Raw genomic sequence first — 55,908 nt, 5'->3', positions numbered from 1 at the left:
ACGAGCCCGTATCGGCGCGCCTGTCGCGTCCAAGCCTGGGCGGCCTCAAGCGCCTGCTGTGGCCGGTGCTGCTGGTAGCCGCAGGCTTCGGCGCCTACGAGGGTGCCATACGGCTCATGCCGTATGCCGACCGGCCGATCACCAAGATCGACGTGCAGGGCGACCTGACCTATATCAGCCAGCAGTCGGTGCAGCAGCGCATCGCACCCTATGTGGCCGCAAGCTTCTTCACCGTCGACCTGCCGGCGATGCGCAAGGAGCTCGAGCAGATGCCCTGGATCGCCCATGCAGAAGTGCGCCGGGTATGGCCGGATGAAGTGGTGATTCGCCTCGAGGAGCAACTGCCGGTGGCGCGCTGGGGTGATGCCGCCTTGCTCAACAACCAGGGCCAGGCCTTCACGCCGCGCGAACTGGCCAACTACGAGCACCTGCCACAATTGGCTGGCCCCCAGCGAGCTCAGCAGCAGGTCATGCAGCAGTATCAGATATTGAGCCAGATGCTGCGCCCATTAGGCTTCTCCATCGCGCGCCTGGAGCTGCGCGAACGAGGCAGCTGGTTCCTCACCACCGGCGCGAGCAGCGCAGCGCCCGGTATCGAGCTGCTGCTGGGGCGCGACCATCTGGTCGAGAAGATGCGCCGTTTCATTGCCATTTACGACAAGACGCTTAAAGAGCAGATCGCCAATATCGCCCGCATCGATCTGCGATATGCCAACGGGCTTGCCGTTGGCTGGCGGGAACCGATTGCACCGACGACGGCCCAACCCGCCGTTGCGAAGAATTAGAGAGAGGCAGGACCATGGCAAACGCGCATAGCGGCAAAATGATCGTCGGGCTGGACATCGGTACCTCCAAGGTAGTGGCCTTGGTAGGTGAGGTGGGCGAAGACGGCATGCTGGAAATCGTCGGGATCGGCACTCACCCGTCCCGCGGCCTGAAAAAAGGCGTGGTGGTGAACATCGAGTCCACCGTGCAATCGATCCAGCGCGCCGTCGAAGAAGCACAGCTGATGGCGGGTTGCCGCATCCACTCGGCCTTCGTGGGTGTCGCTGGTAATCACATTCGCAGCCTGAACTCCCATGGCATCGTCGCCATTCGCGATCGCGAAGTCAGCCTGGCCGACCTTGAGCGTGTGCTCGATGCGGCCCAGGCGGTGGCCATTCCGGCGGACCAGCGGGTGCTGCACACGCTGCCCCAGGACTATGTGATCGATAACCAGGAAGGGGTGCGCGAACCGCTCGGCATGTCGGGCGTGCGCCTTGAAGCCAAGGTTCACGTGGTGACCTGCGCCGTCAATGCCGCGCAGAACATCGAGAAGTGCGTACGCCGCTGCGGCCTTGAAATCGACGACATCATTCTCGAGCAACTGGCATCGGCCTATTCGGTACTGACCGACGACGAAAAAGAGCTGGGCGTGTGCCTGGTCGACATCGGCGGCGGCACCACCGACATCGCGATCTTCACCGAAGGCGCGATTCGCCACACCGCGGTCATCCCGATTGCCGGGGACCAGGTGACCAATGACATTGCCATGGCCCTGCGTACGCCCACACAGTATGCCGAGGAAATCAAGATTCGGTACGCCTGCGCCCTGGCCAAGCTGGCAGGTGCGGGTGAAACCATCAAGGTGCCAAGCGTTGGCGACCGTCCTCCGCGCGAACTGTCGCGTCAGGCGTTGGCCGAAGTGGTCGAGCCGCGTTACGACGAACTCTTCACCCTGATCCAGGCTGAACTTCGTCGCAGCGGTTACGAGGACCTGGTGCCTGCTGGCATCGTCCTGACCGGCGGCACCGCCAAGATGGAAGGCGCGGTCGAGCTGGCCGAGGAAATTTTCCACATGCCGGTACGCCTGGGCGTGCCGCACAGCGTGCGCGGCCTGAGCGACGTGGTACGCAACCCGATTTATTCCACCGGTGTGGGCTTGCTTACCTACGGGCTGCACAAGCAGACCGAAGACCTGCCCTTGACCGGCAACAGCAGCAGCAACAACAGCTATGGCGATGAACCGAAGGCCCCGGTGCTTGAGCGCTTCAAGCGGTGGGTACAAGGCAACTTCTAAGTTTCAAAGCAGTAGTGGTAGGCGCGACAACTAGAGAACTGTAAGGAGAGGGAAAATGTTCGAGCTCGTAGACAACGTCCCGCAAAGCCCGGTCATCAAGGTGATCGGCGTCGGTGGTGGTGGTGGTAACGCCGTCAATCACATGGTCAAGAGCAGCATCGAGGGCGTGGAGTTCATCTGCGCCAACACCGATGCCCAGGCGCTCAAGAACATTGGTGCGCGCACCATCCTGCAACTGGGCACTGGCGTGACCAAGGGCCTGGGTGCTGGCGCCAATCCGGAAGTCGGTCGTCAGGCCGCGCTGGAAGACCGTGAGCGCATCGCCGAAGTGCTGCAAGGCACCAACATGGTGTTCATCACCACAGGCATGGGCGGCGGTACCGGTACAGGTGCAGCGCCGATCATCGCCGAAGTGGCCAAGGAAATGGGCATCCTCACCGTTGCAGTGGTGACCCGTCCGTTCCCGTTCGAAGGTCGCAAGCGCATGCAGATCGCCGATGAAGGCATCCGCATGCTGGCCGAAAGCGTCGACTCGCTGATCACCATCCCCAACGAGAAGCTGCTGACCATCCTGGGCAAGGACGCAAGTCTGCTGTCCGCGTTCGCCAAGGCCGATGACGTATTGGCCGGAGCCGTTCGCGGTATCTCCGACATCATCAAGCGCCCGGGCATGATCAACGTCGACTTTGCCGACGTGCGTACCGTGATGGGTGAAATGGGCATGGCCATGATGGGTACTGGCTGCGCCAGCGGCCCGAACCGCGCTCGCGAGGCGACCGAGGCGGCGATCCGCAACCCGCTGCTCGAAGACGTCAACCTGCAGGGCGCCCGTGGCATCCTGGTCAACATCACCGCAGGTCCGGACCTGTCCCTGGGTGAGTACTCCGACGTGGGTAGCATCATCGAGGCGTTCGCCTCCGACCATGCCATGGTCAAGGTCGGTACCGTGATCGACCCGGACATGCGCGACGAGCTGCATGTCACCGTCGTGGCCACCGGTCTGGGTGCGCGCATCGAGAAGCCGGTCAAGGTGGTGGATAACACCCTGCAGACTGCCCAGCAGGTCTACGAGGCATCCAACCCTGCCCCTGCGCGTCAGGAGCAGCCAGCGGTCAACTACCGTGATCTGGAGCGCCCAACCGTCATGCGCAATCAAGCGCACGCGGGTGCGGCAGCTGCGGCCAAGCTGAACCCTCAGGATGACCTGGATTATCTCGATATTCCGGCCTTCCTGCGTCGTCAGGCTGATTAATGAAATTTATCAGGGCTATGAAGGTGATTGGTATTCATCAAAGGTTGGGTCTGGTATTATCGCCAGCCTTTGTTGATAACTGTTCGCAATTTGCGCTGAAGCGGCCAATGCCATGATTAAACAACGCACCCTGAAGAATACCATCCGTGCCACAGGTGTCGGCCTGCACTCTGGGGAGAAGGTCTACCTGACCCTCAAGCCTGCGCCTGTTGACACCGGCATCGTCTTCCGCCGCGCCGACCTTGACCCTGTGGTCGAGATCCCGGCGCGTGCGGCCAATGTCGGCGAGACAACCATGTCCACGACGCTGGTCAACGGTGACGTCAAGGTCGATACGGTCGAGCATCTGCTCTCCGCCATGGCGGGCCTGGGCATCGATAACGCCTACGTCGAGCTCTCCGCCTCGGAAGTACCGATCATGGATGGCAGCGCCGGACCTTTCGTATTCCTGATTCAGTCTGCCGGCCTGGAAGAACAGGACGCAGCCAAGAAGTTCATCCGCATCCTGCGTGAGGTGACAGTGCAAGAGGGTGACAAGCGCGCCACCTTCCTGCCTTTCGAAGGGTTCAAGGTGAGCTTCGAGATCGACTTCGATCACCCGGTGCTTCGCAACCGGACCCAGAGCGCAAGCGTCGACTTCTCCAGCACCTCGTTCGTGAAGGAAGTCAGCCGCGCCCGCACCTTTGGCTTCATGCGTGACATCGAATACCTGCGCAAGCACAACCTTGCGCTGGGCGGCAGTGTGGAAAACGCCATCGTGGTCGACGAGGAAGGCGTGTTGAACGAAGACGGTCTTCGCTACGAAGACGAGTTCGTCAAACACAAGATTCTCGATGCCATTGGCGACCTGTACCTGCTGGGCAACAGCCTGATTGGCGAGTTCAAGGGCTTCAAGTCCGGCCACGCGCTGAACAACCAGCTGTTGCGCAAGCTGATTGCCGAAACCGATGCCTGGGAAGTGGTCACTTTCGAAGATGCCAGCACGGCGCCGATCTCGTATATGCGTCCTGTCGCGGCTGTGTAAGCTCGAACACTCTCTAGTTCATTGAGGCCACCTTCGGGTGGCCTTTTTTATGGGCGGCTTCGTGCAGCAATTGCCAGGACGTTAGTGGGCAGTGCGCCTGACCAAGCTTCGCAGTCCTTCTGCCTGCTGTCTTGGGCATCGTCTGGCCTGCTCCGCACGCCAGAACTGGCGCTCAGTCCTTGGCCTGCGCATGCGCCGCCAGGCGCTCCAGTGCAGCCCGCAGTTTCGCGTCAGTGATGCCTTCGGCCGTCTGCAGCAGGCTCTGGGCTGCGCTGTTGGACAACTCGGCCGCATGCCCGCCGCGCTTGGCGGGCACCAGGGGTGGCTGCACCTTGAAAAGAATACGCCTGAGGTTGCCGAACGCATCGGTTGCCTGCAATGCCGCCATCAGACGCTTTTGCTGGTAACGCAGGCGCGTGGCCCAGTGTCCGTCGGTGACCACAAGCAGCAGGGTACCGTCGCGCCATGACGCCACGTGGCAGTGCTCGCGTGCAGCCGGTTGCAGCTGGCCTTCGACCAGGCGTTGCAGGTGCTCCAGGCGCTCGGCCTGGTTGAGCAGCAGGCGCAGCGGGCGAACCTGGCGCAGTAGCGCCGATGGCGGCTGGGCGGGGGAGGGTTTGTAGGCCATGGGTGTACGCATGAGGTTACAAGTTGGGCAGTCTAACACTTCAGCGTCAGTCCCGATCACCTGGCGGTTGAGCCCACTGGCCAAGCGCAGGGCTCGACGTACAGGCGCCAGGCCCTGCAAGGTACCCGGCACAGGCGAGTGTTGAACGCTTTCATCTTTCCAGGTCTTGAACTCAGGGGAAATGCCCCTATCTAAGACACGCCCCTGTAAAAGCGCTGTGCCAGCATCGTGGAATCCACCACTTTCATCACCATCGTTTCCGGGTAGAATGCTCGTTCGCATGCGGCCTTAGGGCTGCACGGGCGACTCATGGGGCCGCCCTCCATCCCTACGTGTGGAAGATCCTGCCAATATGTTTGCGCCTTTGTTAAAGAAACTTTTTGGAAGCAAGAACGAGCGTGAAGTCAAACGCATGCTCAAGACGGTGAGTATCGTCAATGCCTTCGAAGAGAAGATGGTGGCCCTCTCCGACGAGCAGCTGCGTGGTAAGACTGCCGAGTTCAAGGAGCGTTTGGCCAAAGGCGAAACACTGGACCAACTCCTGCCCGAAGCCTTCGCCGTCGCCCGTGAGGCCGGCAAGCGTGTGATGGGCATGCGTCACTTCGACGTTCAGCTCATTGGCGGCATGACCCTGCACGAGGGCATGATCGCGGAGATGCGCACCGGTGAGGGCAAGACCCTGGTCGGTACCTTGGCCGTCTACCTCAATGCGTTGTCCGGCAAGGGCGTGCACGTGGTCACCGTCAACGACTACCTTGCTCGTCGTGACGCCAACTGGATGCGCCCGCTGTACGAATTCCTCGGCCTGTCGGTCGGTATCGTCTCTGCGTTCCAGCCGCCCGAAGAAAAACGCGCAGCCTACGCTGCCGATATCACGTACGGCACCAACAACGAATTCGGCTTCGACTACTTGCGCGACAACATGGCGTTCAGCCAGGACGAGAAGTTCCAGCGTGAACTGAACTTCGCCGTGATCGACGAAGTGGACTCGATCCTCATCGACGAAGCCCGTACGCCGTTGATCATTTCCGGCCAGGCCGAGGACAGCTCCAAGCTGTACATCGAGATCAACCGCCTGATCCCACGCCTGACCCAGCACATCGAGGAAGTCGAAGGCCAGGTCACCCAGGAAGGCCACTTCACCATCGACGAGAAGACCCGCCAGGTCGAGCTCAACGAAGCCGGTCACCAGTTCATCGAGGAAATGCTCACCCAGGTCGGTCTGCTGGCCGAGGGCGAGAGCCTGTACTCGGCGCACAACCTGGGCCTGCTGACGCACGTCTATGCCGGTCTGCGCGCGCACAAGCTGTTCCATCGCAACGTCGAATACATCGTGCAGGACGGCCAGGTGCTGCTGATCGACGAGCACACCGGGCGTACCATGCCGGGTCGCCGTCTGTCCGAAGGCCTGCACCAGGCCATCGAGGCAAAGGAAAACCTCAACATCCAGGCCGAGAGCCAGACCCTGGCTTCCACCACGTTCCAGAACTACTTCCGTCTGTACTCGAAACTGTCGGGCATGACCGGCACCGCCGATACCGAGGCTTTCGAGTTCGCCCAGATCTACGCCCTGAACGTGATGGTCATTCCGCCGAACAAGCCCCTGGCGCGCAAGGACCACAACGACCTGGTGTACCTGACCGCCGAAGAGAAGTACGCCGCGATCATCGCCGACATCAAGGAAACCCTGAAGCAGGGTCGGCCGGTGCTGGTGGGTACGGCGACCATCGAAACCTCCGAGCACATGTCCAACCTGCTGCACAAGGAAGGCATCGAACACAAGGTACTGAACGCCAAGTACCACGAGAAGGAAGCCGAGATCATCGCCCAGGCCGGCGCGCCAGGCGCGCTGACCATTGCCACCAACATGGCCGGTCGTGGTACCGACATCCTGTTGGGCGGTAACTGGGAAGCTGAAGTGGCCGCACTGGAAAACCCTACGGACGAGCAGATCGCGCACATCAAGGCCGACTGGCAGAAGCGTCACCAGCAGGTTATCGAGTCCGGTGGCCTGCACGTCATCGCCTCCGAGCGTCACGAATCGCGTCGTATCGACAACCAGCTGCGCGGTCGTTCCGGTCGCCAGGGTGACCCGGGTTCCAGCCGCTTCTACCTCTCGCTCGAAGACAGCCTAATGCGCATCTTCGCCTCTGATCGGGTGAAGAACTTTATGAAGGCGCTGGGCATGCAGTCGGGCGAAGCCATCGAACACCGCATGGTCACCAACGCCATCGAGAAGGCCCAGCGCAAGGTCGAAGGCCGCAACTTCGATATCCGCAAGCAGTTGCTCGAATACGACGACGTGGCCAACGAGCAGCGCAAGGTCATCTACCACATGCGCAACAGCCTGCTGGCCGCAGAGAACGTCGGCGACACCATTGCCGAATTCCGCAAGGAAGTGCTCGATGCCACCATCAGCCAGCACATCCCGCCGCAGTCGCTGCCTGAGCAGTGGGACGTGGCCGGCCTGGAAGCCTCGCTGTCCAGTGACTTTGCCATGAAGTTGCCGATCCAGCAGTGGCTCGACGAAGACGACCACCTCTACGAAGAAACCCTGCGCGAGAAACTGCTGCACGAAATCACCACGGCCTACACCGAGAAAGAGGACCAGGCCGGGATAGAAGCACTGCGCACCTTCGAGAAGCAGATCCTGCTGCGCGTGCTGGACGACCTGTGGAAGGACCACCTGTCGACCATGGACCACCTGCGTCATGGTATCCACCTGCGCGGCTACGCCCAGAAGAACCCGAAGCAGGAGTACAAGCGCGAGTCGTTCACCCTGTTCCAGGAGCTGCTCGAGTCGATCAAGCGCGACGCCATCCGTGTGCTCTCGCACGTTCAGGTTCGCCGTGAGGATCCTGCCGAGGAAGAAGCACGTCTGCGCCGCGACGCCGAAGAGCTGGCCAGCCGCATGCAGTTCGAGCACGCGCCAGCACCTGGTCTTGAAAGCGAGCAGTTGGCCGAGGAGGGTGCTGAGGTAGCCGTAGCCGCCGAGCCTGTGCGCAATGAGCAGAAACTGGGTCGCAACGAGCCGTGCTGGTGTGGTTCGGGCAAGAAGTTCAAGCACTGCCACGGCCAGATCGAGTGATCTGACCGCCGGGCCGTCACAAGGCGCACGGCGTCTTGTGGGCCGCTCAATGCCAAGGGGCTACTGCGCAGCTCATCGCCGGCACGCCACTGCCGGACTGGGTTGCGCCGATTCAAGCCATACGGTGTGCCTGGTTCGGCCGGGCTTGCCAGAGATGGGCCGCACAGCGGCCCTTTTTTTCACCAAACGTATTTTCTAGGAGCGCTCCAATGGCTGTTGGTCTTGGTCCTTTGCCTACGCTGCACCCTGTCCCGGGTTTCGAACTCGGCATTGCCTCTGCCGGCATCAAGCGCCCGGGGCGCAAGGATGTGGTGGTCATGCGCTGCGCCGAGGGTTCGAGTGTGGCCGGTGTGTTCACCCTCAACGCCTTCTGCGCCGCCCCCGTGATCCTGGCCAAGCAGCGGGTACAGGGCACCGTGCGCTACCTGCTGACCAACACTGGCAATGCCAATGCCGGTACGGGCGCCCCCGGCCTGGAAGCTGCGCAGCGGACCTGCGCTAAACTCGCCGAGCTTGCCGGTGTGCCCGCCGAATCGGTTTTGCCGTTCTCCACCGGCGTGATTGGTGAGCCCCTGCCGGTCGAGAAGATCGAAGGCGCCTTGCAAGCTGCCCTGGATAACTTGTCGGAAAACAACTGGGCTGAAGCGGCCACAGGCATCATGACCACCGACACCTTGCCCAAGGGCGCGAGCCGTCAGTTCCAGCACGACGGCGTGACCGTGACCGTAACCGGTATCAGCAAGGGTGCGGGCATGATCCGCCCGAACATGGCAACCATGCTGGGCTACATCGCCACCGACGCCAAGGTCGCGCCAGGGGTACTCAAGGACTTGATGCTGGACGGGGCCAACAAATCGTTCAACCGCATCACCATCGACGGCGATACTTCGACCAACGACTGCTGCATGCTCATCGCCACCGGTCAGGCCGACCTGCCGGAAGTCACCCAGGCCAGCGGAGCCCTGTTCGAAGCCTTGAAAAAGGCAGTTTTCGAGGTTTGCATGGAGGTGGCCCAGGCCATTGTCCGTGACGGTGAAGGGGCGACCAAGTTCGTGACCGTGCAGGTCAACGGCGGTGGCAATCATCAGGAATGCCTGGACGTCGGCTACGCGGTGGCGCACTCGCCGCTGATCAAGACCGCACTGTTCGCCTCCGATCCGAACTGGGGCCGCATCCTTGCAGCGGTTGGGCGTGCCGGCGTGCCCGCGCTGGATGTGAGCCTGATCGATGTGTACCTGGATGAGGTGTGCATTGCCAGCCAGGGCGGCCGTAGCCCAAGCTACACCGAAGACCAGGGCGCCCGGGTGATGGCCCAGGAAGAAATCACCATCCGTATCGACCTTGGCCGTGGTCAGTGCAGTGAAACCATCTGGACCACCGACCTTTCTCACGAATACGTGAAGATCAACGCCGAGTACCGCACCTGATGCCGCCGGGGCCGTTCGCGGTCCCGATGTGTCAATGCCAAGGGAGCAGAACCATGAGCTTTATGCCAACCCCATCGTCCATGGTCGGCGTGACGGAGCGTGACCGATGAAACGGGTTCACGTCGTTGCAGCCGTGATTCGGGGTATGGACGGGCGGATACTCATCGCCCGTCGCGCCGACACCCAACACCAGGGCGGCCTCTGGGAGTTTCCGGGAGGCAAGGTGGAGCCAGGGGAAAGCGTCGAGGCCGCGCTGGCGCGTGAGCTCGACGAGGAGCTGGGCATCCAGGTAACCCGCTCGCGGCCCTTGATCAAGGTCAGTCACGATTACCCCGACAAACACGTACTGCTTGAGGTACGCGAGGTCGAGGCCTTCACCGGTGAGCCCCATGGCGCCGAGGGGCAACCGCTGGCCTGGGTCGCGCCGCGCGAGCTGCCGGACCATGCGTTTCCCGAGGCCAACAAGCCCATCGTCACCGCTGCCCGGCTGCCGGATCAGTACCTGATCACACCGGACGGCCTGGACGTGCCTGACATGCTCAAGGGGATCCAGAAGGCCGTGGCCAATGGCATCCGGCTGATCCAGTTGCGTGCACCGGACATGTACGACCCCAAGTATCGGGATGTGGCGGTGGATGCGGTGGGGTTATGCGCGGGCAAGGCTCAGCTGATGCTCAAGGGGCCACTGGAATGGCTGGGCGACTTCCCGTCGGCAGGCTGGCACCTGACCGCGGCGCAGTTGCGCAAGTATGCCGACAAGGGCAGGCCGTTCCCGGTCCAGCGCTGGCTTGCCGCCTCCTGCCACAACGCCGAGGAGCTAGCCCTGGCCAAACAAATGGGGGTGGACTTCGTCACCCTGTCGCCGGTCCAGCCTACCGAAAGCCATCCACAGGCCGCGCCGCTAGGCTGGGAACAGGCCCAGCGCCTGATTGCCGGGTTCGACCGGCCGGTGTACCTGCTCGGTGGCGTGGGGCCAGAGGCGCGCGAGCAAGCCTGGCTAGCCGGGGCGCAGGGCGTTGCGGGTATCAGGGCGTTCTGGCCGGCTCTTTGACGGCGGGCCAGTACGGCAAGCGCCAAGGCGTCAGCCCTGAGGTTTTTCGGCGGGCTGCCACAGCACTTCAGCGATCCCTTGCCGCCTGCCAATGATGCGGGCGGCAACGAACAGCAGGTCCGATAGGCGGTTGATGTACGCCAGGCCGACACCTTCCAGTGGCTCTACGGTATTGAGGTGCTGGCAGCGTCGCTCGGCGCTGCGTGCCAGGCTGCGGCACACGTGCGCCTGGGCGACCAGCGCCGACCCGCTGGGCAGGATGAAATTCTTCAATGGGCCCAGTTCGTCGTTCCACACATCGATGGCCGCCTCCAGCCGCTCCACCTCAGCGGTGGTCAGGGCCTGGTAAATGGGCATGGCCAGCTCCCCACCCAGGTCGAACAGGCGGTGCTGACAGGGCGCCAGCACGCGGCTGACTTCGTCCAGACCTTGTTCATCCAGGCCAGCCAGCAACAAGCCAAGCTGGCTGTTGAGGCTGTCCACCTCACCGATGGCTTCGATGCGTGGATGATCCTTGGGCACTCGCCGGCCATCGCCCAGGCCGGTTTCCCCAGTGTCGCCAGTGCGGGTATAGATCTTGGACAAGCGGTAGCCCATGTCATTGCTCCGTGTTGACCGGCAGCGGCGGATGCGGCTGGCCGAGGGGCAGGCGCAGGGTGAAACAGGTTCCCTGCCCAGGTGTGGAATGCACCTCCATCTGCCCCTTGTGGTTATTGGTGATGATGAAGTACGACACCGAAAGCCCAAGGCCGGTGCCCTGGCCGATTTCCTTGGTCGTGAAGAAAGGCTCGAAGGTGCGCTTGCGCACGGCTTCGGGCATGCCCACGCCATTGTCCTCCACCTGGATTTCTGCCCAGGGTGGCGCAAGCCGTGTGCGCAGGATGATACGGCCTGGCTCGCAAGGTGCCGGGCGCTGGTGAATAGCCTGGGCGGCGTTCTTGAGCAGGTTGAGCAATACCTGCTCCAGTTCGTTGGCGGTGCAGGGCACAGGCCCCAGCGCCGGGTCGAACTGGCGCACGATAGCCTGGCCCTTGAAGTCGAAACCGATGGCCAGGTCGAAGTCGTTGCCTGCTATGTCCACCGCCTGGTCGATCAGGGCAGGCAGGTCACAGGGCGCCAGTTCGCGCGTGCTGCGGCGGCTGAAACTGAGCATGTGGGTGACGATCTTGGCGGCCCTGGCCCCCGCTTGCTGGATGCCATCGAGCAACTGCGGCACTTCGCGGCTTTGCAGGTAGCCGTTGACCGTGGCCAGGTCGATCCCCAGCGCCTGGGCCTGCTCAAGATTGCGCGGTAGGTCGGGTGACAGGCGGCGGCGGATGTTCTGCACGTTGTGCAGGATGGCCCCGAGCGGGTTGTTGATTTCGTGGGCCATGCCGGCTGCCAGGCCTCCGACCGAGAGCATCTTTTCCGACTGCACCATCATCTCTTCGAGCGACAGGCGCTGGGTGATGTCATCGATCCGGATCACCACGCCCCGGCCTCCACCGCCGGTGAGCGGGTAGAAGGTCAATGCGTAATGCCGCGGCTCGTCATCCTTGTGCCAGGTGACACGGTCGATTTTTGCCACCCGGTGCCGCTCCACCGTGTCCTTCAACTGTGGCAAGAAGGGTTTGAGTGGCGCGAAGGCCATGAACACCGGCTGGTTGAGCGCCTCGTTGAGGGTCGTGCCGGATAACGCCGTCGCCTCTTGATTCCACTGGGTCACATACAGCTGCTCATCCAAGGCGATCAGGGCCGAGGGCATGGAGTCGATGATGCTGTTCAGGTAGTTCTGAAAGCCTGTGAGCTTCTTCTCGATTTTGCTGCGCACCTGCACTTCGAGCTCGAGTTTGCGATTGGTATGGCGCGTTTCCTCGGCCAACCCCTGGGCCTGGTCGTAGGCGCTCTGGAACTCGTCCCGGGCACGCTTGAGCTGGTGCTCGCGGGCTTCGATGCGCGAGAGCATGGTATTGAAGGCATTGGCCAGGCTACCGATCTCGTCGTCGTTGCCGCGTTGGGCCCGCAGCGCATAGCTCTCCTCACGGGTGACCTGGCGGCTGAGTTCTTCGAGCTGGTTGATCGGTTGGGTGATCAGGCGTTTGATCTGCCGGGCAATGAAGAGCCACAACAGCACACTGAACACCAGAATGGCCAGGCTTGCACTGAGCGTCCCGGTATAGAAGGCCGTGGGCAGTTCGCTGCTGGCCACCAGCAGCAAGTGCGCCGGCGGGCTACCGGCCCGCGGCAGGCGAATCAACTGCGTGCTGCGAAACTCCATGAATCGCCAGCCTTCTATGTTGCGAAAGCGCTTGGGCAGTGTCAGGGGGTCGCCATGCTGCAACTGGGCGAGCATGCGCCCGTCGCTGCCATACAAGGCGGCGGCGCGCAGCGGCGCATAGCTGTCCAGTTCATCGAGCAACGCCTGGGCCGAGGCGGAATCGTCTGCCGCGCGGGTCGACAGCTCGGGGTTGGAGACCAGCCGCCCGATGGTCTGAAGCGCTTGCGGTGCCATGCTTTCCTGGGTGATCCAGTAGGCGGCGCTGATGAAGGTCAGGTTCGCCACCAGCAAAATGGTCACCAGCAACACGAGCAAAGCTGCCAGCAGCTTCTGCCCGACGGGGAGGTTCTCCAGGCGTTGACGCAGCGTCATGGGCAAGGCGATGTCCGTGTGGGTTCAAGGGCCGCGTCAGTCGCAGGGCAAGCCCCGCGCGCGCAAGTTATCGACCAGGCGTTGGTGCAGGTGTTCCAGATACGGCAGGTGCAGCCCATGTCGGCGGGCTGCCTGACAGGCATACCCCAGCAGGTAGTGCACTTCGGTGCGCCGCCCAGCCTGTACATCCTGGTACATCGAAGCGTAGTTGCTGGCGGTGGCCAGGAGCACCCGTTGTACGTCCTGCTCAAGGTTCTGGGCGGCCTGCGGCTGGCCGCACTGAAGCAACAGGCTCTCGAGTTCAAGGCACAGTGCCTGCACCTGATCGAGGTGGCCGAGCAGGCCCCCGTTGCGACACTGGTGCAGCACGGTTAGCGGGTTGATCGCGCAGTTGATGGCCAGCTTGCGCCAGAGCCGGGTGAGGATGTCGGGCGTCCATTGGGCAGGGATACCCGCCGCTTGCAAGTCCTCGAGCCACGGCGGTGGTGCAGGATTGCCAGGGTCCCCCAGCCAGTTGTACCCCTGCCCGGCGAAGCGCACCTGCCAGTCATGTTCCAGGTAGGCGCCTTCGGTGCTGGAGACGAAGATACAGCGGGCCTGCGGCACCTGCCTGGCCACCTCGTCCTGGCTACCCAGGCCGTTCTGCAACAACAGCACCTCGGCCCCCGGCACCAGACGGCCGGCAACGCTGGCCACGGCCGGCGCCGCGTCGTAGGCCTTGCAGGCCACCAGCAGACGGTGGATCGGCCCAATACCCTGGGCGGTCTCGGCCGGGATGGCGTAGTGGGCGGTCAGGTCTTGTTCCAGCAAGCCAAGGCTGCCCACTTGCTGGTAGGCCTGCAACCGCGTGCTGTCACGCAAGATCAGGCGCACGGCCTTGCTGGCCCGCGCCAGACGACAAGCCCACAGGCTGCCCAGGCTACCTGCGCCGAGAATGTGCCAGGTGCTGCTCATATGCGTTTCGCAACCGTTATAATGAGCCCGCATTTTAACCGTCAAACCCAGCGCGCTCCATCTTCAGTCCGAGCGCGCTTTTATTTTGGGAGAGTAACCATGCCTTCGTTCGACGTGGTATCGGAACTGGACAAGCACGAAGTGCAGAACGCGGTCGACAATGCCATCAAGGAGCTCGACCGCCGCTACGACCTCAAGGGCAAGGGCAGCTTCGAGTTCAAGGACAAAGAGCAGACCGTCATGCTCACCGCCGAGGAAGAGTTCCAGCTCGAGGCGATGCTCGAAATCCTGCGCCTGGCCCTGGTCAAGCGCAAGATCGACGTCAAGTGCCTGGAGACCAAGGACCCCTATGCGTCCGGCAAGGAGAAAAAGCAGGAGGCCAAGTTCCGCGAGGGCATCGACAAAGACCTGGCGAAAAAGATCGTCGCCACCATCAAGGATGGCAAGCTCAAGGTCCAGGCCGCCATTCAGGGCGAGCAGGTACGGGTTACCGGCAAGAAGCGCGATGATCTGCAGGAAGCCATCGCCTTGCTGCGTACCAAGGAATTCGACATGCCGCTGCAGTTCAACAACTTCCGCGACTGACCCGGGCCGCCGGAACCCCCATGCAGTTGCGGCTGTCCATGGGGGCCTGGCCGCTGAAATGCAGGCGGCCCGACGTATTGTGCAATCGCCGCTCGGCATCAGGAGATGAATATGGATTTGAGTGCTGAAGTCGATCAGCTGGTCCGCCAATCCGAAACCTGGATTCCCATGATCATGGCGTACGGCAGCCGCCTGCTGCTGGCGCTGGTGACCCTTGCCATTGGCTGGTGGGTGACCAACATCGTCAGCGACCGGCTGGCAAGGCTCGTGGGCCTTAAAGTTCACGACCCAGCGCTGCAGAACTTCATTCGCACGCTGGCCAACATCGTGCTGAAGATCCTGCTGGCCATCAGCGTGGCCTCGATGATCGGTATCGAGACGACCTCCTTCGTGGCGGCCATCGGTGGTGCCACCCTGGCCATCGGCCTGGCGCTGCAAGGCAGCCTGGCGAACTTCGCAGGCGGCGTCCTGATCCTGCTGTTCCGCCCGTTCCGCCTCGGTGACTGGATCGAGGCCCAGGGCGTAAGTGGTACCGTGGACAGCATCCAGATCTTCCACACGGTGCTGCGGACCGGCGACAACAAGACCGTGATCCTGCCCAACGGCTCCCTGTCCAACGGGATCATCACCAACACCAACCGCCAACCTACCCGCAAGGTGGTGTTCGACGTGGGGGTGGACTACGAGGCTGACCTGCAGAAGGCGCGCAACGTCCTACTGGAACTGGCCCAAGACCCACGTGTGCTGGCCGACCCCGCCCCTGTGGCGGTGGTGTCCACCCTGGGTGACAGCTCGATCACCGTCTCGCTGCGTCTATGGACAAAGACCTCGGACTACTGGGACGTGATCTTCATGCTCAACGAGCAGGCGCGTGACCGTTTGAAGGCAGAGGGGATCGACATTCCATTCCCGCAGCGGGTCATTCGCGTGGTGCAGGAAACGGCCGCGCAGTAAGACCTCAGCGCAGGCTGGCATCGATCGAGCCCGCCCTGCGGGTTCAGCAGCGTCCTTCAGAGGGCCTGCTGGGCGCGCAGGGCGGGCTTCGTTGCTCAAGGCGCTCAATGGACGCGCGCTTACACTTGCTCACAGTCAGTCATTGCGATTTCTGGCATATAGCCTCGTTCCCCGTCATCTTCGTAAACCATCATGAAACCACTGCTGTACATCACCCCGTTGCGGGCCTTGTTGTTCGGCCTGACTCTCGCACTGTTCGAACTGCTGACCTACCTGGCCAGCGACGCCGTCATGCCGGCGATGCCCGTTGTGGTGGGCGAGCTCAAGGCCGGCCCCGAATACATTCCACATGCGCTCAATCTCTATCTGCTCGGTGGCGTCTTGCTGCAATGGCTGATCGGGCCGTTGGCCGACCGCTATGGCCGCCGACCGCTGCTGCTCATAGGTTGCGCATTCTTCGGCCTGGCGTGCCTGGGCACCTTCTGGGTCCATGACATCGGCCTGTTCAACCTGCTGCGTCTGCTGCAAGGCATCGGGCTAGGGTTCGTGGTCACGGTCAGTTACCCCGCACTCAACGAGGCATTCAGCGAGGCGGATGCCGTGCGCATGATGGCCCTGCTAGCCAATATCGCCTTGCTTTCGCCACTGCTGGGGCCTTTGGTGGGGACGTTATTGCTGCAATGGCTGGACTGGCGCTGGTTGTTCGTGGCGTTCGCCATTGGCGCCGTGGTCGCCTGGTTGCTTCTGTATCGGTTGATGCCCGAAACCCTGGGGGTGGAGCGGCGCGACGGCTCGCGCCTGGCCTTTACCCCGATCCACCTGCTGCCCTTGCTGGCCGGATACGGGCAGCTGCTGTCGAACCGACGCTTCGTCGCCGGGAGCGCCGCCCTGGGCCTGGTTGGCCTGCCATTGATCGGCTGGATTGGCCTGTCCCCGGTGCTGCTCATCCACGATGAGGGGCTAAGCACGCTCGCCTATGCCCTGTGGCAGTTGCCGGTGTTCGGCGGGCTGATTCTGGGCAACCTGATCATCAACCACATTGCCGACCGTTATCCGCTGCCGACATTGGTGCGCGGTGCGCTGTGGCCGTATGTGGCCGGGCTTTGCCTGATGGTGGTGGCAACCTGGGTATGGCCGAGCGTCATCAGCCTGGTGGCGGGCCTGTCGCTCTACGCACTGGGCCTGGGTGTCGCCAATGCCGTGCTCTATCGCATGACATTGTTCGCCAGCACGCAAAGCAAAGGCCTGGTCTCGGCCATGCTCGGCATGATCACCATTGCGCTGCTGGGATTGGGCGGGGCTCTGCTGGCCATGATTGGTGCCGGTGCCAGCCTTTTGCACTTTGCCGTGGCGGCCGGTGTGGCAGGGGGGGTGGCCCTTTGCCCGCTGTGGTCGCTGTTGAGGGGGCGCAGTGCCCAAGCGACTATGATGCCTTAGGTCGATACACAGGCCTTGCCCTTGCAAGGCATGCTGTTCAGGGCTGCTCGCGGGCCGGGGCAGGCTGGCTTGCCGGCTGGCCGGGCGTGCCGTCCTGGCGCCACTGCAAGGCGATCAGGATCAAGGTCGGCACCCCAAGCAGCGCGGTGATCAGGAAGAAATCGTGGTACCCGAACTTCTCCACCATGACACCGGAATAGCCGCCGATCAGGCGTGGCAGCAGCAACATGATCGAGCTCAGCAGCGCATACTGGGTGGCCGAGAACTTGAGGTTGGTCAGGCTCGACAGGTAGGCGACAAAGGCTGAAGTCGCCATGCCTGAGCTGAAGTTGTCCAGGGAAATGGTCACCACCAGCATTTCCAGGTTCGGGCCCATGTCCGCCAGCATCAGGAACAGAATGTTGGTGCCGGCAGATGCTACGCCACCGATGAACAGGATGGGCATGATGCCGAAGCGCACGATGAGCAAGCCACCCACACCGGCGCCCACCAAGGTCATGATCAGGCCGAAAATCTTGCTGACACTGGCGATCTGGTCCTTGGTAAAGCCCATGTCGATGTAGAACACGTTGGCCATGACGCCCATCACCGTGTCAGACATGCGGTAGGTGGCGATCAGGCCGAGCAGCAGCAGGGCTTGCCAGCGGTAGCGCACGATGAAGTCATTGATGGGCGTGAGCACCGGCGCGAGGCCGCGGCGGCCAAGGCTCGACAGGCAAGCCCAGGACAGCAGCACGTACAGGATCAAGCGCAGGAAGGCGCGGTCTTCGAGCAGCAGGTCCAGGGGCGTGGCGTCGCCCGAGATCACGCTCGACCAGCCCGTATTGAACATCTGCGTGAAGCTGGCCGGCACCGACACCAGCAGGATGATGAGCACGAACACCGAGGCCAACTGGTGGGCCAACCCGTAGCGGGCTGCCGACAGTTGAGTGCGCAGGGGCACGGGCGGTTCACGCATGACCAGGGTCGTGAACAGGGCTGGGAGCATCATGACTGCGAACATGACATAGGTGCCGGCCCACGCCTTGTGCAGGTAGCTGAACCCGGTGGAGCCAAACCATTCTGCAAAGAACAGTGCGCCGGCCGTGGCGAGCAGGGCGGCGACGCGATAACCGGCCATGTAGCTGGCGGCCAGGGCCGCCTGGCGTTGGTCATCGGCGATTTCCAGGCGGTAGGCATCCACGGCGATATCCTGGGTAGCCGAGGCAAAGGCCACCAGGACGGCCAGGGCGATCAGCCAGGAGAGGTGCTGTTGCGGGTCGCACAGGCTCATGCCGACCAGGCCCACCACGACCAGTGCCTGGGACAGCAGCAGCCAGGAACGGCGACGCCCCATCCCGCCCAGAAGCGGTAAACGCCATTGGTCCAGCAGCGGCGACCACACCCATTTGAAGGCATAGGCCAGGCCGATAAGGCTGGCATAGCCGATGGTTTCCCTGGCTACGCCGGCTTCGCGCAACCATACGGAGAGGGTCGAGAACACCAGCATGTAAGGCAGGCCGGCCGCGAAGCCGAGCAGCAAAAGCACCAGGGTTGACGGGCTGGCATAAGCAGCAAGCGCAGCGCGCCAGGTTTTACGGGGCATGGACCAACATCTGCCTCAAGTTTCCAGGACAAAGCGCGCACTCTAACCGCTGTGCTCCATCGGGCGCCAGCCATGGCGCGTCATATCCACGCGATTGTTGGCCACCTGCACACCTTCGGCACGCAAACGGGCCCGTTGCTCATCGCCCGATGGCGTACCCGAAGGCAGGCTCAGGCGACCACCTGCGCCCAGCACCCGATGCCAGGGCAAGCGCGTGCCCTGGGGCAGTTGCGACAGTGTGCGTCCCACCCACCGTGCGGCTTTGCCAAGCCCGGCAAGCTCGGCCAATTGGCCATAGCTCACCACATGCCCGGCAGGCACCTGGCCGAGCACCGAATAAAGTGCCGTCCGTCGGCCCTCTGAAGTTTCCAAGGTATGACCCATCGCGTCGGACACCAGACCCTCCCTGGGGTGTAGATGAAACCTGACCAACGGCCAGTAAATGAGAGTGGAACTCATCGGCACATTGCAGGTCTTTGCTTGCTCTTGCCGGTTGCATCCGGATAATGCCCGGTTTTCTCGCCAAATCGAACCTGTAGCCTGCTTATGTCACTTAAATTACTGCTGTCATTGCTTGCCGCGTCCTGCTGCGCATCCCCGGCGATTGCCGATACCGTCTGGATGAAGAACGGCGACCGTCTGAGCGGCAAGATCAAGGTGTTCGACGGCGGCAAGCTGTTGCTCGAGACGCCTTACGGCGGTTCGATCGCCTTGGACTGGAAACAGGTCAAGACCCTGGAAAGCGACCAGGAGCTGCTGGTCAAGCAGGATGCCTACTCTGGCGAGAAGGCCAAGTCGCTCAAGGCAGCCGAGGCCGGCAAGGTGACCCTGGCCAACGGCGAGGCACCCAAGACGGTGGACCTGGCGAGCATCGAGCAGATCATGAAGCCCAAGCCGGTGGTCGAGGACCTGGTCTGGAAAGGCAATGTCGATGTGGCGCTGGACTACAAGCGGGCCGAGAACGACACCGACGACTACGACGTCAGTTTCAAGACTACTGCGCGTCATGGGCGCTGGCGTCATAACGCCGAAGGCGAATACAACCGCGAGACCAAGGACGATGTCACCACCACCGACAACTGGAGCGCCGAGTACGCGCTGGACCGCTTCCTGACAGAGAAATGGTTCTGGCAGGGGCGCGCCGAGTACAAGCGTGACCGTATCGAAGACCTCGCCCGCCAGCGCACGGTGGGTACCGGCCCTGGCTACCAGTTCTGGGACGATGAGCTGGGTGCCTTCTCGCTGGGCTCGTTGATCAACCGCACCGACTTCGAGTACCAAGACGGTGAGAAGGACAACTTCTATTCCGCCGCTGTGAAGTGGGACTACACCCGGTACCTGATCGGCAAGAAGGTGCAGCTGTTCACCAACGGCGAGCTGGCAAAGCCCCTGGGTAATGTTGCCGACTATTCCCTGGACGCCGAAGTCGGCTTGCGCTACAAGGTCACCGACTGGGCGTCGCTGAACCTCAAGGCCGAGAAGGACATCATCAGTGGCACCCGCGAAAGCGACCTGGACAAGACCCGCTACACTGCAGGCTTTGGCGTTACCTGGTAAGCCGTCGAGGTCAAGCCGGGCGATTGGCGCCAGGCCTGCCTTGGTCGCGCTTGTGCCAGCCATCACTGCCTGCTGCCTACAGGGTTTCAGCGAGGGGTTTTGAAGTGAGTGAGAACGCCGTCCGTCCTGCACGGGAATTGCTGCTCAAGGAATACCGGGGAGTCTTGTCGACCCATTCCAAGTCCATGCCGGGTTTCCCGTTCGGTTCGGTCGTGCCCTATTGCCTCGATGCAGAGGGCAGGCCCCTCATCCTGATCAGCCGTATCGCCCAGCACACGCATAACCTGAGTAAAGACGCCAAGTGTTCGTTGCTGGTGGGCGAACGCGAGGCGCAGGACGTGCAGGCGGTCGGGCGGCTGACCGTAATGGCCGAGGCGCGCAAGCTGCAGGACCCGGCCAACATCGAGGCAGCGGCCCTGCGCTATTACCGCTACTTTCCGGACGCGGCCGACTACCACCAGGCTCACGACTTCGATTTCTGGGTGCTTGAGCCGGTGCGCCACCGGTACATTGGTGGCTTCGGTGCTATCCACTGGCTCGATCAGGTGACCTTGGCCAATCCCTTCGCCGGCAAGGTCGAGAGCGGCATGATCGAGCACATGAACAGCGACCACGCCGCCGCCATCGCGCACTATGTGCAGCTTGCCGAGCTTCCCAGCCACATCCCTGCGCAGTTGGTCGGTATCGACAGCGAGGGGATGCACCTGCGCATCGGCCAGGCGATCCACTGGTTAGCATTCCCGAGCCGTTGCAATACGCCGACACAAGTGCGCGAAGCCTTGGTTTTGCTGGCCCGCGCCGATCACTGGCCGGTCTTGAGCGAAATACCTGCTTGAAAAGCGGAGCACACGCATCCATTTGTAGGTCTTACTGCAAGGGTGTCTTGCGACGAGGAATGCTTTGATGCGTGTTTTTCTACTGCTGCTTCTGCTGTTTCCCGTGCTGGAGCTGTTCGTCTTCGTGAAAGTCAGCGCCGCCATCGGTTTTTTCCCCGCGTTGCTGCTCATCATCGCCGGCTCCGCCCTCGGGGTCCTGGTCATGCGAGTGGCCGGGTTGGCCACGGCCCTGCGTGCACGTGAAAGCCTGCAGCGCGGTGAGCTGCCTGCCGAGGACATGTTCCATGGCATGATGCTGGCGGTCGGCGGCGGGCTATTGATGATCCCCGGTTTTATCAGCGACGTGCTTGGCCTGCTGTGCCTGTTGCCCTTTACCCGCCAGTTGGCGGCTCGCAAGATGCGCGAGCGCGCCCAGGCCCAAGCGACCCGCCAGCGCGCGTTCCAGGATGACCCGTTGCAGGGCCAGCCCCCGCATGGCGGGGGCCATCGACCCAATGTGATCGAAGGCGAGTACGAACGCCGCGATCAGTGAGAACAGGGCCGCCAAGCGGCCCTTTTTCATGCCTGTGCAAAAAAATTTCCCTACCAAGCCTTGTAATCGATTCGGTCGGCCTCATGTAGTGGTCACCGCAAGGTTTCTGGTGGCGACACCAGACATGACTCAGGCCGTTTGCTCGTGGCGAGCGGCCTTCCGGCAACGCCGGACAGCATCAAACCGCCGGTGTCGACACCGGCCGATGAAAACCACAATTTGGGAGAGATCGACAATGAAGCTTCGTCCTCTGCATGACCGCGTCGTCATCCGTCGCAGCGAAGAAGAATCGAAAACCGCTGGCGGTATCGTCCTGCCAGGTTCGGCCGCTGAAAAACCAAACCGCGGCGAAGTCGTCGCCGTCGGCACCGGCCGCGTCCTGGACAACGGCGAAGTACGTGCGCTGGCCGTGAAAGTGGGTGACAAAGTGGTTTTCGGCCCGTACTCGGGTAGCAACACCGTGAAAGTCGACGGCGAAGACCTGCTGGTCATGGCCGAAAACGAAATCCTGGCCGTTGTTGAAGGCTGATTTCCACCGACTTCCCGTTACTCCAAAGATTTATCAAGGATTAAACGATCATGGCTGCTAAAGACGTAAAATTCGGCGATTCCGCTCGCAAGAAAATGCTGGTTGGTGTCAACGTTCTGGCTGACGCGGTAAAAGCGACCCTGGGCCCGAAAGGCCGTAACGTGGTACTGGCCAAGAGCTTCGGCGCGCCGACCATCACCAAGGACGGCGTTTCCGTCGCCAAGGAAATCGAGCTCAAGGACGCCTTCGAGAACATGGGCGCCCAGCTGGTCAAGGAAGTCGCTTCCAAGGCCAACGATGCAGCCGGTGACGGCACCACCACCGCGACCGTGCTGGCTCAGTCGATCGTCAACGAAGGCCTGAAGGCCGTCGCTGCCGGCATGAACCCGATGGACCTCAAGCGCGGCATCGACAAGGCCACCTCCGCCATCGTCGCCGAGCTGAAGAACCTGTCCAAGCCATGCGCCGATTCCAAGGCCATCGCCCAGGTCGGTACCATTTCCGCCAACTCCGACAGCTCCATCGGTGAAATCATCGCCGAAGCCATGGAGAAGGTCGGCAAGGAAGGCGTCATCACCGTCGAAGAAGGTTCGGGCCTGGAAAACGAGCTGTCCGTTGTAGAAGGCATGCAGTTCGACCGCGGCTACCTGTCCCCGTACTTCGTCAACAAGCCAGACACCATGGTTGCCGAGCTGGACAGCCCGCTGCTGCTGCTGGTCGACAAGAAGATCTCCAACATCCGTGAGCTGCTGCCAGTGCTGGAAGCCGTTGCCAAGGCCGGCCGCCCACTGCTGATCGTTGCTGAAGACGTCGAAGGCGAAGCCCTGGCTACCCTGGTCGTCAACAACATGCGCGGCATCGTCAAGGTTGCAGCGGTCAAGGCGCCAGGCTTCGGCGACCGTCGCAAGGCCATGCTGCAGGACATCGCCGTCCTGACCGGCGGCCAGGTCATCTCCGAAGAAATCGGCCTGTCCCTGGAAACCGCTACCCTGGAACACCTGGGCAACGCCAAGCGCGTGACCCTGTCCAAGGAAAACACCATCATCATCGACGGCGCTGGCGCTGAAGATGATATTCAGGGTCGCGTCAAGCAGATCCGTGCCCAGATCGAAGAAACCTCTTCGGACTACGATCGTGAGAAGCTGCAAGAGCGTCTGGCCAAGCTGGCTGGCGGTGTTGCCGTCATCAAGGTCGGTGCTGGCACCGAAGTCGAAATGAAAGAGAAGAAAGCCCGCGTCGAAGACGCCCTGCACGCTACCCGTGCAGCGGTCGAGGAAGGCGTGGTGCCTGGCGGTGGTGTTGCCCTGGTGCGCGCCCTGTCTGCAATCGTTGACCTCAAAGGTGACAACGAAGACCAGAACGTCGGTATCTCGCTGCTGCGCCGTGCTATCGAAGCACCACTGCGTCAGATCACTGCCAACGCCGGCGACGAGCCAAGCGTTGTGGCCGACAAGGTCAAGCAGGGTTCGGGCAACTACGGCTACAACGCTGCGACCGGCGAGTACGGCGACATGATCGAAATGGGCATCCTGGACCCAGCCAAGGTCACCCGTTCGGCACTGCAAGCTGCTGCTTCGATCGGCGGTCTGATGATCACCACCGAAGCCATGGTTGCCGACCTGCCGGAAGACAAGCCAGCAGGCGGCGGCATGCCTGACATGGGCGGCATGGGTGGCATGGGCGGCATGATGTAAGCCAGCCTTACCCCCGCTGTACCCCAAAGCCCCGGCTCGCTAGAGCCGGGGCTTTTTTGTTCAGGGCTCGGCATTCTATCGGTGGGTGCTGGCTCAGGCAGGGCGGGGCTCTGTGGCTGGCCTGTTCTGCGCGCGTCTGCGGTACAGCACCAGGTAGTAGGCACCCAGGCCGATCAGCCAGCAGAACACAGCCGTCCAGACGTTGTGGGACAAAAAGTGCGCCCCTTGCATCATCCTGCCCACCGACAGCACTGTACCGGCGATCAGGGCCACCGCAAACGCGACGCGCGCAAGACGCGGTTTACGATCACGCAACGCGAAAAACAGCGCGAACAGGCAGAACCCGGTGGTCGCATGACCGCCCGGCCAGCACAGCCCCGGCTTGTCGGTAGCAGGCCTTGGCTCAAGCAGCTTGCTGTAGGTTTCCGAGCCGCCGAACTGCGTGAGGCTCCAAGGGCACTGCACCTGCGTCAGTTTCTTCAGCGGCGTGACGAAGGCGGTGGATACCCCCAGAGCGAGTACCAAGCAGCCCAGTTCGCGGCGCCAGCCGTACAAGCCCCTGACCAAAAAACTTGCCACAAAAACAGCCAGTGCCAGGACGCCCAGCAAGATAACGCCCTGCTTGACCCGGTCATGCAGGATGTTCTCCAGCAGGTAGCTGTGCCGACCGATGAACTGCCCGGTGGCGGTATCGAAGAACAGATTGGCCACGTCCATGTCCACCGAGGTCCATTCGAGCGCCACCAGCGCAAGCATGGTGGCCAGTGGAATACCCAGGTACAGCCACAGGTTCAAGGGGCGAGGGCAAATTGGTTGCTGCATGGCGGCTCCAGGGCACGGAAAGGTCGCGCATTGTCGAGCCGCTCCTATGCTGTGTCCGTGAAGGTTCAGTGAAAAAAACGTCAAGCCGCCTGAATTCATCCAAAGGCTGGCACCCCGCAGGCTTAGGCCTTAAGCTGCGCCTGCCGCGCATCACCGCGAGCAGCGTCGCACAGGAGAAATTCATGCGCATCCTCTTGGTTGAAGACAACCGCGATATTCTGGCCAACCTTGCCGACTACCTTGGCATGAAGGGCTATACCGTCGACTGTGCCCAGGATGGGTTGTCGGGCCTGCACCTGGCAGCGACCGAGCACTATGACCTGATCGTGCTCGACATCATGTTGCCGGGTATCGATGGCTATACGCTGTGCAAGCGCCTGCGCGAAGACGCCCGCCGCGACACGCCGGTGATCATGCTTACCGCCCGCGATCAACTGGACGATCGGCTGCAAGGCTTCCGCTCCGGCGCCGATGACTACCTGCTCAAGCCCTTCGCCCTGTCCGAGCTGTCCGCGCGTATCGAGGCTGTGCTGCGCAGGGCGCAGGGGGGTGGCCGTCGCACGCTGCAGGTCGCCGACCTGAGCTACGACCTCGACACACTGGAGGTCAGCCGGCAAGGCCGCTTGCTCAAGCTCAACCCGGTCGGCCTGAAACTGCTGGCGGTACTCATGCAGAAGAGCCCGCACGTGTTGCGGCGCGAAGTACTGGAAGAGGCCCTGTGGGGCGATGACTGCCCTGACAGCGACAGCCTGCGCAGCCATGTACACCAGTTGCGTCAGGTGATCGACAAACCTTTCGAAAAACCCCTGCTGCATACCGTCCATGGCGTCGGCTATCGCCTCGCCGAGGGTCGCGATGGAGTTTAAACAGAGCCTTGCCCAGCGCATCATCATTGCCTTTGCGCTGATGAGCGCGCTGGTGGCCGGGGCTTTCGCGGTGGGTATCGTTTCCACCGTGCACCTGGTGGAAGAGCGCCTGATTTCCTCGGTGCTCGGCGGTGACCTGCAGCGGCTGTTGCGCATGGACAGCGTCAGCGACTGGAGTCACCGCCCGCGACCGGACCAACTGTTCTACTTCAGCGGGGGGCGGGACGACTTCGAGCTGCCCAAGGACCTGCGCCATCTGGACCGAGGTTTCCACGAGGTCTTTCGCGACCAGCTTTCGTATCACGCCATGGTGGAGATCGTGGACGGTCGTCGTTACGTGCTGTTGCAGGATCAAAGCGACTTCGAGGAGCGAGAGCGGCTGCTGTTCGCCGTAGTGGTCGTAGGGTTCGTATTGAGCCTGGTGCTCGCCGTGATCCTGGGCTGGTTGGTGGCGCGTCGGGTGATGGCACCGGTCATCCGCCTGGCGCGCCAGGTGCGCCATCGCGACCAGCTGCTTGGGTTGGCGCCACCCTTGGCACCTGACTACGCCGCTGACGAGGTCGGGCAGTTGGCAGTGGCCTTCGATGACACCCTGGGCCGTCTGCGCGATGCCTTGACGCGCGAGCGCCTGTTCACAAGTGACGTCAGCCACGAGTTGCGTACACCACTGATGGTGCTGGCGACCTCATGCGAGTTGCTCATGGAAAACCCGGCCTTGGATGCGCGTTCGCGCAGTCAGGTCGAACGGGTGGCACGCGCCACCGAGGAAATGCGCGAGCTGGTGAAAACCTTCCTCATGCTGGCCCGGGCCCAAAGGGACGAAGGTGCTGTGGCATCGCGGGCAACCCTGCGCGAAGTAGGGGACGAATTGATCGGGGTTTGGCGCGACACCATCGAACAAAAGGGGCTGACGCTGCATTACGAAGGCCGTGGCAACGCAGGTCCGGTCTTGTACAACGCCACCTTCCTGCAATCGGTCATGGGCAACCTGCTGCGTAACGCCGCCCATTACACCGACAGCGGTTACATTCGTCTGACTCTGCAAGCCACAAGTTTCACCGTGGAGGACAGCGGGGTAGGCATCCCCGAGGAGCAGCGCGAGGCCATGTTCAAGCCCTTCGTACGCGGGGAAGAACGCCGAGGGGAAGGCCTTGGCCTTGGCTTGTCGTTGGTCCAGCGCATTTGCGATGACCAAGGCTGGCAGGTCACGCTGACCTCGACCCATCCCCATGGCTGCCGATTCCAAGTGGACCTCAGCAGTACCGTGGTCAAGGGTGAGCTGAATACACTTTCGTAATAGCCTGTAAGAAATATCCTGTTGAAGAACGCTTTTTTCACAACGTCATAACCTGATTCCAACGCTTGGCTGCTTAGTCTGGCCGCCATTGGAATCAGGAGATGCCCGATGCGCAGCCCCATCAACCTCGAGTTTTCCCGTAAATACGACAAGGCCCATGCCCAACAGTATTTTTTGAAGCACCAGGCCGGCTTGGCCAGGCGCCTGTCCCATAAACGCGATGAGCAGTTGGCTCGCCGGGCCCTGATGCTGGCGGGCGAACCGGGCTTGGTCTTGGACCTGCCCTGCGGAGCGGGTCGCTTCTGGCCACTGCTGGCGGAAAAAGCCAACCGCGTGATCATTGGAGCAGACAATTCCGCCGACATGATCGAGACGGCATGCGCGTCCCAACCACCGGAAGTCGTGGCCCGGGTACGACCTTTGCAGACCTCGGCCTTTGCCATCGAGTTACCGGATAACGCGGTGGACAGCATTTTTTGCATGCGTCTGTTTCACCATATTGGCGAAGCGGCTCACAGGAAAGCGATTCTTAAGGAGTTTCAACGGGTTAGCCGAGACAGCGTGATTGTGTCGCTGTGGGTCGATGGCAATTTCAAAGCCTGGCGGCGCAGGAAGCTCGAGCACCGTCGCGATACCGAGCACGGGCCGGACAGTTACCAGAACCGTTTTGTGTTACCTGCCGAAACGGTTGAGGCGGAGTTCGCAGCCGCTGGTTTCAGGATCCAGGAACGCCTCGACTTCCTGCCGTTTTATGCCATGTGGCGCGTGTATGTGCTGCGCAAGGGTTAAGGTGCATGACGGTTCACAAGGCCTGTACCCCTTGCGCAGGCACCCTCGATACCGGTGCTGCCATTCGTCGTTGAGCGGTGCAAAGGCGCCTAGGTTGCACTACGTTTATCCAATGGCGTTTGGCAGCGCTGTCAAAGGGTTAGGGCAATGAAACTAGAAATAGCTCGAACTTTGTTTCTGGTTGGGGGCTTGGCGCTCACCACGGTTGCAGTGGCAGCCTGGGAACAACCGAAAACCGTGGTGTTCAGCCAATCGGAACTGGCTGAGCAATGTGCTTTGCCGCGCGAGGTAAAGCCACAGCAGCATGCCAAGGTGCAGCCTGATCACGACCTGCTGTTGTTCCTGTTCGGCATGCGCCAGGGGCTGCGGCCGTTTGGTTGAGCCGCAGGGCACAGCCTGACGCCCGTTTCAGATCACATGCAGGTGATTGTCCCAGAAGCCTGAAGGCAGGTTCAGGGGCTGGCCGACGAGCTGGTGCTTGCGGCAATCATAGAACCGGCAGCGGCCTTGGCCCGATGTCACCACGAACCCGTCCTTCACCGCGCCAACGCCGGCACAGTCGGGCATGGGCGCATCCAGACGCACGGCGCCGCTGTCCAGGTCCCAGACGAACAGGCGGTTGGCCCGTGGTGCTGTCAGTGCCACCAGGCGCAGTTCGTCGTGTATGGCCACGCTGGCCGTATACTGGGCCATGGCCTGTAACTGGTGGTGCGGAACTGGGAAGGCCTGGAAAGCCTGGCCTGGTCGTTTGATTGCCAGCAGCTCGGCAGTTTCCGAGGCATCCCCCATGAACTGCTGACACGCGGCAATGGTGCCATCGCGGGCTACCGCCAAGTGACGAACACTGTTCATCTGCTGGGCCAGGGTTTCCTTGCTCAACAAGGTGCCGTCGCGCTGCATCAGCACCAGGCTCGGCTCCATGGCATCAAGGTTCATCTCCACTCGGCTTTCGGCCTCGGTGCGGATACCCCCGTTGGCGACCACCAGCGTTTCGCCGTCCGGCAGCCAGGCGACTTCATGCGGGCCAATGCCGTGGGTGCTGAGCTCGCCGGTGCGCACCAGGCGCTCGTCGTCGAAACGGTAGACCCCCAGCACGCCACGTCCTGGGTCTCGGGTATCGTTTTCGGTGGTGTACAGCCACTGACCGTCCTTGTGCAGCACGGCATGACCATAGAAATGCCGGTCAGGCGGCGATACCACCGTCTGCAACAGCTTCCCGTCGCGCAGGTCGACCAGGTAGCTTTCAGTCCCTGGGCGGCGAGCCACGAACAAGGCAATGGGCCGCTCCGGGTGATCGATGATGGCATGGCAACGCTGGGCCACCTGGGTACTGAACACCTGGGTGCCGTCCAGGCGATAGCCCACGGCATAGTGCTTGCCGTCGGCGTCGTCGCGTGCCGACAGCAGCAAGGGCTCGCTGCCTTTTTTGCGCAGAAGACTCCAGCCGCCCAAGGTGAGGGCACTGAGTACAACGCTACCGAGTTTCAAGGCCTGGCGTCGCAGCATGATCAGTCACCGTCGTTGGCGTTGAAGCCCAACTGAATGTTAAGCGCCTTGGCCAATTCACCTTCATGCAGGCGGTGCACGACGTTGAGGCTGTCGTAGATCTGGTTGAGGGTCTGCTGACCTGCGTCGTCGGCCAGTAGCTCGCCCAAGGTTTTCTGGTTATCAGCCAGCAACTTCAATGAATTGGCGTAGGCATCGTCTATCTTTTGCGCAAGCGCCTTCTGATCGCCTGGCAGCAGCCCGCGCAGCCCTTTATTGTCCACACCCACCCAAACCGCCTGGGCCGCCTTGAGGCTGGCCTGGAGGCTATTCATGGAGTTGTGGCTACGCCAGGCTTCCGCTTGCAGGGGCTGTGGGATGCCTTTGCTTTGCCGTCCCATGGGCGCACCCAGCTTCTTCTTCAGCGAGTCCAAAGCGGTTACCTGTGCACGCAGCAGGTCGGCGATGGCTTCGTGCGAATCGGCGTAGCGCTGGTTGGGGAACTTGGTCATCTGCGAGAGCATGCCCTCGGTGCTGTTCCAGCCCTTGAGGATTTCCTCGGCCAGCCCCTTCTGGTGCTCGGCGATGGCCACCAGCATCGGGCAGTAACGCGCCTTCTGCTCGGCCGTGGCGATGTCCGGCTTGCTGTCGAACAAGATGTATTCATAGGCTGATAAACCGCGGACCACAACGCTCGCCTTGGCGAGGGAGGCCGCATCGACAGGCTTGTCCCCATTGACCAGCTGCTCGACCTGACGGCCGACCAGGTTCTTCTTGTCAGGCCAGAACTGTACCTGCCATGCACGGTTGCCCTCAGCCAGCGGGCCCACCAGCAAGGGCTGCAGCTCGGCCCAGGCCTTTTGCGCATTGAGGAAATCGGCACGCGCCTTTTCCAGGGTTTCCTTGCCTTCGCAGAACGCCAGGGCGCTGGCGGCCAGCATGCGGTCGGCTTCGACCCAGCGGCTGTAGGTGGGAAGGATCACCTGCTTGGCGATGGCCGCGGAGGTGACGGCCTGCGGATCCTGCGGGGAGCAGGCGCCAAGGGCCAGGGCAGCGAGGCTGGTAAACAACAGTTTGGGTCGGAACATGGCCGGCTCCTGTGCATGTTTAAAGTGATTTCAAAAACGCCAGCAGGGCAGCGCGCTGCTCGGCATCGAATGTAAGGACGAAATCGCGTGCTGCCTGGGCTTCGCCGCCGTGCCACAGCACCGCTTCGAGCAGGTTGCGCGCGCGTCCGTCATGCAGAAATTGCGAGTGACCGCTGACCGTTTCGCTCAGGCCGATTCCCCAGAGCGGGGCCGTACGCCAGTCCTGGCCGTTGGCGGCAAATTCGGTTCGTTCATCGGCAAGGCCGGGGCCCATGTCATGCAGCAGTAGATCGGTATAGGGCCGGATGATCTGGCCGGCGAGTTCCGGCTCGGCGGCATCGCTGGCGGTGGTGAACTGAGGGATATGACAACCCTGGCACCCGGCCTTATAGAACAGGTTCTTGCCTGCCAGCACCTGGGGGGTGGCCACATCCCGACGGGCCGGCACGGCCAAGTGGCGGGTATAGAAGGTGACCAGGCGCAGGATGTTGTCACTGACTTCCTTTTCCCCTGCCACGCCGTCGCCATTGGGCGCGGCGCGGCATTCGACCTGAGCCTGGGTGCAGTCGTCGTTGGGCTGCAATGTCGTCGTCAGGCCCATGTCGCCGGCGAACGCATGCGCGTTCTGCTGGTTCACAGTCGGCTGGCCCGCTTTCCACCCAAAACGGCCGATAACCGTGCGCCCCAGCGCATCGTCCCACACGCGGTTGGCGCGTCCCCGAATCCCATCGTGATTGCGGTCGTCCGGGTCTTCGTTGGCCAATACGTCAGCCTCGGGAATCGCCTCGAGCAGGCCCAGGCCGATCATCGGTGGCGCCACGCGCGCCGAAAAGCGCGTGTCCGGGTGCATGGCCCCGTAGCCCAGTTGGGTGATCTGCAACGCCGGCATGCGCAGCTCGACCTGATGGCCATCCTTGAACGAGACCGTCTGCGCCGTGTAGGTCATGCGCACCTTGCCTTCAGGCGCTACGCCAGGGATGGCCATGTCCTGAAGCTGGGTGCCGTATACAGGTTCTGGTACCACCCCCAGACGTTCGATGACCTTGGCCAGGTAGGGTTGGTCAGGTATCGACAGGCGCACGAGCATGCCGACCGCATTGCTGGCATTTGCCGCGGGTGGGTGACCGCGCCCGTCGCGCACATGGCAGTTCTGGCAGGCGTTGGTGTTGAACAAGGGGCCCAGGCCGTCGCGCGCCGTGGTGGTGGAGGGGGCGATGACCCAAGGGTTGCGAAAGAAGCTGTTGCCTACTGCAAAGTCCAGGCGCCGCTCATGGGAGAGGTTGGCGGCGGGCAGCGAATACGCATTGCGGTCACTGCGCAACACGGTCGTCTTGCCACCTGACAGCGCTTCGCCCGGCTCGGCCTGGGTAAAACGCGGGGCGTCGTCACAGGCGGCGAGGGCAAAGACCAGCAGCAGAGGGGCAAGTCGGGACAGCGGCAGGGACATGCAGAATCCTGGGCCTGAACGAAAATCCGGCGTGCAAGCTTATCAGGCCCAGGATCATTGAATAAGAGCAATTTGCGTTTGCTGGATGAAATCGTCGTAGCAGGTGCTTAGGCCATCAAGAGTTTGAACTGGCGGTTGACCAGGCTGACGATGAGGTTCTTGCTACCCCCTTCGCGGTTATCGCCAGGGACCTCCATCACTTCCTCGCTGGCATATTCCATGGACGAGGCGATCAGGTATTTCACCGCATCCTTGTAGGCGGGCTGCCAGTAATCCTGAAAAAGCCAGATGTTGGTCTCTGCACCTGGCCCCAGAATCAAGCGCAGCGCTTTGTAGTTCTCTTCGGATTTACCGATCCAAGGCACCGCGAGCGAGCCGTTCCAGACGTGCTGGGCGCCAATTGCCAGGCTTTGGCTGCGGTTTTCTCCGTCAATCAAGGTCAGGGTATAAGGCGTGTTGTTGGCAAGGGAACGCAGGTAAGTAACGCTGGCCATTGTGTATCTCCTTTATGGGTGAGTACTCGGACGGGGCAGGGGGCCGCTCGGGGCGCGGTATACGTAGGCCGCGAGCAAGGTGATTTCATTGAAGGGCGGTTCGAGTGCGGCTGGGTCGAAGCGACCTAAAGGTTGCAAACCATGCGCATAGGCCACGGCTTCGAACAGCCGTCGGTCGGTTTCGTTGGGGTCGTAGAGGTAGACCTTGCCTGACCCTGCTAATACACGGCACATCTCCTCGGCCACCGCGTGGGTGATCGGCGCCCCCATCAGGGTGACATGGGGAACAGAGTGGTCGTCGATCGGGAACTTGGGCGCGTCGTACTCGTACACCAGAATCACGTTGGGGATCGGCCCGCCTGCGAACGGGCCGTTGGAGATACGCTGGCCAGCTTTGTTGAGGTTGTAGGCGTTGTGAAATCCTGTGATCAGGTTCGTGCCTTCAATGCGCTGCACGATCCGGCCCTCTCCCCAAACATCGAGAATCTGCAGCATTGGCTGCCTCCCTGTTGGCGATTAAATGATGCGTGCAGGGTGGGCGATGGGTGGCCTGCCAGGCAGCAGGAAACGGTGCCGCAGACATGAAAACGCCCGGCTCAAGGCCGGGCGTTGGGTGCCGCACCAGATGGGATCAGAACTCGTGGTCGGCTGTGTCAGGGTTCAGGTTGTCGATGCCCAGTTTGCCGGCGGCCTGTTCGATGGCACCGGTCTGCTTGACCAAGGCTGCAATCGCATCACGCACGATCTGGTTGCCGGCGGTGTTGTCGGCGGCGATTAGTTGGTCGTAGTGCTCGCCTTTGAGGGCGTGGTCGACGATCACCTGGATCTTCGCTTCGGTGGCTTCCAGGTCTGCGCGCAGGGTCGCATCGGCAGCAGGGTCGGCCTTGGCCACCAGTGACGACAGGCTAGGCCCGGTCAGCTTGGTGCCATCGGGGCGGGTGTACTCGCCCAGGTAGACGTTGCGAATGCCCTTGGCATCGTAGAAATGCGAGTAGTGGGTGTTGTCGCTGAAGCAGTCGTGTTCGTCCTCGGGCGAGTTAGCCTCCAGGGACACCTTCATACGCTCGCCAGCCAGCTCACCCAGCGAAAGGCTGCCCATGCCGAACAGCATCTTGCGCAAGCCGTCGGTGGCCGACTCGGCTTCGAGCTTGGCGCGATAGTTGTCGGGCACGTTCGGCGCCCAGTTGGCCACCATCTCGTCAAGGTCGGCGACCAGAAGGTCGGTGACCGCCTTGAGGTAGGCGCGGCGGCGGTCGTTGTGGCCACCCGTGGCGCCCTCGCCTTCCAGGTAGTCCGACGCCGGACGATTACCCGCACCTGGGCCGGTACCGTTCAGGTCCTGGCCCCACAGCAGGAATTCGATGGCGTGGTAGCCGGTGGCGACATTGGCTTCGGAGCCGCCCAGCTCGTTGAGGCTGGCCAACTTCTCGGGGGTGATGTCCTTGACGTCGATTTTCTCTTCGCCCACCTGGATCTCGGTGTTGGCGATGATGTTGGCGCTGGCTGCCGGGTTACCCAGGGCGTGCTCGTAGCTGGTGTCGACGTAGTCGATCAGGCCTTCGTCCAGGGGCCAGGCGTTCACCTGGCCTTCCCAGTCGTCGATGATGGTGTTGCCGAAGCGGAACACTTCGCTTTGCAGGTAGGGCACGCGCGCAGCGACCCAGGCGTCCCTGGCGGCCTTGAGCGTCTGATCGTTGGGCGTGGCGAGGAATGCGTCGACGGCGGCCTGCAGGGTCTTGGCGGTGCTCAGCGAGTCGCTGTACACGGCATGGACCATCTCGGCGTAGTGCTTGACCACGGCCTTGGCAGCGGCTTCGTCGACAGCCCCTGGCGTTGCTGCAGGGGTGCTGGCGGCAGCGGGAGCCTGGGCTTGCGGCGCGGCGGCCTTGTCGTCCTTGCCTTCACCGCAACCGGCGAGAGCGATGGCAATGGCCAGCAGACTGGCAGAGGCCAGGGGCATTCGAATCATTGTTGGTTTCCTGCGTCGTGTGGTTGGACCATGGGTGAACCGTGCGCGATGGCACGCTGAACCGACACATCATGCGAAAGATTTGCATTTGCTGTAAAGGGTTCAGCCTGCGATTCATGTAAAAGCAGGTCACGGCGTTTCACCTGTGCATTCAGAGCATGGAAACCTGATTGCGCTGGGCCTGCCTGAGGAAGCTGGTCAGTTCCCGGGCCGACAGCGGCTTGCTGTAGTGGTAGCCCTGGCCCTCGTGGCAGCCTTGGGCAATGATGTAGGCTTCCTGTTCGGCGGTTTCCACGCCTTCGGCAATGACCTGCATGCCCAGGCTTTTGCCCAACTGAATGATGGCGCGCACGATGGTCGCGTCATCGTCGTCATCGAGCAGGTCCTGCACGAAGCTCTTGTCGATCTTGATCTTGTCCAAGGGCAAGGACTTGAGGTAGCTCAAAGACGAGTACCCAGTACCGAAGTCGTCGATGGCGATCAGGGCGCCCGAACGCCGCAGGCTCAGCAAGTGCTGGGCTGCGGTGCTGATGTCCTCCATCAGGCCGGTTTCGGTCACCTCCAGTTCCAGGCTGCGCGGAGGCAGGCGATAGGCCTGGAGCAGATTGTTCACCACCCGCGGCAGTTCGCTGTGGTGAAGTTGCACAGTGGACAGGTTGACCGCCATGCGCAGCTCGCTGAAGCCCAGGTCGTGCCATTCGCGCAACTGCCGGCAGGCCTGATCCAGCACCCACTCGCCGATCCCGATGATGCTGCCGTTCTGTTCGGCCAGCGGTATGAACTGATCGGGCGGCACCATGCCCAGTTCCGGATGCTGCCAGCGCAGCAACGCCTCGACCCCTACAACGCGATGATCGCGATAGCTGATCTGCGGTTGGTAGACCAGGTACAGCTGGTTGCGTGGCAGGGCCTCGCGCAGGTCCTTTTCCAGTTCGCGGCGCCGGCGCATCTCGGTGTCCACGCTGGCGATGTAGAACTGGTAGCGATTGCGTGAACGCGCCTTGGCCAGGGTCATGGTCTGCTCGGCTTTTTGCAGGAGCTTCTCGGTGCTGTCGCCGTCTTCCGGGAACAGGGTGATGCCAATGGTGGCGCGCAGGCGGATCTGCTGGTGGTGGTCCAGGTCGAAGGGCACCTCCAGATCATCGAGGATGCTTTGTGCAAGCTCTGCCGCTTCGTAGGGCTGTTCGATGTTGGCCTGCACCAGGGCGAACTGGTCGCCCCCCAGCCGCGCCAGCGCGCCCAAGCGTCCGCTGTGGGCCCTCAGACGATCGGCCAGGGCCAGCAGCAGCTGATCACCGACCTGATAGGTGAACTGCTCGTTGATGCCCTTGAAGTCGTCAAGGCCTACACAGAGCACGGCCACTCGATGTTGCAGGCGCCCACCGTCCACCAGGATCTTGTCCAGTTGCTGCTGCAGTTGCTGGCGATTGGGCAGGCCGGTGAGGAAGTCGTACTGGGCCATGCGCTGCAGACTGTTCTCGGCCTCATGGCGCAGGTGGGTATTGCGTTCGATCGATGCCAGCAACTGGTTGGCGGTGTTCACCCAAAGGCCCAGTTCGTTCTTCTCATGGCCCCTTATCAGTGGGATCTGATGCTGGCTGGGGCGGTCTGGATTGATCTGGGTGAGGTGTTCGATGATTTTGGAGAGTGGCTTAGTCAACAGCCAGTGGTAGACCAGGTACAGCACCAGCCCCATGGCAAGCGCCCGAAGCACGCCGGAGATGAAGATGATCACGGCGTTGATCAGAAAGTCTTCGCCATAGGCGGCCGTGTCGAGGGTGATGTTGAGGTCGCCGTAATATTCACTGTAGGGCCCCCGGCCTACCAGCTGCGTGGTGTAGGTACGCTCCTGGCCAAGAATCAGATCGGTGAGCCAGCGCAGGGGCATGTCCTGCAACGGCCTGGACTTTTCTGCCAGCATGGTTTCGTTGGGGTGACCGATGGAGGCCATTCGCACCGACTCGTCCTGAAACAGACCTTCCATGACCTGCATGCCCATTTCACGGTCCAGGCTGTAGACCGCCTGTGTAGAAGGATCGCGGAACATGTCAAGAATGCGCTGGGCGTCATTGTTGACGGCCTGGCGGGTCTTGTAGGTGTCATAGACGATTTGCGCACAGCTGAGCACGACGCCGACCGCTAGCGCCGCCAGGAGCACGACCCTGAGCAACTTGACCGACAAGCTGTTACGCAATTCCAGCTTCAATGGAGGTTCCTTAATCCATGCAAATGACATTATTTTGCCATCAATCATGACCTTTCACTACGGGACGGTCATTAGCAGTGTATCGGTTGAAGCCCTGGGTAACTTGAGTGGGCGTCGTCAAGAAACCGGAAATTTGATGTTAGCGCGCTATGCACGCTGAGCAAGTGCGGCATCGTCCAGTAGCAGGCATGAAAAAGCCCGGCACGTGGCCGGGCTTCAAGAACAGTGCTGGACTCAGGCCTTGAAGGTCTTGCCTTCGAACTGCTCAGCCACGAAGGCCCAGTTGACCAGGTTCCAGAACGCCTCGACATACTTTGGACGCAGGTTGCGGTAGTCGATGTAGTAGGCGTGTTCCCAGACATCGCAGGTCAGCAGCGGAGTGTCGCCGCTGGTCAGCGGGTTGCCGGCACCGATGGTGCTGGCCAGCGCCAGGGAACCATCCGCTTTCTTGACCAGCCAGCCCCAGCCGGAACCGAAGGTGCCGACGGACGTCTTGGTGAACTCTTCCTTGAACTTGTCGAAGGAACCGAAAGCGGTGTTGATGGCTTCTGCCAGGGCGCCGGTCGGCTGGCCGCCGCCGTTTGGCGACAGGCAGTTCCAGTAGAAGGTGTGGTTCCACACTTGAGCGGCGTTGTTGAAGATGCCACCCGACGAAGAGGTGACGATCTCTTCCAGGGTCTTGCCTTCGAATTCGGTGCCCGGTACCAGGTTGTTCAGGTTCACGACATAGGTGTTGTGGTGCTTGTCGTGGTGATACTCCAGGGTTTCCTTGGAGATGTGCGGCTGCAGGGCATCGTGGGCGTAGGGCAGCGGCGGCAATTCAAAAGCCATGGTAGATCTCCTGATTCAGGTCTAGTTCGCGGTTTGCGCAGGGCCGATCACGGGCGGCCCTATGTGCGTCGGCGAGTTTGTACTCTTTGCGACGCAAGGGCTGGATCATAGCACCAAGCCTTGGCGCATAACCACGCAACAAACATAGGGATTAGAGGTTCCAGGTGCCTTGGCGGGCAGCGACCGGTGGCGGTCGTTTCCAGGCAGGACGGGCAGGGACGTCACGCGCTGGCACCCTGGGCTCGAATGATCAGTTGAAGATCAGTTGCGCTGCCACGGCAAACATCATCACGGCCACCATCAGGTCCAGCAAACGCCAGGTGCCTGGCCGTGCCAGCCAGGGAGCCAACCATGCCGCCCCGATCGCCAGGGTCGAGAACCATAGCAGCGAGGCGCTGGCAGCCCCCGCCACGTAGGCCCCTGGCGCCGTCTGCTGGGCCCCGAGCGAGCCGATCAGCAGCACAGTGTCAAGATAGACGTGGGGGTTGAGCAAGGTGACCGCCAGGGCACTGAGCAGCACGGCCCGCCGTGAACGCATGCCCTGGCCCTGCTGGTGCTGCAGGCTCTGGTCGGAGAAGGCACTGCGCAGGGCTTTGATCCCGTACCAGATGAGGAATACCGCGCCCCCCCAGCGGGCAACGCTCAGCAGCGTCGGATTATGGGCCAAGGCCGTGGCAAGACCGAACACACCTGCGGCGACCAACAGGGCATCACACAGGATGCACAGCGCCGCTACCGGCAAGTGATGCTCGCGGCGCAGGCTTTGCGCCAGAACGAATGCGTTCTGCGTGCCAATGGCCATGATCAGGCCCAGGGCGACCAGCAGGCCATTGAGATAACTCTGCCACATGGAAGACGACTCCTCGAAAGATGCTGGCCAGTGTGACAACTTGCGGGTTATAAGAAAAATCAATAAAGCTCACCGGTCATTAGGAAAATCGATGTTCGACTACAAGTTGCTTGCGGCCCTCGCTGCCGTCGTCGAGCAAGGCGGCTTCGAGCGTGCAGCGCAGGTGCTGGGCCTGTCCCAATCGGCCGTGTCGCAGCGCATCAAGTTGCTGGAGGCGCGCGTGGGGCAGCCGGTACTGGTTCGCATTGCTCCGCCTGGCCCGACGGAGGTAGGCCGGCAATTGCTCAACCATGTGCAGCAGGTGCGCCTGCTAGAGCGCGACTTGCAGCGCCAGGTACCCGCGCTCGAAGACGGGGGTATGCCGGAACGTCTGCGCATCGCGCTCAATGCCGATAGCCTGGCCACGTGGTGGGCCGGCGCAGTGGGGCAATTCTGTGCCGAGCACAAGGTGCTTACCGATCTGGTAGTCGAGGACCAGGAAGTAGGTCTCAAGCGCATGCGCGCCGGTGACGTGGCCGCCTGCCTGTGCGGCAGCGAACGCCCAGTGGCCGGCGCCCGCAGCCTGGCTCTGGGGGCAATGCGTTATCGGGCATTGGCCAGCCCTGCCTTCATGAAGCAGCATTTTGCCCAAGGCTTCGATGCCTGCCGCCTGGCTCGCACGCCCGCAATCGTCTATGGCCCCGACGATTTTCTACAGCACCGCTACTTGGCCTCTTTAGGTATGCAGGACGGTTTTCTGCATCATTTGTGCCCCTCTTCCGAAGGCTTTTTGCGCATGACCGAAGCGGGGTTGGGTTGGGGGCTGGTGCCGGAGTTGCAGGCCCGCGAGCAACTGGCAAGCGGCCAATTGGTGGAAATCTGCAGCGATACCCCGATCGACGTACCGTTGTACTGGCATCATTGGCGTAACGGCGGGCAACTGCTGGCACAGCTGACCGACCACCTGCGCCACAGCGCCCACCACTGGCTGGTGCCGTTGTAGCGCCGAAGGGCGTCAAAGGCTTCTGAACATCAGGCAAGGCGGAGTGTTACATGCGAATTCTGGTCACTGGCGCGAGTGGCTTCATCGGCGGGCGTTTCGCTCGGCTGGCCCTGGAGCGGGGGCTGGATGTGCGGGTCAGTGGCCGGCGTGCCGAAGGTGTGGAGCATCTGGTGCGGCGTGGCGCGCAGTTCATCCCGGGCGACCTTGGCGACGCGGAATTGGCCCGGCGCCTGTGCCAGGGCGTCGAGGCGGTGGTGCATTGCGCCGGTGCTGTGGGGCACTGGGGGCCCTATCAGACGTTCGCCCAGGGCAACGTGGTGGTCACCGAGAACGTCGTCGAAGGCTGCCTGAAGGAACACGTACGTCGTCTTGTGCACCTGTCTTCGCCGTCGATCTACTTCAATGGTCGTTCACGCATGGCCATTGGCGAGGATCAGGTGCCCGGCCGGTTTGCCAATCACTACGCCAGGACCAAGTTCATTGCCGAACAGAAGGTTTTCGGTGCCCAAGAGTTTGGCCTCGAAGTATTGGCGCTGCGCCCACGTTTCGTCATCGGTGCAGGCGATACGAGCCTGCTGCCGCGGCTGGTGCACCTGCAACGCAAAGGCAGGCTGGCAATTATCGGCAACGGCTTGAACAAAGTTGACTTCACCAGTATTCACAACCTGAACGAAGCGCTGTACAGCGCAGTGTTCGCTGACGGGCGCGCGCTTGGGCAAGCGTACAACATCAGCAATGGCCAGCCCTTGCCGCTATGGGACGTGATCAACTATGTCCTGCGTCAGCTTCAGCTCCCCCAGGTCACCCGCTACCGAGGCTATGGGCTGGCCTACGGCCTGGCCGCGCTCAACGAGGCGGCGTGCGCCCTATGGCCGGGCCGGCCCGAGCCTACGCTGTCACGCCTGGCCATGCAGGTGATGAGTCGCGATTTTACCCTGGACATCAGCCGCGCCAGTCAGTACCTGGGCTACCAGCCCACCACTAGCGTATGGGCGGCATTGGACGAATTCTGCACCTGGTGGAAACACCAGCCGTCTGGCCGGTAAGCGCTCACGACGACGTCGGGCATCACCTGGCTGCGCGCGCGGTTTATAATCCCGCTTATTTGCAACCTCTGTGGTGGGATGCTCATGCGCTTTGATGCTCGCGATGATTTCGATGATGTACCGGCCTTGCGCGCAGGGACGCCGGATGACGACGATGAGGTGCTTGCGGCCCATGTCCCGCGCAGTCGTCGTCAAGCGACCAGGCCACCGAGCACCGGCCCGTTGTGGGCGATGCTGGTAGCCGCGTTCATCGCCCTGGGTTGTCTAGGGTGGTGGAGCTATCGGCAGATCTCCCTGATGGAGCAGCAACTGGTCGCCACCCAGGAGAGCTTCGCGCGCATCAGCGAAGACGCGGCAGGGCGATTGCAAGCGATCAGCGGCAAGGTCGAAGCCAGCGCCTCGTCCAACAACAGTGGCAGTGAAGCCCTCAAGCAGCAGATCAGCCAGTTGCAGGCCAGTCTGGCCGAACAGGGCAAGCAGCAGGCGGGTGTGGCGGGCCAGGCCGGGGACCTTGGCAAGCGCCTGGAGCAGGTCCTGGCCGACACCCGTGAACAGCAGAGGGCGGTGACAGAACTGCAAACGCAGTTGCAGGCGCAGTTGAAGGCGGTGAACGGCGAGTTGGCAGCGCTCAAGTCGGGCCAGGTCGATGGGGGCAAGCTCGACGGGCAACTCAAGAGCCTGAGCGAGGAAGTGGCGGCGCTGAAAAAACAAGGCAACCCCAAGGCCGCCATCGAAAGCCTGGAGCAGGATGTGCTGGTGCTCAAAAGCCAGCTGGACAACCGCCCCAATACCACGGCCGGCGGTGGCGCATCGGTGCAGGAGTTCGACGCGTTTCGTGGTCAGATGACCCGTAACCTGAACAACGTCCAGAGCCAGTTGCAGAACCTGCAACAGCAGATCAACGCCAAGCCTTGACCGGGAAGGACAGGGGCCGGGTCCTGGCCCCTGTCTAAGGCCTTACAGGCGTGGGTAATCGATGTACCCCACCGGACCTTGGCCATAGAACGTTTCTGGGTGAGCTTCGTTCAATGGCGCATCGCCAGCCAGGCGTGCAGGCAAGTCCGGGTTGGCGATGAACGGCACGCCAAAGGCCACGGCATCAGCCTTGCCATTGGCCAAGGCCGCATTGGCACTGGCCTTGTCGAAACCTTCGTTGACGATATAGACGCCGCCAAATGCTGCTTTGAGTGCAGGGCCAAGGCTGTCGTCGCGCTCACGTTCCCGTGAGCAGATGAAGGCAATGCCCCGCTTGCCCAACTCCCGCGCCACATACGTGAAGGTCTGGGCACGGTCGGTATCGCCCATGTCGTGGGCATCGGCGCGCGGCGCCAAGTGCATCCCGACGCGCTGCGCTCCCCATACCTGGACTACGGCGTCGGTGATCTCCAGCAGCAGGCGGGCCCGGTTTTCCAGCGAGCCGCCGTACGCGTCAGTACGCTGGTTGGTGCTGCTTTGCAGGAACTGGTCGAGCAGATAGCCGTTGGCGCCATGAATCTCGACGCCGTCAAAGCCTGCGGCCTTGGCGTTTTCGGCGCCCGTGCGGAAGGCCTCGACGATGTCGCTGATCTCTTCGGTATCCAGCGCCCGAGGCGTGGGGTAGTCGCTGAGCGGGCGAACCAGACTCACGTGCCCCTTGGGTTGGATAGCGCTGGGTGCGACCGGTAACTGGCCATCGAGGTAGCGTGGATGGGAAATGCGGCCCACATGCCACAGCTGCAAGAAGATTCGGCCGCCAGCGGCATGCACGGCATTGGTGACATTGGTCCAGCCCCTGACCTGTTCAGCGCTCCATATGCCCGGCGTGTCCGGGTAGCCCACGCCCATGGGGCTGACCGAGGTCGCCTCGCTGATGATCAGGCCGGCACTGGCACGTTGCACATAGTATTCGGCCATCAGTGCGTTCGGCACGCGGCCGGCGTCTGCGCGGCAGCGGGTGAGTGGGGCCATGATGATGCGATTGGGCAGTTCCAGGTCGCCCAGGGTGATTGGATCGAATAGCGTGGTCATGACGGATACCTGAGAGTCAAAGGGAGTCGCAAAGCTTTAAGTGTTCCGAACAGATAGCCAGACGGTATATCGCTCGGCGGCGATGCATTCCAGGCAAGTGATAGACTGGCGCCATGAATTATCTTGCACACCTTCACCTTGGGGGACCAGCCCCACAGCAGTTGCTGGGCAGCCTCTACGGGGACTTCGTCAAAGGCTCGCTGGAAGGGCGGTTCGCGCCGCAAATCGAGGCGTCCATCCGCCTGCACCGGCACATCGACAGTTTCACTGACACGCACCCTGTCGTGCTGGCCTCCCTGGCGCGTTTTACGCAGGTGCGACGCCGGTTTGCGGGGATTGCGCTGGACGTCTTCTTCGACCACTGCCTGGCGCGTCACTGGCCTGAATATGGGCGCCAGCCGCTGCGTCAGTTCACCCATGGGTTCTATCAGGTGCTGTTGGCCGAGCCCGCGCTGCCGGGCCGGTTGGCCCACATCGCGCCTTCCATGGCGCAGTCTGACTGGCTGGGCTCCTATGCTGACTTCGCCACGCTAGAACAGGTGTTCGCCGGGATCGCCCGGCGCTTGTCACGGCCTGAAGGCTTGGCAGGGGTCATGGAGGAACTTGATCGCCTGTACGTGCCGTTGCTCGATGATTTCCGCGCGTTCTACCCCCTGGTACAAGCCTTCGCTGCCAGCCATCGGGCACAGGCCGGCCCGCTCGTTGATTGACTGATCTGCCGCGTGGTTGGCGCCAGGGCGCTGCGTTCAGGTGGCGGTCGCACACGGCCTGTGAAGTACCGGTGGCTCTGGTGTGCCGTAGAGCGCCTGATGGATCGAACGCTGGGCCTGGAGCGCCAGCAGCGTGCGGCCCTTGCCATGACTTGTCAGTGGATCGAGCAGGTGAATGCGCACTTGGCCGCGAGGTTGTGCCAGCAACCGCAGCAGGTGTGACACTAGATCATCATCCCCCACGAAGGGCGCCAAGGAGTCGATCTGGCCCCGCCGCTGGTATTGGATGGCCACCGGTTGCACGGCGATGCCCTGGTCGATGGCTGCCGCCAACAGGCGCCCATGAAACGTCCTGAGCTGGTGCCCGTCGGTGGTCGTGCCTTCGGGGAACAGCAGCAGGGGGTGGCCTGTGACCAACTGCTGGCCGATCTGCACGCGTAGCTGCTGCCCATCGCCGGCGCCGCGCCTGATGAACAGGGTGCCTGCCTGCTCGGCCAGCCACCCGGCAAGCGGCCAGTGCCGGACCTCCGCCTTGGACAGAAACGACATAGGCGCCAGCATGCCCAGCAGGGGGATGTCGGTCCAGGACACATGGTTGCCGACCCACAGCATGGGCGTGCTCGGCAGCTTGCCCGTCACGCAGACTTCGAAGGGCAGTGCTGCTACCAGGCGCCGCATGAACAGCCGGGTCCAGCGTTGCCGGCGTTCGAGCGAGGTTTTGATGCCAAGGTGCATCCCGATGACGAGCAGGCTGGCCATCAGCAGCCCCAGCACCACCACCACCAGCAGGTGAATCAGGCGCCCCACCTGCCGAAGACGGCCCCTCACACAGCGGCCTTGAAGTGACGGGCGTAGCGCGGGCACAGCGCCTCGCGCTTGAGCAGGATGAACACATCGGCGACCTGAAAGTCTTCATCCCAGCACGGTTCGCCACATACCTTGGCGCCCAGGCGCATGTAGGCCTTGAGCAAGGCCGGCATCTGGGCGCTCACGTTATCCGGCAACGTCAGCGGCGGTAACGGATTGCGAGGTTCGGCACGCAGGTCCTGGGTGCACAGGTGGCGTTCGCGCAGGCGTTGCATGACGGCATGCGCCTGCACCCCGCCGTCTTGCATCGAGATGCTGGCGCAACCCATCAGGTAGCGATAACCGCCTTCGTTGAGTACGTCGGCCAGCTCGCTCCAGAGCGTGGCAATGGTGCCCCCGTTGCGGTACGGCGCGGCCACACAGGTACGACCCACTTCCAGGATGGGGCCCTGGAGTTGCAGCAACCCTTGCAGGCTGAACCCCTCCTCGCTGTAGAAGCGGCCCAGGTTGCTGGCCGCCTCGTGGTCGAGCAGTCGCGTGGTGGCCACCAGCCGTCCGGTGATGACATCGCGTACGCCGATATGACGGCAGTGCGGGTCAAATTCGTCCTGGTCCAGGCCGTGCTCGGCACCCTTGAACCTTGCATCGAACGCTTCGCTGAAGACCTGATAGCGCAGGGCCTGAGCCTCCCGCAACGCGGCGTGACCCATCAGGCGCTCGGCGTGCAGGCGGTGTCCGGTGCAGGTGTCGGCAACATGAGCGATTCGCGTCATTACGAGTCTCCATAAAACCAGCCATGCAAGGGTGGCCGGTAGGCTTTTATGTGCGCGTTCAGGCTAGAAACACGGGATGTCATGGCGATGAAGGTTCGATGATGCTTGCATGACCCGCCGGTTGGGCGTGGCGGCGAACGTGCTGGCGCTTGCTGTGCCAAAGACCTGCGCGGTAAGGTGAGTCGCCTGCATTTTCGAGACCCCTCATGCTCAAGTCACTCCGCCTATGGCCTGCACTGCTGCTTGCGTTGTGCCTGCCCGCACACGCCAATTGGCACCTTGACGGCGAGTCGTCTCGCCTGTCGTTCATCACCGGCACCAACGGCGAAGCGGCGCAGGTGCACCGCTTCCTGGTGCTGCATGGCACGGTGGACCGCAAGGGCGCCGCTAGCCTTCGTATCGAGATGGATTCGGTCAGCAGCGGCGTCCCGTTGCGGGATGAGCGCATGCGGGACACATTGTTCGACGTCGCACGGTTTGCCGAAGCGACCGTGCAGGCGCAGCTGGATCTGCGCCCGATCAACGACCTGGCCAACGGTGCGCAGATCGAATTGCGCCTACCGCTGACGGTAACGTTGCACGGTCAGTCCCACCGCTACGACGCCTTGCTGTTGGCCACCCGCCTGGACGAGCGTCGGTTCCAGGTCGTCACCCTGGAGCCCCTGGTGCTGCGCGCCGAGGATTTCGGCCTGATGCCAGGGCTGCAAGCCCTGCGCAAGTTCGCCAACCTTAAGGCCATCAACCCGTCCGTACCGGTCAATGCGGTACTGATCTTCACTGCGCGCTGACATGCCGGGCCCGGTCTTCCCCTGGCGGGATGGCAACCAGTTCGAGCTGCTGATCGATGGGCCACAATTCTTCCCCCGCATGCTGTCGGCCATTGAGCATGCCCAGACGCAGGTGGACCTGGAACTGTACCTGGTCGAGTCCGGGGCCTGCGCCGAGGCTGTGGTCCAGGTGCTGGAACAGGCCGCCCGCCGCGGGGTGCGGGTGCGCTGCCTGTTCGATTATTACGGGTCGCTGGCCTTGAGCGCCAAGCTGCGGCAACGTCTGGTGGATGCCGGCGTGTATCTGCGCTGGTACAACCGGCTGCACTGGAGACGCGGGCTGCGCAATCTGTACCGCGACCATCGCAAGTTGCTTGTGGTCGACGAGCAGTGGGCGGTGGTGGGCGGTACCGGGGTTACCGATGAGTTCTGGCAACCGGGCCAGCCCAGCAGCGAATGGCACGAGGTGATGGTGCTGATGCAAGGCCCGGTGGTGAGCGACTGGCAATTGCTGTTTGATCGCCAGTGGCAGGCCAACCATCGCCGCACGGCCTGGCGCCCTGCCGAGGGCTTCGGCCTGCCGCGCCTGCCCAAGGTGCCTGCGCAAGGGCAGGGCATGGGCCGGGTGGCCTATGCCGACGCCCGCCAGCATCAGGACATCCTGCATTCATTGGTACGTGCCCTCAACAGCGGCAAGCAGCGCATTTGGCTGGCCACGCCTTACTTTCTGCCGACCTGGAGCGTGCGTCGCTCGCTGCGCCGCGCAGCTGGCAAGGGCGTCGATGTGCGGTTGCTGCTCACCGGCCCGCGCACCGATCATCCTTCGGTACGGTATGCCGGTCACCGGTACTATCCACGCCTGCTGCGCGCTGGCGTGCGTATTTTCGAGTATCAGCCGTGCTTTCTGCACCTGAAGATGGTGGTGGTGGACGATTGGGTCAGCATCGGGTCCTGCAACTTCGACCATTGGAACCTGCGCTTCAATCTGGAGGCCAATATAGAAGCGTTGGACCTGCCGCTGACGAGCGCGGTGGTCGAAAGTTTCGAACGCGATTTTGCCCTGAGCGAGGAAGTTGACCTGGCGCATTGGAACGCCAGGCCGTTCTGGCGACGGGTCAAACAGCGCATCTGGGGATGGCTGGACCGGTTGGTGGCCAACGTGCTCGACCGGCGCGACTGAGCGCAGCTATCGTGCAATGACGGTTCACAGGCAATCGAGGGAATGGATGCGATGACGGTTAAGAAGATACTCATGCTGGTGGGCGATTACGTCGAGGACTACGAGGTCATGGTGCCCTTCCAGGCGCTGAGCATGGTTGGGCATACCGTGCACGCCGTGTGCCCGGAAAAGGTGGCGGGCCAGACCGTGCGCACGGCTATCCACGACTTCGAAGGCGACCAGACCTACAGTGAAAAGCCGGGGCACCAGTTTGCCCTGAACCACGATTTCGTCCGGGCCCGCGCCGAAAGTTACGATGCACTGGTAATCCCGGGCGGGCGTGCCCCGGAATACCTGCGCCTTAACGAGAAAGTGCTCGAGCTGGTGCGAGCGTTCGACCAGGCAGGCAAGCCCATCGCTGCCGTGTGTCACGGCGCCCAGTTGCTAGCCGCTGCCGGGGTGCTCAAAGGCCGGGAGTGCAGTGCGTACCCGGCCTGCGCGCCCGAGGTGCGCCTGGCCGGCGGCACCTATATCGACATTGCGGTGGACCAGGCCCATGTGGACGGCAACCTGGTCACTGCGCCCGCCTGGCCGGCTCACCCTGCGTGGTTGGCGGCGTTTTTGAAGGTGTTGGGCACCCGTATCCTCTGACTCATCAGGCCGGCCAGTCCATGGGTCAGCCGACTTGCTCGACCCAATCGTTGAGGTTGTAGTAGTTGGTTACGCGGGCGATCTTGCCGCAATGGATATAGAAGAACGCGCCGGCCGGCAGGACATAGGTCTGGCCGGTGGCCGCAGGCAGGCCTTCGTCATCGGCCACATATTGCCCGTGTACGGTGAATTCCGCCGCCGCGCGACTGCCGTCGGCATTCTGCATCACCACGATGTCGGCCAGGCGCTCGCGGTAGCAGCGGTTCATCTTGTCCATGAAGGCGGCGAACCTGGCCTTGCCCATCTGCCGCTCACCCTGATTGATGTCGTGAATCACATCTTCGCTGAGCAGGGCCAGAAACCCTGGCATGTCACCTGCGTTGAACGCGGCGTAGTAAGCGTTTACCAATTCGGTAGCGGTCATGGAACATTACCTGTCGTGTAGGGAAAAGGCGTGTCGTTGGCCTGGATGATAGGGTTTCCCCTCAAGCCCGGCTTAGCCGAGCGCGTCATCCACATCGACAAAACGACCGCCAAGCATGCAAATACGCCTACTGCACGGCGCCGCCATCGCGCCCTATATCGATGACCTCGCTCGTCTGCGCCTAACTGTGTTCCGCGAGTTCCCCTACCTCTACGATGGCTCGCCCGAGTACGAAGCCGACTACCTGGCCGCCTATGCCCGTTCCGGGCGCAGCCTGGTGGTGCTGGCCATGGATGAGGACAAGGTAGTGGGCGCCTCCACGGGCCTGCCCCTGGTCGACGTTGCGCCCGAGTTCCAGGAGCCGTTCGTGGCCCAGGGCCGCGACCCGGCCAGCGTCTACTATTTCGGCGAGTCTGTGGTTCTGCCGCCATACCGAGGGCAGGGGCTTGGGGTACGTTTTTTCATCGAACGCGAATCCTATGCCCACAAACTGGCCGAGTTCGATTACTGCGCGTTCTGCGCCGTGGAGCGGCCCGGTGTACATCCGCGCCGCCCGGCCGACTACAAGCCTTTGCATGGGTTCTGGCGCAACCGCGGTTTCCTCCATGACCCATCACTGCGTACCCGGTATGCCTGGCGCGACCTGGACGAGCAGGAAAGCTCGGACAAGCTGATGTCGTTCTGGCTCAAGGAACTGCCCCTTTGATCCGTGTCGCGGCCTGCCAATACGCCATTGAGCTGCACGAAACCTGGGAGGCTTATGCCGACCACCTGCAGGGCTTGTGTGCAGAGGCGGTGGAGGCGGGCGCGCGCCTGCTGCTGCTGCCCGAATATGCAGGGCTGGTGCTCAGCGGGCAGCTGACACCCGAGCAGCGGGGGGACCTGAAGGCTTCCATTGCAGGCATCCAGCCTTTGATCGAGCCGTGGAAGGCCCTGTGTGCAGGCCTGGCCAAGCGTTGGGGCATCTACCTGCAACCAGGCACGCTTCCGGTACTGGACAGCGACGGCGCCTACCGCAACCGCGCCTGGCTGTTTGGCCCCAAAGGCGCGCTAGGGCATCAGGACAAGCTGATGATGACCCGCTTTGAGCGGGAACAGTGGGGCATTGCCGCAGGCCATGGGCTGACGGTGTTCGACACCGATCTGGGCCGTCTTGGCATCCTGGTCTGTTACGACAATGAGTTCCCGCTCTTGGCACGCCGGTTGGCAGAGCGTGGGGCTGACCTGATCCTGGCGCCGAGCTGCACCGACACCGAAGCCGGCTATCACCGTGTACGGATCGGGGCTCAGGCACGCGCCTTGGAGAACCAGCTGGCCGTATTGCAGAGCCCGACCGTAGGGCTGGCACCCTGGTCGCCGGCATTGGACGAGAACCTAGGCCGGGCAGGGCTGTTCGTGCCGCCTGATCGTGGCATGCCGGGGGATGGGGTAATGGCTCTGAGCGAATCGCTCGACCCGCAGTGCAGCCGTTGGCTGGTGTGCGATCTGGACCTGGAGGCCGTGCGCCGGGTCAGGCAGCAGGGGCAGGTATTTACCCGCAGGGACTGGCCCGAACAATTCGAACGTCTTTAAACGCAACGGCGGCGGGCCCTGGCATCAAGGTCCGCCGCCGCAGGTTGGGCTGCGCATTGCTGCGCACGCGAGCGGCCCGTGAAAGCGCCGCCCGCTGTTGCCATGGGTTACTTCACTTCGACGGCCAGGCTCTGGGCAATCTTGCTCTGCCACAAGGCGGGGCCTGTGATGTGCACCGACTCACCGTTGCTGTCCACGGCCACGGTCACGGGCATGTCCTTGACCTCGAACTCGTAGATGGCTTCCATACCCAGCTCGGCAAAGGCCAGGACCTTGGATTTGCGGATGGCTTGCGCAACCAGATAGGCGGCGCCACCTACGGCCATCAGGTAGACGGCCTTGTTGTCCTTGATCGCTTCGATGGCGGTCGGGCCGCGCTCGGACTTGCCGATCATGCCCAGCAGACCGGTCTGCTCCAGAATCTGGCGGGTGAACTTGTCCATGCGCGTGGCGGTGGTGGGGCCAGCAGGGCCGACCACTTCGTCGCCTACCGGGTCGACCGGGCCGACGTAGTAGATGAAGCGGCCCTTGAGATCCACCGGCAGTGCTTCGCCGCGGTTGAGCATTTCGACCATGCGCTTGTGGGCTGCGTCCCGGCCGGTCAGCATCTTGCCGTTGAGCAGGATGGTTTCACCCGGTTTCCAGCTGGCCACTTCTTCGGGCGTGATGCTGTCGAGGTTGACACGACGGGCGCTTGGCCCCGCTTCCCAGACGATCTCGGGGTAGGCGTCCAGCGAAGGCGCTTCGAGCTCCGCAGGGCCTGTGCCGTCGAGCACGAAGTGGGCGTGGCGAGTGGCCGCGCAGTTGGGGATCATGCACACCGGCAGCGAGGCGGCGTGGGTCGGGTAGTCCATGATCTTGACGTCGAGCACGGTGGTCAGGCCACCGAGGCCCTGGGCGCCGATGCCCAGTTGGTTGACCTTCTCGAACAGCTCCAGGCGGATTTCTTCCAGGCGGTTCTGCGGGCCGCGTGCCTTGAGCTCATGGATGTCGATGGACTCCATGAGCACTTCCTTGGCCATGACCGCGGCTTTTTCGGCAGTGCCGCCGATACCGATGCCCAGCATGCCAGGCGGGCACCAGCCAGCGCCCATGGTCGGAACGGTCTTGAGTACCCAGTCGACGATGGAGTCGGACGGGTTGAGCATGGCCATTTTGGACTTGTTTTCCGAACCGCCGCCCTTGGCTGCAACATCCACCTCGACCTTGTCGCCGGGGACGATGGAGTAGTGGATAACGGCCGGGGTGTTGTCCTTGGTGTTCTTGCGGGCACCGGCCGGGTCGGCCAGGATCGATGCGCGCAGCACGTTTTCAGGCAGGTTGTAGGCGCGGCGCACACCTTCGTTGATCATGTCGTCGACGCTCAGGGTGGCGCCGTCCCAGCGCACATCCATACCCACGCGCACGAATACGGTGACGATGCCGGTGTCCTGGCAGATAGGCCGGTGACCGGTGGCACACATGCGCGAGTTGATCAGGATCTGGGCGATGGAGTCGCGGGCAGCCGGCGACTCTTCGCGCAGGTAGGCCTCGTGCATGGCCTGGATGAAATCGACGGGGTGGTAGTACGAGATGAATTGCAGGGCGTCGGCAACGCTCTGAATCAGGTCGTCTTGCTTGATCACGGTCATGCAGCGCGCTCCTTTTAAAGACGGGAACATTCAGTGAGACGTTCGACGGAGCCGACCAGCCTGTCGAAACGCCTTGCAAAGGCGCGCCGACAGCCTGCCGACGCAAAAAAGGCGCGGCAGTATAGCGCGCCTGCCCCTGTGAAACACCTGCGAGTGGTCAGGACCATGGTCTGGCCGGTAGCCGGCATCCTTTTTGCTGCTAGGCACAGGACAGGGCATTAGACTCGACGGGCGCGCGGTCGCGTCCATCGGCACAAGGGGTTTGAACAGGTGAGTGAACATGCCCGAAATTAGGGTGGGCACGCGTTGTTGGGCGGTGCCGACGGGTGCCAACTTGCTCGATGCCCTGAACGAGGCAGGGCTCGGGGTGCCCTACAGCTGCCGCGCAGGGAGCTGCCATGCGTGCCTGGTACGGTGTGAGGACGGGTTGCCCCTCGACGCCCTGCCAGAAGCCCTGGCGCTGGACAGGCATGCCGTGGGCTGGCGCCTGGCTTGCCAGTGCCGCGTGGTCGAAGACCTGCGCGTGGAGGTGTTCGATCCGTTGCGCGACGGTGTAGGTGGCACTGTCAGCGAACTGGACTGGTTCGGTGATGTGCTGCGGTTGCGCCTGCGGACCGAGCGCAGCGTCCGCTACCAGCCGGGCCAGCACGCGGTGCTCTGGTTGGGTGGGGTGGCGCGGCCCTATTCGCTGGCCAGCCTGCCGGGTGAAGACGATTACCTGGAATTTCATATCGATTGCCAGCACCCCGGTGCATTCTGTGACCGGGCGCGGGCGCTGGAAGTGGGGGATGTGTTGCGCGTTGGCGAGGTGAGGGGCGGGGCATTGCATTACGACCTTGACTGGCAGGACAGACCGTTATGGCTACTGGCTGCCGGTACCGGGCTTGCACCGCTGTGGGGCATCGTGCGCGAAGCCTTGCGCCAAGGCCATCAGGGGGAGATCAGGTTGCTGCACGTGGCCCGCGACCGCGCAGGGCACTACTTGGCAGCGCCGTTGCAGCAGTTGCCAGGTGTAAACGTGGAATTGGTGATGGTCGCGCAGCTGGAGGAGGCACTGGCTGCGCTGCGGCCTTCATCGAGACAGACTTTGGCCTTGCTGTGCGGCGCGCCCGCCAGCGTCGAACGCTTTGCCCGACGGCTGTTCATCGCTGGGGTGCCGAGGGGGCAGGTGTTTGCAGACAGCTTTGTCGAGCACGCCTGAGCCGACGTATCTGCGGTGCCTGAACAGGGCCGCTTGCGCACGGGGGAACGCGCGCGAAGCAACCCTGGCTCGTCAGCCGATCAGCCGACCAGCGGATCACCGACATGCAGGATCTTCATGCCGTTGGTCCCGCCGATGGTGTGGTAGCTGTCGCCCTTGGTGAGGATCACCCAGTCACCTTGCTCGACCAGCCCACGCTTGAGCAGCTCGTCCACGGCGGCCTGGCTGACCTTGTCGGCCGGTAGCGATGCCGGGTCGAAATCGATCGGGTAAACACCGCGGAACATCGAGGCACGGGCCTGGGTGGCGCGGTGCGGAGACAGGGCGAAGATTGGCACGTGCGAGCGCAGGCGCGACATGATCAGTGGCGTATAACCGCTCTCGGTCAGAGCGATGATCGCCTTCACACCCGGGAAGTGGTTGGCCGTGTACATGGCTGCCAGGGCGATGCTTTCGTCGCAGCGCTCGAACGTGGTGTGCAGGCGGTGGCTGGAGCGCTGGCTGGTCGGGTGCTTCTCGGCACCCAGGCAGATGCGCGCCATGGCCTGGACCGCTTCGATCGGGTATGACCCGGCGGCGCTTTCGGCCGACAGCATCACGGCATCGGTGTTGTCGAGCACGGCGTTTGCCACGTCGGACACTTCGGCACGGGTCGGCATCGGGTTCTGGATCATCGACTCCATCATCTGGGTCGCGACGATCACTGCCTTGTTGTTGCGGCGGGCGTGCTGGATGATCTTCTTCTGGATGGCGATCAGCTCGGCGTCGCCGATTTCCACGCCCAGGTCACCACGGGCAACCATGACGGCGTCGGAGGCTGCGATGAGCTTGTCGAGGGTTTCGTCGTCGGCAACCGCTTCGGCGCGTTCGATCTTGGCCACCAGCCAGGCGCTGCCACCGGACTCGTCACGCAGTTTGCGGGCGTATTCCATGTCGCTGGCGTCACGCGGGAAGGATACGGCCAGGTAGTCCAGGTCCATCTCGGCAGCCAGCTTGATGTCGGCTTTGTCCTTCTCGGTCAGGGCCGGTGCAGTCAGACCGCCACCTTTGCGGTTGATGCCCTTGTGGTCCGACAGCGGGCCACCGATGATCACCACGCAGTGCAGGGCGTCGGCGGTGGCGGTTTCGACGCGCATGACCACGCGGCCATCGTCGAGCAGCAGTTCGTCGCCAACGCCACAGTCCTTGACCAGGTCGGGGTAGTCGATACCGACGATGTCCTGGTTGCCTTCTGTCAGCGGATGAGCGGTCGAGAAGGTGAAGGTGTCACCGACTTTCAGTTCGATGCGCTTGTTGGCGAACTTGGCGATGCGGATCTTCGGACCCTGCAGGTCGCCGAGCAAGGCCACGTGACGGCCATTCTTGGCAGCGATTTCACGGATCAGGCGGGCGCGTGCCTTATGCTCGTCCGGAGTGCCATGAGAGAAGTTCAGGCGAGCCACGTCCAGGCCGGCGAGGATCAACTGTTCGATCACTTCCGGCGAATTGCTGGCGGGGCCAAGGGTGGCGACGATTTTGGTACGGCGGATGGTCATGCACAGACTCCTATAGTGAAGCGCAGCGAGAGGCTACTCCTGAATCGGGCTGTAGTCATCGTTAGGTTGCACTACCTGGCTTTGGAAAACTGTGCAGGTGACAGGGGCACGGGTTTGTTGGCTGGTATGTGTCGGTCAACAAACGCGGTAAGTGCCGATCGTTGAAGAATCCGATGGGTCGGCCGATATGCTGTTCAGCAAAGGAGAGTCCCATGCGCATGCTGATCGTTTTAGCCCTCGCGGCCAGTGCCGTCGGGTGTACCCGCTGGTCCATGGACCACCATCTCAACAATGCCTACCGCGCTTATGATCGGGGTGATTGCCAGCGGGTAATGCTGGAGCTGTCCCAGGTCGATCGTACCAGCCGCGCCCGGCCGTTCATCCACCCGGAAGTCGCGTTGCTGCGTGGGCAGTGCCTGGAGCGGCAAGCGTTGTATGTGGATGCCGCACAGACCTACCATTACCTGATCCAGCGCTATCCGGGCAATGAATATGCCTACCGTGCCCAGGCGCGCCTGCAAACACTGGAGAAACTCGGCCACTACCGCGGCGGTGAGCGGCCGTGACCAGGCCAGCGACGAGCGTACCTTGGCGCTAATGCCAAGGTGTGTTGTATTGACAGGGAGATTTGTCGCAGCGTGCGCTAACCTGTCACTCAACTGATACAACAACCGCCAGTACCAGGCATTCCTGGCATCGCGGACGGACTGACCTTGACGCTATTCAATAAACGACTTATCGACCGCCACCAGCTGCCCTTCGTCCTGAAAGTGTTCAATCGCTTCAACGGCCAGGAGATGGGCCAGCTCGGCAACGCCTCCGAAAACGGCATGATGCTGATCAGCGAACTGCCGGTCATGGTGGGCCCCGATTACGAATTGCAGTTGCGCCTGCCGTTGACGGGGGGTGGGCATCAGTTCGTCAACCTTACGGCCAGTTGCCTGTGGTGCCGCGAGGACCAGACCCCTGGATATTACGATTCGGGTTTCATGTTGTTGCAGGCCCCTCGCGAATACGATGACTTTGTACGCTCCCTGCAGGAGTACTTCAGTTTTCGCGCTTCCTCTACCTCGGTTTGACAGGTCGGTAATGCCGAGCGCTGATGCCTGCCCATGGGACTGGCCCGGGCCAATAGGGGCTGCATAGCACCGCCTACTGGCCCCAGGTAGCTTCATCGGCTCGACGTCAGGCCGGGCTCAACGCGTTAGAATCAGGGCGACCCTGCAACAGGACGGCCCTGTGACCTCAAGCATCTTCTGGTATGACTACGAAACCACTGGCATCAACCCGCGCTGCGACCGGCCCGTGCAGATGGCAGGGGTACGTACTGACCTTGACCTCAATGAAATCGACGATCCGGTCAACCTCTACTGCCGCCTATCGGACGATATACTGCCGCACCCTGCTGCCTGCCTGGTGACGGGCGTCACGCCGCAAAAGTTGGCCGAAAAAGGCCTCGGCGAGGCCGAGTTCATGGCGCGGGTGCACGCCGAGCTGGCACAACCCGGCACCTGTGGCGCCGGCTACAACACGCTGCGTTTTGACGACGAGGTCACCCGCTACAGCCTCTACCGCAACTTCTTCGACCCTTACGCCCGCGAATGGCAGGGCGGCAACAGCCGCTGGGATTTGATCGATATCGTTAGAGCCGCGTGCGCCTTGCGGCCCGATGGCATCCAATGGCCCAAACAGGACGGGCGCACCAGTCTGCGCCTTGAGTTGTTGAGCAAGGCCAATGGCATCGAGCATGGCCATGCACACGAAGCGCTGTCCGATGTTCGGGCAACCATTGCCCTTGCTCGGCTGATACGCGAGAAGCAGCCCAAGTTGTACGACTGGTTGTTTCAGCTTCGCAGCAAGCATAAGGTCATGGAGCAAATACGGTTGCTACAGCCGATGGTGCATATTTCCGGGCGTTTCAGTGCCGCGCGTCATTACCTGGGCATTGTGTTGCCATTGGCCTGGCACCCTAAGAACCGCAATGCATTGATTGTTTGCGATCTGCATCAGCAAACCCTGCCGCTGGTTGAGGAAAATGCTGAAACTTTACGCCAGCGGCTCTATACCCGTCGAGAAACACTTGGCGAAGGCGAGCTGCCCGTACCGCTCAAACTCATTCAGATCAACCGCTGTCCGGTGGTCGCGCCCCTTTCTGTAATACGACCGGCCGATCAAGCGCGTCTTGGGATCGACCTGGATACGTTACAACGGCGCGCAGAGGCATTGGCCCGTCAACAGGATCAATGGCAGGAAAAACTGGCGCTTATTTATACACAAGACGGTTTTGCGGCCAGTGAAGATCCTGAACAGCAATTGTATGAGCGGTTTCTCGGCCAGCGTGACCGGCGGCTATGCGATCAAGTGCGTTCGCTGGCGCCCGCACAGTTGGGCGCCGGGCAGTGGATGTTCGATGATCCACGCCTGCCCGAACTACTCTTTCGCTACCGTGCGCGTAACTTTCCGGACACCTTGAACGATGAAGAGCGGGCGCGATGGCAGGATTTTTGTAGGCAGCGTCTGGCTGACCCCCGCTGGGGTGCGCCCAATACCTTGGGTGATTTCGCCCATGCCCTGGCCGTAGCCTGGCCTGACGCGGATGAAGCAGGACGGCAAGTGCTGACTGCCTGGCAACTGCATGCCAACGCGTTGCAAACGCGGTTCGCCGTCAATTGAAAACC

At 62.4% G+C, this 55,908-nt stretch carries 53 protein-coding genes and 1 pseudogene (1 of these 54 running past the window's edge); 32 read left to right on the top strand and 22 right to left on the bottom strand.

The features are described 5' to 3' along the window. The 4 genes from FS777_RS14385 to lpxC form a co-directional block, all read left to right on the top strand. A protein-coding gene (locus tag FS777_RS14385; protein ID WP_145256120.1) for a cell division protein FtsQ/DivIB crosses the window boundary here: on the top strand, positions 1-785 show its 3' portion. 85 nt of this gene lie to the left of the window's left edge; 785 of the gene's 870 nt are visible here — the last part of the coding sequence; its start codon lies off the left edge, out of view; the stop codon is at positions 783-785. Between the two features lie 14 nt (positions 786-799). Beyond that, entirely contained in the window at positions 800-2,059 is a 1,260-nt protein-coding gene (gene ftsA, locus FS777_RS14380; protein WP_145256115.1) for a cell division protein FtsA, read from the top strand. Between the two features lie 55 nt (positions 2,060-2,114). Continuing rightward, positions 2,115-3,311 carry a cell division protein FtsZ gene (ftsZ, locus tag FS777_RS14375; RefSeq protein ID WP_058606149.1) on the top strand — a complete coding sequence of 399 codons (1,197 nt, stop codon included), beginning with the start codon at positions 2,115-2,117 and terminating at the stop codon, positions 3,309-3,311. Positions 3,312-3,423: 112 nt separating this feature from the next. Further along, entirely contained in the window at positions 3,424-4,335 is a 912-nt protein-coding gene (gene lpxC, locus FS777_RS14370; RefSeq protein ID WP_023534425.1) for a UDP-3-O-acyl-N-acetylglucosamine deacetylase, read from the top strand. 172 nt (positions 4,336-4,507) lie between these two features. Here lpxC and FS777_RS14365 read toward each other — a convergent pair whose 3' ends face one another. Next, positions 4,508-4,963: a DUF721 domain-containing protein gene (locus tag FS777_RS14365; RefSeq protein ID WP_058637158.1), complete on the bottom strand. Its 456-nt coding sequence runs from the start codon at positions 4,961-4,963 to the stop codon at positions 4,508-4,510. 352 nt (positions 4,964-5,315) lie between these two features. Between FS777_RS14365 and secA the strand changes: the two genes are divergently transcribed. The 3 genes from secA (at position 5,316) to FS777_RS14350 (ending at position 10,529) form a co-directional block, all read left to right on the top strand. Beyond that, positions 5,316-8,051, top strand: coding sequence for a preprotein translocase subunit SecA (gene secA, locus FS777_RS14360; protein ID WP_058637157.1), 2,736 nt, complete (start codon positions 5,316-5,318; stop codon positions 8,049-8,051). A 209-nt stretch (positions 8,052-8,260) separates the two neighbouring features. Next, entirely contained in the window at positions 8,261-9,478 is a 1,218-nt protein-coding gene (gene argJ / locus FS777_RS14355) for a bifunctional glutamate N-acetyltransferase/amino-acid acetyltransferase ArgJ (RefSeq protein WP_058603293.1), read from the top strand. Positions 9,479-9,584: 106 nt separating this feature from the next. Beyond that, a complete protein-coding gene (locus tag FS777_RS14350; protein WP_058637156.1) occupies positions 9,585-10,529 on the top strand; it encodes a Nudix family hydrolase in 945 nt (314 codons plus the stop codon). 30 nt (positions 10,530-10,559) lie between these two features. On the opposite strand, the gene FS777_RS14345 is transcribed toward FS777_RS14350, so the two are convergent. The 3 genes from FS777_RS14345 to FS777_RS14335 are packed head-to-tail and all read right to left on the bottom strand — an operon-like array spanning position 10,560 to position 14,112. Beyond that, the gene (locus FS777_RS14345; RefSeq protein WP_058637155.1) at positions 10,560-11,126 is read right to left on the bottom strand and encodes a cob(I)yrinic acid a,c-diamide adenosyltransferase; all 567 of its coding nucleotides are present in this window, start codon (positions 11,124-11,126) and stop codon (positions 10,560-10,562) included. Position 11,127: 1 nt separating this feature from the next. Then, positions 11,128-13,158 carry an ATP-binding protein gene (locus FS777_RS14340; RefSeq protein ID WP_058637154.1) on the bottom strand — a complete coding sequence of 677 codons (2,031 nt, stop codon included), beginning with the start codon at positions 13,156-13,158 and terminating at the stop codon, positions 11,128-11,130. A 36-nt stretch (positions 13,159-13,194) separates the two neighbouring features. Continuing rightward, positions 13,195-14,112, bottom strand: coding sequence for a putative 2-dehydropantoate 2-reductase (locus tag FS777_RS14335; RefSeq protein ID WP_058637153.1), 918 nt, complete (start codon positions 14,110-14,112; stop codon positions 13,195-13,197). Positions 14,113-14,211: 99 nt separating this feature from the next. Between FS777_RS14335 and FS777_RS14330 the strand changes: the two genes are divergently transcribed. The 3 genes from FS777_RS14330 to FS777_RS14320 all read left to right on the top strand — a co-directional run bounded on the left by FS777_RS14330 (position 14,212) and on the right by FS777_RS14320 (position 17,088). Next, positions 14,212-14,697 (top strand): YajQ family cyclic di-GMP-binding protein, encoded by a 486-nt coding sequence (locus tag FS777_RS14330; protein ID WP_058603288.1) that lies wholly within the window; start codon positions 14,212-14,214, stop codon positions 14,695-14,697. A 111-nt stretch (positions 14,698-14,808) separates the two neighbouring features. After that, positions 14,809-15,651, top strand: a complete 843-nt coding sequence (locus FS777_RS14325; RefSeq protein WP_058603287.1) for a mechanosensitive ion channel family protein — start codon at positions 14,809-14,811, stop codon at positions 15,649-15,651. A 192-nt stretch (positions 15,652-15,843) separates the two neighbouring features. Beyond that, positions 15,844-17,088, top strand: coding sequence for an MFS transporter (locus FS777_RS14320; protein WP_058637152.1), 1,245 nt, complete (start codon positions 15,844-15,846; stop codon positions 17,086-17,088). 37 nt (positions 17,089-17,125) lie between these two features. On the opposite strand, the gene FS777_RS14315 is transcribed toward FS777_RS14320, so the two are convergent. Continuing rightward, positions 17,126-18,673, bottom strand: a complete 1,548-nt coding sequence (locus tag FS777_RS14315; protein ID WP_058637151.1) for an AmpG family muropeptide MFS transporter — start codon at positions 18,671-18,673, stop codon at positions 17,126-17,128. A 42-nt stretch (positions 18,674-18,715) separates the two neighbouring features. Next, positions 18,716-19,057: an MGMT family protein gene (locus FS777_RS14310; protein ID WP_058637150.1), complete on the bottom strand. Its 342-nt coding sequence runs from the start codon at positions 19,055-19,057 to the stop codon at positions 18,716-18,718. 162 nt (positions 19,058-19,219) lie between these two features. Here FS777_RS14310 and FS777_RS14305 point away from each other — a divergent pair, with 162 nt between their 5' ends. The 5 genes from FS777_RS14305 to groL all read left to right on the top strand — a co-directional run bounded on the left by FS777_RS14305 (position 19,220) and on the right by groL (position 23,821). After that, the gene (locus FS777_RS14305) at positions 19,220-20,230 is read left to right on the top strand and encodes a DUF481 domain-containing protein (protein ID WP_058637149.1); all 1,011 of its coding nucleotides are present in this window, start codon (positions 19,220-19,222) and stop codon (positions 20,228-20,230) included. Between the two features lie 104 nt (positions 20,231-20,334). Next, a complete protein-coding gene (locus FS777_RS14300; protein ID WP_058637148.1) occupies positions 20,335-21,066 on the top strand; it encodes a HugZ family protein in 732 nt (243 codons plus the stop codon). 67 nt (positions 21,067-21,133) lie between these two features. Beyond that, entirely contained in the window at positions 21,134-21,598 is a 465-nt protein-coding gene (locus FS777_RS14295) for an FxsA family protein (protein WP_058637147.1), read from the top strand. A 235-nt stretch (positions 21,599-21,833) separates the two neighbouring features. Beyond that, a complete protein-coding gene (locus FS777_RS14290) occupies positions 21,834-22,127 on the top strand; it encodes a co-chaperone GroES (protein ID WP_003251905.1) in 294 nt (97 codons plus the stop codon). 50 nt (positions 22,128-22,177) lie between these two features. Continuing rightward, positions 22,178-23,821, top strand: a complete 1,644-nt coding sequence (gene groL / locus FS777_RS14285; RefSeq protein WP_058603280.1) for a chaperonin GroEL — start codon at positions 22,178-22,180, stop codon at positions 23,819-23,821. A 93-nt stretch (positions 23,822-23,914) separates the two neighbouring features. Here the strand turns inward: groL and FS777_RS14280 are convergent, their stop codons facing one another. Then, a complete protein-coding gene (locus tag FS777_RS14280) occupies positions 23,915-24,643 on the bottom strand; it encodes a phosphatase PAP2 family protein (protein WP_058637146.1) in 729 nt (242 codons plus the stop codon). Between the two features lie 182 nt (positions 24,644-24,825). On the opposite strand from FS777_RS14280, the gene colR reads away from it, so the two are divergent. The 4 genes from colR (at position 24,826) to FS777_RS14260 (ending at position 27,976) form a co-directional block, all read left to right on the top strand. Continuing rightward, positions 24,826-25,509, top strand: coding sequence for a two-component system response regulator ColR (gene colR, locus FS777_RS14275; RefSeq protein ID WP_023534349.1), 684 nt, complete (start codon positions 24,826-24,828; stop codon positions 25,507-25,509). Beyond that, positions 25,499-26,806, top strand: coding sequence for a HAMP domain-containing sensor histidine kinase (locus tag FS777_RS14270; RefSeq protein WP_058637145.1), 1,308 nt, complete (start codon positions 25,499-25,501; stop codon positions 26,804-26,806). The genes colR and FS777_RS14270 overlap by 11 nt, the downstream gene beginning before the upstream one ends. 108 nt (positions 26,807-26,914) lie before the next feature. Further along, positions 26,915-27,595: a class I SAM-dependent methyltransferase gene (locus FS777_RS14265; RefSeq protein WP_058603277.1), complete on the top strand. Its 681-nt coding sequence runs from the start codon at positions 26,915-26,917 to the stop codon at positions 27,593-27,595. 147 nt (positions 27,596-27,742) lie between these two features. Beyond that, the gene (locus tag FS777_RS14260; protein ID WP_058603276.1) at positions 27,743-27,976 is read left to right on the top strand and encodes a hypothetical protein; all 234 of its coding nucleotides are present in this window, start codon (positions 27,743-27,745) and stop codon (positions 27,974-27,976) included. A gap of 27 nt (positions 27,977-28,003) precedes the next feature. On the opposite strand, the gene FS777_RS14255 is transcribed toward FS777_RS14260, so the two are convergent. The 9 genes from FS777_RS14255 to FS777_RS14215 all read right to left on the bottom strand — a co-directional run bounded on the left by FS777_RS14255 (position 28,004) and on the right by FS777_RS14215 (position 37,965). After that, a complete protein-coding gene (locus FS777_RS14255; protein WP_078478042.1) occupies positions 28,004-29,101 on the bottom strand; it encodes a DUF1513 domain-containing protein in 1,098 nt (365 codons plus the stop codon). Positions 29,102-29,103: 2 nt separating this feature from the next. Then, positions 29,104-30,168 carry an imelysin family protein gene (locus FS777_RS14250; protein ID WP_058637143.1) on the bottom strand — a complete coding sequence of 355 codons (1,065 nt, stop codon included), beginning with the start codon at positions 30,166-30,168 and terminating at the stop codon, positions 29,104-29,106. A 19-nt stretch (positions 30,169-30,187) separates the two neighbouring features. Further along, positions 30,188-31,615, bottom strand: a complete 1,428-nt coding sequence (locus FS777_RS14245; RefSeq protein WP_145256112.1) for a di-heme oxidoredictase family protein — start codon at positions 31,613-31,615, stop codon at positions 30,188-30,190. 107 nt (positions 31,616-31,722) lie between these two features. Further along, positions 31,723-32,109, bottom strand: coding sequence for a hypothetical protein (locus tag FS777_RS14240; protein WP_058637141.1), 387 nt, complete (start codon positions 32,107-32,109; stop codon positions 31,723-31,725). A 12-nt stretch (positions 32,110-32,121) separates the two neighbouring features. Beyond that, positions 32,122-32,604 (bottom strand): hypothetical protein, encoded by a 483-nt coding sequence (locus FS777_RS14235; protein WP_058637140.1) that lies wholly within the window; start codon positions 32,602-32,604, stop codon positions 32,122-32,124. Between the two features lie 136 nt (positions 32,605-32,740). Next, a complete protein-coding gene (locus FS777_RS14230) occupies positions 32,741-34,078 on the bottom strand; it encodes an imelysin family protein (protein ID WP_058637139.1) in 1,338 nt (445 codons plus the stop codon). Positions 34,079-34,229: 151 nt separating this feature from the next. Beyond that, the gene (locus tag FS777_RS14225) at positions 34,230-36,284 is read right to left on the bottom strand and encodes a bifunctional diguanylate cyclase/phosphodiesterase (RefSeq protein ID WP_058637138.1); all 2,055 of its coding nucleotides are present in this window, start codon (positions 36,282-36,284) and stop codon (positions 34,230-34,232) included. A gap of 234 nt (positions 36,285-36,518) precedes the next feature. Continuing rightward, positions 36,519-37,115, bottom strand: a complete 597-nt coding sequence (locus FS777_RS14220) for a superoxide dismutase (protein ID WP_023534404.1) — start codon at positions 37,113-37,115, stop codon at positions 36,519-36,521. A gap of 250 nt (positions 37,116-37,365) precedes the next feature. Continuing rightward, positions 37,366-37,965, bottom strand: coding sequence for a LysE/ArgO family amino acid transporter (locus FS777_RS14215; RefSeq protein ID WP_058603268.1), 600 nt, complete (start codon positions 37,963-37,965; stop codon positions 37,366-37,368). A 91-nt stretch (positions 37,966-38,056) separates the two neighbouring features. Between FS777_RS14215 and FS777_RS14210 the strand changes: the two genes are divergently transcribed. From FS777_RS14210 to FS777_RS14200, 3 genes are all read left to right on the top strand, one after another. After that, positions 38,057-38,947 carry a LysR family transcriptional regulator ArgP gene (locus FS777_RS14210; RefSeq protein ID WP_058637137.1) on the top strand — a complete coding sequence of 297 codons (891 nt, stop codon included), beginning with the start codon at positions 38,057-38,059 and terminating at the stop codon, positions 38,945-38,947. A gap of 50 nt (positions 38,948-38,997) precedes the next feature. After that, on the top strand, positions 38,998-39,993 hold the full coding sequence (locus FS777_RS14205; RefSeq protein WP_058637136.1) for an NAD(P)-dependent oxidoreductase: 996 nt from the start codon (positions 38,998-39,000) through the stop codon (positions 39,991-39,993). A gap of 84 nt (positions 39,994-40,077) precedes the next feature. Further along, positions 40,078-40,908, top strand: coding sequence for a hypothetical protein (locus FS777_RS14200; RefSeq protein ID WP_058637135.1), 831 nt, complete (start codon positions 40,078-40,080; stop codon positions 40,906-40,908). Positions 40,909-40,950: 42 nt separating this feature from the next. Here the strand turns inward: FS777_RS14200 and FS777_RS14195 are convergent, their stop codons facing one another. Then, positions 40,951-42,000 carry an alkene reductase gene (locus FS777_RS14195; RefSeq protein ID WP_058637134.1) on the bottom strand — a complete coding sequence of 350 codons (1,050 nt, stop codon included), beginning with the start codon at positions 41,998-42,000 and terminating at the stop codon, positions 40,951-40,953. Positions 42,001-42,113: 113 nt separating this feature from the next. On the opposite strand from FS777_RS14195, the gene FS777_RS14190 reads away from it, so the two are divergent. Further along, the gene (locus FS777_RS14190) at positions 42,114-42,710 is read left to right on the top strand and encodes an ACP phosphodiesterase (RefSeq protein ID WP_058637133.1); all 597 of its coding nucleotides are present in this window, start codon (positions 42,114-42,116) and stop codon (positions 42,708-42,710) included. 36 nt (positions 42,711-42,746) lie between these two features. Here the strand turns inward: FS777_RS14190 and FS777_RS14185 are convergent, their stop codons facing one another. Together FS777_RS14185 and FS777_RS14180 are read right to left on the bottom strand one after the other, a co-directional pair. Then, positions 42,747-43,538, bottom strand: coding sequence for a 1-acyl-sn-glycerol-3-phosphate acyltransferase (locus FS777_RS14185; RefSeq protein ID WP_256675174.1), 792 nt, complete (start codon positions 43,536-43,538; stop codon positions 42,747-42,749). Beyond that, positions 43,535-44,290 (bottom strand): GNAT family N-acetyltransferase, encoded by a 756-nt coding sequence (locus FS777_RS14180; RefSeq protein ID WP_145256106.1) that lies wholly within the window; start codon positions 44,288-44,290, stop codon positions 43,535-43,537. The genes FS777_RS14185 and FS777_RS14180 overlap by 4 nt, the downstream gene beginning before the upstream one ends. 206 nt (positions 44,291-44,496) lie before the next feature. Between FS777_RS14180 and FS777_RS14175 the strand changes: the two genes are divergently transcribed. From FS777_RS14175 to FS777_RS14165, 3 genes are read left to right on the top strand one after another with little or no spacing between them, the layout of a single operon-like run. After that, complete coding sequence (locus tag FS777_RS14175; protein WP_058637130.1) at positions 44,497-45,078, top strand: YceI family protein; 582 nt, start codon at positions 44,497-44,499, stop codon at positions 45,076-45,078. A 1-nt stretch (position 45,079) separates the two neighbouring features. Continuing rightward, a complete protein-coding gene (locus FS777_RS14170; RefSeq protein WP_145256103.1) occupies positions 45,080-46,237 on the top strand; it encodes a phosphatidylserine/phosphatidylglycerophosphate/cardiolipin synthase family protein in 1,158 nt (385 codons plus the stop codon). Between the two features lie 51 nt (positions 46,238-46,288). Beyond that, entirely contained in the window at positions 46,289-46,867 is a 579-nt protein-coding gene (locus FS777_RS14165; RefSeq protein WP_058637230.1) for a DJ-1/PfpI family protein, read from the top strand. A gap of 25 nt (positions 46,868-46,892) precedes the next feature. Here FS777_RS14165 and FS777_RS14160 read toward each other — a convergent pair whose 3' ends face one another. Continuing rightward, positions 46,893-47,291: a nuclear transport factor 2 family protein gene (locus FS777_RS14160; protein WP_027914521.1), complete on the bottom strand. Its 399-nt coding sequence runs from the start codon at positions 47,289-47,291 to the stop codon at positions 46,893-46,895. Between the two features lie 115 nt (positions 47,292-47,406). Here FS777_RS14160 and FS777_RS14155 point away from each other — a divergent pair, with 115 nt between their 5' ends. Further along, complete coding sequence (locus tag FS777_RS14155; protein ID WP_058603257.1) at positions 47,407-47,997, top strand: GNAT family N-acetyltransferase; 591 nt, start codon at positions 47,407-47,409, stop codon at positions 47,995-47,997. Beyond that, positions 47,994-48,863 carry a carbon-nitrogen hydrolase family protein gene (locus FS777_RS14150; RefSeq protein WP_058637127.1) on the top strand — a complete coding sequence of 290 codons (870 nt, stop codon included), beginning with the start codon at positions 47,994-47,996 and terminating at the stop codon, positions 48,861-48,863. The genes FS777_RS14155 and FS777_RS14150 overlap by 4 nt, the downstream gene beginning before the upstream one ends. Before the next feature lie 107 nt (positions 48,864-48,970). On the opposite strand, the gene FS777_RS14145 is transcribed toward FS777_RS14150, so the two are convergent. Beyond that, the gene (locus FS777_RS14145) at positions 48,971-50,494 is read right to left on the bottom strand and encodes a fumarate hydratase (RefSeq protein WP_058603255.1); all 1,524 of its coding nucleotides are present in this window, start codon (positions 50,492-50,494) and stop codon (positions 48,971-48,973) included. Positions 50,495-50,774: 280 nt separating this feature from the next. Between FS777_RS14145 and FS777_RS14140 the strand changes: the two genes are divergently transcribed. Then, complete coding sequence (locus FS777_RS14140) at positions 50,775-51,695, top strand: iron-sulfur-binding ferredoxin reductase (protein WP_145256100.1); 921 nt, start codon at positions 50,775-50,777, stop codon at positions 51,693-51,695. An 80-nt stretch (positions 51,696-51,775) separates the two neighbouring features. Here FS777_RS14140 and pyk read toward each other — a convergent pair whose 3' ends face one another. Next, on the bottom strand, positions 51,776-53,230 hold the full coding sequence (pyk, locus tag FS777_RS14135) for a pyruvate kinase (RefSeq protein WP_027914526.1): 1,455 nt from the start codon (positions 53,228-53,230) through the stop codon (positions 51,776-51,778). Positions 53,231-53,442: 212 nt separating this feature from the next. Between pyk and FS777_RS14130 the strand changes: the two are divergent. The 3 genes and pseudogenes from FS777_RS14130 (at position 53,443) to sbcB (ending at position 55,903) form a co-directional block, all read left to right on the top strand. After that, positions 53,443-53,828 (top strand): annotated as a pseudogene (locus FS777_RS14130) (tol-pal system YbgF family protein). A gap of 115 nt (positions 53,829-53,943) precedes the next feature. Further along, positions 53,944-54,309, top strand: coding sequence for a PilZ domain-containing protein (locus FS777_RS14125; RefSeq protein ID WP_058603253.1), 366 nt, complete (start codon positions 53,944-53,946; stop codon positions 54,307-54,309). 160 nt (positions 54,310-54,469) lie between these two features. Beyond that, a complete protein-coding gene (sbcB, locus tag FS777_RS14120; protein WP_078478053.1) occupies positions 54,470-55,903 on the top strand; it encodes an exodeoxyribonuclease I in 1,434 nt (477 codons plus the stop codon). The last annotated feature ends 5 nt before the right edge of the window (positions 55,904-55,908 follow it).

Source organism: Pseudomonas sp. DE0157 (genome assembly GCF_007678615.1).
GTDB classification, from domain to species: Bacteria; Pseudomonadota; Gammaproteobacteria; order Pseudomonadales; family Pseudomonadaceae; genus Aquipseudomonas; species Aquipseudomonas parafulva_B.
Note: the sequence above shows the minus strand (reverse complement) of the source record. Positions and strands in the feature narration are given on the sequence as shown.

Excerpts from the sequence above, each read along its gene's own strand:
- FS777_RS14210 (WP_058637137.1), top strand. The coding sequence starts at position 38,057 with ATGTTCGACTACAAGTTGCTTGCGGCCCTCGCTGCCGTCGTCGAGCAA.
- FS777_RS14220 (WP_023534404.1), bottom strand. The coding sequence starts at position 37,115 with ATGGCTTTTGAATTGCCGCCGCTGCCCTACGCCCACGATGCCCTGCAG.
- FS777_RS14205 (WP_058637136.1), top strand. The coding sequence starts at position 38,998 with ATGCGAATTCTGGTCACTGGCGCGAGTGGCTTCATCGGCGGGCGTTTC.
- FS777_RS14180 (WP_145256106.1), bottom strand. The coding sequence starts at position 44,290 with ATGACGCGAATCGCTCATGTTGCCGACACCTGCACCGGACACCGCCTG.
- FS777_RS14280 (WP_058637146.1), bottom strand. The coding sequence starts at position 24,643 with ATGCAGCAACCAATTTGCCCTCGCCCCTTGAACCTGTGGCTGTACCTG.
- FS777_RS14295 (WP_058637147.1), top strand. The coding sequence starts at position 21,134 with ATGCGTGTTTTTCTACTGCTGCTTCTGCTGTTTCCCGTGCTGGAGCTG.
- FS777_RS14155 (WP_058603257.1), top strand. The coding sequence starts at position 47,407 with ATGCAAATACGCCTACTGCACGGCGCCGCCATCGCGCCCTATATCGAT.
- FS777_RS14215 (WP_058603268.1), bottom strand. The coding sequence starts at position 37,965 with ATGTGGCAGAGTTATCTCAATGGCCTGCTGGTCGCCCTGGGCCTGATC.
- FS777_RS14255 (WP_078478042.1), bottom strand. The coding sequence starts at position 29,101 with ATGCTGCGACGCCAGGCCTTGAAACTCGGTAGCGTTGTACTCAGTGCC.
- FS777_RS14310 (WP_058637150.1), bottom strand. The coding sequence starts at position 19,057 with ATGGGTCATACCTTGGAAACTTCAGAGGGCCGACGGACGGCACTTTAT.
- ftsA (WP_145256115.1), top strand. The coding sequence starts at position 800 with ATGGCAAACGCGCATAGCGGCAAAATGATCGTCGGGCTGGACATCGGT.
- FS777_RS14195 (WP_058637134.1), bottom strand. The coding sequence starts at position 42,000 with ATGACCACGCTATTCGATCCAATCACCCTGGGCGACCTGGAACTGCCC.
- lpxC (WP_023534425.1), top strand. The coding sequence starts at position 3,424 with ATGATTAAACAACGCACCCTGAAGAATACCATCCGTGCCACAGGTGTC.
- FS777_RS14320 (WP_058637152.1), top strand. The coding sequence starts at position 15,844 with ATGAAACCACTGCTGTACATCACCCCGTTGCGGGCCTTGTTGTTCGGC.
- FS777_RS14350 (WP_058637156.1), top strand. The coding sequence starts at position 9,585 with ATGAAACGGGTTCACGTCGTTGCAGCCGTGATTCGGGGTATGGACGGG.
- FS777_RS14260 (WP_058603276.1), top strand. The coding sequence starts at position 27,743 with ATGAAACTAGAAATAGCTCGAACTTTGTTTCTGGTTGGGGGCTTGGCG.
- FS777_RS14345 (WP_058637155.1), bottom strand. The coding sequence starts at position 11,126 with ATGGGCTACCGCTTGTCCAAGATCTATACCCGCACTGGCGACACTGGG.
- FS777_RS14145 (WP_058603255.1), bottom strand. The coding sequence starts at position 50,494 with ATGACCGTGATCAAGCAAGACGACCTGATTCAGAGCGTTGCCGACGCC.
- FS777_RS14265 (WP_058603277.1), top strand. The coding sequence starts at position 26,915 with ATGCGCAGCCCCATCAACCTCGAGTTTTCCCGTAAATACGACAAGGCC.
- FS777_RS14270 (WP_058637145.1), top strand. The coding sequence starts at position 25,499 with ATGGAGTTTAAACAGAGCCTTGCCCAGCGCATCATCATTGCCTTTGCG.
- FS777_RS14165 (WP_058637230.1), top strand. The coding sequence starts at position 46,289 with ATGACGGTTAAGAAGATACTCATGCTGGTGGGCGATTACGTCGAGGAC.
- FS777_RS14175 (WP_058637130.1), top strand. The coding sequence starts at position 44,497 with ATGCTCAAGTCACTCCGCCTATGGCCTGCACTGCTGCTTGCGTTGTGC.
- groL (WP_058603280.1), top strand. The coding sequence starts at position 22,178 with ATGGCTGCTAAAGACGTAAAATTCGGCGATTCCGCTCGCAAGAAAATG.
- FS777_RS14365 (WP_058637158.1), bottom strand. The coding sequence starts at position 4,963 with ATGGCCTACAAACCCTCCCCCGCCCAGCCGCCATCGGCGCTACTGCGC.
- FS777_RS14335 (WP_058637153.1), bottom strand. The coding sequence starts at position 14,112 with ATGAGCAGCACCTGGCACATTCTCGGCGCAGGTAGCCTGGGCAGCCTG.
- FS777_RS14290 (WP_003251905.1), top strand. The coding sequence starts at position 21,834 with ATGAAGCTTCGTCCTCTGCATGACCGCGTCGTCATCCGTCGCAGCGAA.
- argJ (WP_058603293.1), top strand. The coding sequence starts at position 8,261 with ATGGCTGTTGGTCTTGGTCCTTTGCCTACGCTGCACCCTGTCCCGGGT.
- FS777_RS14245 (WP_145256112.1), bottom strand. The coding sequence starts at position 31,615 with ATGTCCCTGCCGCTGTCCCGACTTGCCCCTCTGCTGCTGGTCTTTGCC.
- FS777_RS14190 (WP_058637133.1), top strand. The coding sequence starts at position 42,114 with ATGAATTATCTTGCACACCTTCACCTTGGGGGACCAGCCCCACAGCAG.
- FS777_RS14315 (WP_058637151.1), bottom strand. The coding sequence starts at position 18,673 with ATGCCCCGTAAAACCTGGCGCGCTGCGCTTGCTGCTTATGCCAGCCCG.
- FS777_RS14235 (WP_058637140.1), bottom strand. The coding sequence starts at position 32,604 with ATGCTGCAGATTCTCGATGTTTGGGGAGAGGGCCGGATCGTGCAGCGC.
- FS777_RS14160 (WP_027914521.1), bottom strand. The coding sequence starts at position 47,291 with ATGACCGCTACCGAATTGGTAAACGCTTACTACGCCGCGTTCAACGCA.
- pyk (WP_027914526.1), bottom strand. The coding sequence starts at position 53,230 with ATGACCATCCGCCGTACCAAAATCGTCGCCACCCTTGGCCCCGCCAGC.
- FS777_RS14330 (WP_058603288.1), top strand. The coding sequence starts at position 14,212 with ATGCCTTCGTTCGACGTGGTATCGGAACTGGACAAGCACGAAGTGCAG.
- FS777_RS14240 (WP_058637141.1), bottom strand. The coding sequence starts at position 32,109 with ATGGCCAGCGTTACTTACCTGCGTTCCCTTGCCAACAACACGCCTTAT.
- FS777_RS14340 (WP_058637154.1), bottom strand. The coding sequence starts at position 13,158 with ATGACGCTGCGTCAACGCCTGGAGAACCTCCCCGTCGGGCAGAAGCTG.
- ftsZ (WP_058606149.1), top strand. The coding sequence starts at position 2,115 with ATGTTCGAGCTCGTAGACAACGTCCCGCAAAGCCCGGTCATCAAGGTG.
- FS777_RS14230 (WP_058637139.1), bottom strand. The coding sequence starts at position 34,078 with ATGATTCGAATGCCCCTGGCCTCTGCCAGTCTGCTGGCCATTGCCATC.
- colR (WP_023534349.1), top strand. The coding sequence starts at position 24,826 with ATGCGCATCCTCTTGGTTGAAGACAACCGCGATATTCTGGCCAACCTT.
- FS777_RS14250 (WP_058637143.1), bottom strand. The coding sequence starts at position 30,168 with ATGTTCCGACCCAAACTGTTGTTTACCAGCCTCGCTGCCCTGGCCCTT.
- secA (WP_058637157.1), top strand. The coding sequence starts at position 5,316 with ATGTTTGCGCCTTTGTTAAAGAAACTTTTTGGAAGCAAGAACGAGCGT.
- FS777_RS14170 (WP_145256103.1), top strand. The coding sequence starts at position 45,080 with ATGCCGGGCCCGGTCTTCCCCTGGCGGGATGGCAACCAGTTCGAGCTG.
- FS777_RS14325 (WP_058603287.1), top strand. The coding sequence starts at position 14,809 with ATGGATTTGAGTGCTGAAGTCGATCAGCTGGTCCGCCAATCCGAAACC.
- FS777_RS14140 (WP_145256100.1), top strand. The coding sequence starts at position 50,775 with ATGCCCGAAATTAGGGTGGGCACGCGTTGTTGGGCGGTGCCGACGGGT.
- FS777_RS14200 (WP_058637135.1), top strand. The coding sequence starts at position 40,078 with ATGCGCTTTGATGCTCGCGATGATTTCGATGATGTACCGGCCTTGCGC.
- FS777_RS14305 (WP_058637149.1), top strand. The coding sequence starts at position 19,220 with ATGTCACTTAAATTACTGCTGTCATTGCTTGCCGCGTCCTGCTGCGCA.